The sequence below is a fragment of the Paenibacillus sonchi genome (assembly GCF_016772475.1).
Lineage (GTDB): Bacteria > Bacillota > Bacilli > Paenibacillales > Paenibacillaceae > Paenibacillus_AQ > Paenibacillus_AQ sonchi.
Genome location: NZ_CP068595.1, coordinates 518,054 through 575,724, shown reverse-complemented (window position 1 = coordinate 575,724; position 57,671 = coordinate 518,054). Strand labels below are relative to the sequence as shown.

The window sequence follows — 57,671 nt, the reverse complement described above, 5'->3', positions numbered from 1 at the left end:
CTTTGGTAGAATAAAGCTTGCTAACAAGAAACGGCTGCCTGGAAGGAGAAAGAACTCTCCTGAACCGGCTGTTTGCCGTAAGCGTTGCAGGTATCTGTGCTGCGGGAACAAGACACTAAGCTGTCGCGTAAGCTCTTCCAAATCTTATAGATGAACTTTAATGGTGATGCCGTCCTGAGCAGTCGAGGACGGCATCCCTTTCTGCTTAGAATATAAGAGGGCGAAATGTTGCTGCAGGGGCTTTATTACCCGTAAACATACGTGCACAGGGCCAGGCGGAATTCACAACAAACTTAGAGCTAAAGATGTAGGAGGCAGAAAAGATGAGATCAAACGGGCGCCATGCAGATCAGCTTAGGCCGCTGACAATAACCACCCAAACCAATAAATATGCTGAAGGTTCTGTAATCATTGAAATGGGGGACACCAAGGTCATTTGTACCGCAACTGTGGACGAGAAGGTTCCCCCGTTCCTGAAAGGACAGGGCAAAGGCTGGGTCACGGCTGAGTACTCCATGCTTCCCCGTGCCACACAGACGCGCAACCAGCGGGAAGCGGCACGCGGCAAGCTGACCGGACGCACGATGGAAATACAGCGGCTGATCGGCCGGGCACTGCGTTCCGTGGTGAACCTGCATGCTCTCGGCGAGCGCAGCATTACGCTGGACTGCGATGTCATTCAGGCAGACGGCGGGACCCGGACGGCTTCGATTACGGGTGCTTTTGTAGCCATGGCTTTTGCGGTTAACAAAATTGCGCTGCAGCATAAGCTGAGCGTGTTTCCGATTACAGATTATCTGGCGGCGATCAGCGTGGGGGTTGTCGGCGATGAGACGCTGCTCGATCTGAACTATGAAGAGGATTCCAAGGCGAAGGTCGATATGAATGTGGTGATGACCGGCGGCGGGGCTTTTGTAGAGGTCCAGGGCACCGGCGAAGAGCGTCCGTTCACCCGCCAGGAGCTGGATCAGCTGCTGGGCCTGGGCGAGAAGGGGATTTATGAGCTGATCGCTGTGCAGAAGGAAGTGCTGGGAGCCATCGCGCTCAAAATTCCTGCAGGCCAAACCGGCCAAGAGGTGTAGTATGGAGTCCGGCAGCGGTGTTCTGATTGTAGCGACGAAGAATCAAGGCAAGGTGCGCGAGTTCCAGCATGCGTTTGCACCGCTTGGCCTGACCGTTAAAAGCATGTTCGATTATCCCGGTCTGCCCGATGTGGTGGAGGATGGAACGACTTTTGCCGAGAATGCGCTGAAAAAGTCAAAAGCGGTCGGGGACGCCCTCGGCTTCCCCGTTCTGGCGGATGACTCCGGTCTCTGTGTCGATGCCCTGGATGGAAAACCGGGGGTCTACTCGGCCCGTTATGCGGGTGAAGGCGCGGACGATATGGAGAATAATCTGAAGCTGCTGAACGAGCTGGAGAAGCTGAAGCAGGGGGAAGACACCGGCCAGCCGCTGCTAAGTACAGCCCGCTTTGTCTGTGCTTTGTCTTTGTACGATCCAGTGACGGGCACAGAATTGACTGCTGAGGGAACCGTGGAAGGCTGGATCACCTCTGAGCAGGCGGGGGCAGGCGGCTTCGGCTATGATCCCCTCTTTTACCTGGCAGAGTATGAAAAAACCATGGCCGAGCTGACGCTGGAAGAGAAGCAGGCGATCAGCCACCGGGGCAAGGCGCTTATGCTCTTAACCGGGAAGCTTGCGGCGCAGCAGGGACAGCAGGGACAGCAGAATCAGTAAAAGCAACCCTAACTTAAAATGAATGAAGGCTATGCTGCCCAAGTGAGGGACAGTATAGCCTTTTTTTGGTACATAATTTGGAAATTAGATGATATTATCCCCCGACTATGGAAATTTCTCCCTAGATTAATCAGGTGCTTTATATGACAATAAGATTGCCTTCATCCTTCTTGCGTTATAAATTCTCCCACATGCTCACCATCCCCCAACCGTTATGCAGGTATAAGCAGGTGCCCGGACAACATTACCGAGATTGCAACCCGTGAACAGCAACACCAGTAAGGGCACAGATTATTTTTCGTGCGCTTTTTTGTGTGCTTAATCTACCATCCTGATCTCGTGAATCTGATAGAGACACTGGATGAAGGTGAATCCGAACCAGGAGGTGACTTTGGGGAGCTTTGCCTGTAAAGCAGTACTGTAAGCTATGCATTGAACCGAGGAGGTAAATGAAAATGAAGTCGAAAAACAGCAGATTTCGAAAAACCTTTGCGCTTGGCATGGCCGTTGCTCTTGTAATCGCACTCTTTTCAACGATAGGCACCAGTGTCAAAACTGCAAATGCGGCTGCGGGTTACAAGCTCGTCGGTTATTATGCTTCCTGGGCGGCCTACGGGCGGTCCTACAACGTAACGGATATCGATCCCGGTAAAATGAATGTGATCAACTACGCGTTTGCCGATATATGCTGGAACGGGGTTCACGGCAATCCTGACCCGACCGGACCGAATCCGGTCACCTGGACCTGCCAAAATGAGCAAGGCCAAACGATCAGCGTTCCGAATGGAACGGTTGTGCTGGGTGATCCCTGGATTGATGCCCAGAAAAGCTTCGGGGATGACAAGTGGGATGATCCGATTAAAGGCAACCTGAAGCAGCTCTGGAAACTGAAAGAAAAGAACCCGAATCTCAAAACGGTGATATCCATTGGCGGCTGGACCTGGTCAAACCGTTTCTCGGATGTTGCCGCTACAGCAGCGACCCGCGAAGTATTCGCGAATTCCGCAGTCGATTTCATCCGCAAATATCATATGGATGGTGTCGATCTGGACTGGGAATACCCGGTCAGCGGAGGGCTGGCAGGCAACAGCTACCGTCCGGAGGATAAGCAGAATTATGTGCTGCTGCTGCAGAAAATCCGTGAAAAGCTGAATGCCGCCGGAACCGCTGACGGCAAAACCTATCTGCTGACCATTGCCTCCGGTGCAAGCCCTGCCTACGTTCAGAATAACAATCTCAGCGGGATTGCGGCCATTGTCGACTGGATCAACATTATGACCTATGACTTCAACGGCAGCTGGAACACGACTACCGGACACAATTCTCCGCTCTACTATGACCCGGCGGCAGCCTCGTCAGGTCTGAGCGATCCGGCGAATTTCAATATCGACAAGGCTGTCACAAGCTATCTGGCAAACGGAGTCCCTGCGAACAAATTGGTCTTGGGCCTGCCGTTCTATGGACGCGGCTGGGGCGGTGCGCCGGGTACAGGAAACGGGCAATATCAGGTGTCAGCCGGTATTTCGTCTACAGGCACTTGGGAAAAGGGGAATTATGATTTCTGGGATCTCGAAGCCAACTATATTAACAAAAACGGTTATACGCGCTACTGGAACAACACCGCTAAAGTTCCATATCTCTATAATCCGTCTACACAAACATTCATCAGCTATGATGACGCGGAGTCCATCGGCTATAAAACCAGCTACATCAAAACCAAAGGTCTAGCAGGAGCGATGTTCTGGGAGACCAGCGGCGACCGCAACAAAACGCTGCAAACCAAGCTGAACACCGATCTGGGCGGCGGAGTAGTGCCGACCCCTACGCCGACAGCTACAGTGAAACCAACAGCAACGCCAACGGCCACAGTGAAACCGACGGCTACACCGACGCCAACAGCTACACCGACGCCGACGCCAACGGCTACAGTGAAACCAACCCCAACGCCTACATCTACTGTGACGCCGACGGCAACACCGGGGCAATGTTCGGCGGAGGCTTGGAGCGCAACAGCCGTATATACCAAGGGGCAGCAGGCCTCCTATGGAGGTGTGCTGTATGAAGCCCAGTGGTGGACACAGGGGGAACGCCCTGATCTGAGCGGGGCCTTCGGGGTCTGGAAGGCGATCGGCAGCTGCGGCAACACCACGCCAACGCCAACGCCGACGGCTACGGTGAAACCAACATCAACACCTGTACAGACGGCAACACCCGTGCCAACCGCTACAGTCAATCCGTCGGCCACGCCCGGCGCATCCGCCTGGGCCGCAGGAGTGGCCTATACAACAGGCGATAAAGTAAGCTACAGCGGCAAAACGTACACCTGCCTGCAATCTCATACCTCGCTGGAGGGCTGGGAACCGGCGGTAACACCGGCCCTATGGCAGCTGAACTAGAATAATAGGGCAGGCATCATACAACGGCGTTCCGGCAGCAACCTCCCTTCCGGGTTTATTTTAACGGTACAGGATTTGTGCAAGCGAACGCCGTTTCTGCATTTTATGGCAATAACATGATCTGAAAGTGGAGGAATGCAAGATGAAACGATTGAAGTCAAGGCGTGTAACATTACCTTCTCTGCTGGCGGTATTGATGGGGCTGACCCTTCTCTTGCCCTTCTATCCAGGGTCAGGAAGCAGCGCTAAGCTGGTGGCAGTCGCGGCCGGAGCTGCTGCTGAGGCACCACCGCCTGCTGCGGACCATCCCCGCAAGATTGTTGCCTATTTCCCTGAATGGGGGGATCAGGAGAACAAAGGCTTTTATACGGTGAGCAAAATTCCTTGGAGCAAAATCACACACATTAACTATGCTTTTGCCAAAGTGAATGCCCAGAACAAAATTGACTTCATGGACCGTGCAGCGGCGATTGAAAAAGACTATTCCGGTCAGCTTACCGATGTGCCGTTCAAAGGGCATTTTAATCAGCTGATCAAATACAAACGGCTCTACCCGGATGTGCGCACCCTGATTTCCGTCGGCGGCTGGTCCGCCTCAGGCGGTTTTTACAATATGGCGAATTCGGCGGCAGGCCGGGAGACCTTTGCCAACAGCGTGGTGGATTTTCTGCGCACATATCAGTTCAACGGGGTAGATATTGACTGGGAATATCCGTCCGGCACCGCACTTTCCGGCAACCCGATTGACTCCTCCGTGGCCGAGCCTTTGCGTGCGGTCAATTATGACAACTATGTGCTTCTGATGAAAAAGCTGCGTGAAAAGCTGGATCTCGCGGGTGCGCAGGATAACCAGAAATATGACCTGACTATCGCTGCGACGGCTTCTTCGTGGGTTCTCGGCGGGATGAAGCTTGGTGAAGCGAATTCCTATTTGGATTGGGCAAATCTCATGACCTATGATTTCCACGGCGCGTGGAACGGCTATGTGGGGCCGCAATCCGCCCTCTACCCGGATTCCCGCGACACGGAAACGGCTGCACTGGGTACGCCGGTGCTGAACACGGACTGGGCAGTCCGGTACTATCTCGGTACACTTCCGCCTGAAAAAATCGTCATTGGGGTTCCTTACTACTCGCGGGGCTGGAAAAATGTCAGCGGCGGGATAAATAACACGGGCCTCTATGGTACTGCTCCGACTACGGGCGGGGGAGCAGACGGAATTTACGGCATCTGGAATGATCCTGCTCCGGAGAAGCCTTCCGGGGCTAACCCCGTCTGGCATATCCTGAATCTGCTGAAAGATCCGGCCAATCAGCGGTTTTTTGACCCTGTAACCAAAACACCGTATCTGTACAACGCAGACAAGAAGGTGTTCCTGACTTATGAGGATAAGGAATCGCTGGGCTACAAGCTGAACTATATTAAGGAAAAAGGCCTCGGCGGGATGATGCTCTGGGAGCTGACGGGAGACTATTCCCAGCAGGCGGACGGCACATGCACATACGGCAGCTCGCTGACTGACTATGCCTACGAACAGTTGAAAACGGCTGGTGCGCCGGGCGGCCCCGTCAAGCCGGTATTGCCTTCACCCAAAAATTTCAGCATTTCCTTCGGCGGCACCTACGATCATCCGAACTATACCTATTCGCTGAAAATAACCAACAACACTGGAGCGGAGATTCCCGGGGGCTGGAAGCTTGAATTTGATCTGCCGACCACAACTGCGCTGACCTCAGCCTGGGGAGCGGGAGCTGTGGAGCGAATCTCGACAGCCTGGGATTTCAACCGCTACCGGCTGACCGGAACGGCATCACAAGCCATAGCAAATGGTGCGACCCTTGAGCTGCAGGGCATGATGAAGCTGAATTTCTCCGGCGGTCCGCAGCGTTTTATCCTGAACGGCAGCTCGTCGCAGAAGGAATACGACAAGCTGTATGGAGGTGTGACCCCAACCCCGACACCGTCAGCCACGGCAACGGCTACCGCGAAGCCAACACCAACGCCAACAGCCACAGTAAAACCGACGGCTACACCGACACCAACGCCAACAGCCACAGTGAAACCGACGGCAACACCGACGCCGACGCCAACAGCTACAGTGAAACCAACCCCAACGCCTACATCTACTGTGACGCCGACGGCAACACCGGGACAATGTACGGCAGAGGCTTGGAGCGCAACAGCCGTATATACCAAGGGGCAGCAGGCCTCCTATGAAGGTGTGCTGTATGAAGCCCAGTGGTGGACACAGGGGGAACGCCCTGACCTGAGCGGCACCTTCGGGGTCTGGAAAGCGATTGGCAGCTGCGGCAACACCACGCCGGCGCCGACGGCTACGCCAACGGCTACGGTGAAACCAACATCAACGCCTGTACAGACGGCAACACCCGTGCCAACCGCTACTGTCAACCCGTCCGCAACGCCCGGCGCATCCGCCTGGGCCGCAGGAGTGGCCTATACAACAGGCGATAAAGTAAGCTACGACGGCAAAACGTACATCTGCCTGCAATCGCATACCTCGCTGCAGGGCTGGGAACCGGCCACGACGGCCGCCCTTTGGCAGCTGGACTAAAAGCGGGTAGGGAATGGGCACAACTTTTCAAACCGCATTTATTGTAATCATGGGTTGTCATACAGATTCACATTGTTCGGCAAAAGCTTGCAGGGAAGGCATCGCTTTCCTCTGCAAGCTTTTTTGTGGACTGAAAAGGAGGAGAATTTCTTTTTTTATTTTATTTTAGAAAAAAATATTCATTTTTATGGCAAAGCCTGCTATACTCCTAAGAAAGAGAGGGTTAAGTTAGGGAATCTGACATTGGCGTAACTCTCGTCTTACACCACTATTAAGGGGGATTTTGTGTGAGGACAAACAGACCGTTCTTTATTCTGTCGCTGTTCGTTGTATTGGCGTTGTCGATGCTGCTTGCCGGGTGTGGAGGAAATGGAAATCCGGCTGCTCCGGCCAACACTGCAAATGCCACCGGTGCACCTGCTGAACAGACGGATAGTCCCCAAGCGGAACCTGTTACGCTGGAATTTTGGACGATTGCCCTTCAGCCTACCTTTAATGACTATTTCAATGATCTGATCGCGAAATACGAGGAAAGCCACCCTGGTGTAACGGTTGAATGGAAGGATTATCCCTACGATGCCATCTCACAAAGGCTGCTGACAAGTACAGCCAGCGGCAAAAGCCCCGATGTAGTAAATCTCAATACAGAATTCGCCAGCCAATTGGGGAGCAAAGGTGCTTTACTGAATCTGGCGGAATATCTAACGGGTGAAGAGAGGAATTCTTACTTTGAAGGGATTTATAACTCTACTGTTATTGACGGCAAAGCTTATTCTCTTCCATGGTATACAGGTACGGAAGTCTTATTCATGAATAAAAAGCTCGTGGAGAAGGCAGGCCTGGATCCTGCCAATCCGCCGAAAACCCGGGAAGAGCTGATCGAGTGGGCCCGTCAGATTCATAAGCAGACCGGTGCGGCCGGTTATGCGCAGCAGCTTGTATCCAAGCTGTTCCCGATAGACGGAATCTCCATTCTGAATGAGGACAAAACAGCAGCGGCCTTCAATACGCCTGAAGCTGAGGCAATGATCTCCCAAATGCGCGATTTGATGAAAGAGGGCGTGGTTCTGAAGGAGGATGCGGATTTCAAAAAGCAGATCCAGTATTTTTCCGGTGAACAGGTAGCTTTCCAGCTGTCAGGACCAACGTTTATCAATTTTATCAAAACCTCGGCGCCGGATGTGTATGCAAATACGATTGCGGTTCAGCTTCCGACAGGCAAAGCCAACCTGCGCCTCTCCAATTCCATGGATCTGGTTGTGCCGCAGAAGTCGAAGAATCCGGAGCAGGCGGTGGAATTCGCCGCATTCGTGACCAATGCGGATAATCAGACTTCCTTCTCCAAGGTTGCCAACACACTGCCGTCCTCTAAAGCATCGATCCAAGATCCTTTCTTCACGGAATCCGACGGTACTCTTGAAGCTGAGGCGAAGGTTGTTTCTTCGCAAAGCCTGGATAAAGCTACTGATTATATGGTCGGAGTTCCAAGCGCATCCGATATCAACTCCGCCATTGCCCGCGGATTCCAGGAAATATTGCTAAACGGGGCGGACATCAAGCAGACACTGGATGCCGTGGAGAAGGAAGTGAACAGAATCATAAGCCAGGGTTCATAATCCGGTTGCGGATTCGGGGAGGCGCTGCTCCTCCCCTCTTTTAGAAAAGAGCGGAAGGGAGGAAGATTGAATGAAGAGCTGGTTTCGTTCCGAGTCTTTCAGCGCTTGGGCGTTTATGACGCCGGGTCTTTTGTTTCTCGCTGCTTTTACATTCTGGCCGATCATTTACGGAATTCCGCTTTCATTAACCGATTATTCGGTCATTACCGAAACGCACTATGTGGGTTTTGAGAATTTTACCAGAGCCTTTCAGGATCACAATTTTATCATTTCGTTATGGAATTCGCTGGTGTATGTCTTGATTGTTCCGGTTATTCAGGTGATTTCCATCCTTATGGCTATCCTTGTAAACAGCCGCATTCCGGGCGTGAAGATGTTCCGGACAGCTTATTACATTCCGGTCGTGACTTCGATGGTGGCGGTGGCCCTGATTTGGAGCTGGCTGCTGGGCAATAACGGGGTGGTTAATTATCTGCTTATACAGGCGGGTATCATCAGCGGACAGGTATCATGGCTGTCAACCAGCAGCACTGCCCTGTACGTTCTGATGTTCATCACCATGTGGAAAGGCCTCGGTTATTATATGATGCTCTATCTGGCAGGTCTTCAGGGTGTTCCCTCAGATCTGTATGAAGCGGCCAGAGTGGACGGGGCGAACTTCCTGAAGCTTATTATTCATGTCACTATTCCCCTGCTGAGGCCCCATATCCTGTTCTGTACACTGATCTCGGTTATGGGGGCAATCCGGGTATTTGATGAGGTGTACATTCTGACAAAGGGCGGACCGGGAACCTCCACTCTTACCTCAAGCGTGTATATTTTTCAAAAGGGGCTGGAACAGTTCAACTTCGGATATGCGTCGGCGCTTGGCCTGATAGTCAGTGTTCTTGTAGGGGCGCTTAGCGTTCTGGTATTCCGGCTCAATCGGAAAGGCGGGGTGAACTCATATTGAACCCAACCAGCAGATCAACCAAACAGCTGATCACAGGAATCCGCTATACCATCATCTACACTCTGTTAATTCTGTTAGCCCTGTTCATGATGGGACCTTTCCTCTGGCTGCTGAGCGTATCGCTGATGCCCGGCAGGAATGTGTTCTCAAACCCGCCGGCCATCCTGCCGGCGTTCATCGACTTTGACAACTACGTGCAGGTCTGGAAGTTCATGTCCTTCCCGCGGTATATCTCGAACACAGTCATTATTACAGCGCTTGGGGTAGTATTTAATATTTTGCTGTCCAGTCTGACGGCATATCCGCTGGCTGTTTTTCATTTCAAAGGCCGGAATATCGTCTTCTCACTGCTGATAGCCACTATGATTATTCCGTCCTCGACAGCGATGATCGTGCATTATTTGACCATCCAGGCCTTTCATCTGGGAAATTCATTTCTGGGCGTGGTGCTTCCGGCCGCCGTCTCGGTGTTCAATATCTTTCTGATGCGCCAGACCTTTCTGGGGGTTCCGTCCGATATCCGCGATTCGGGGAAAATGGATGGCGCTTCAGAGCTGCGCATCTTCTGGCAGCTGGTCCTGCCGCTCGTCAAACCGGGGATTGCCGTGATTGGGCTGCTTGAGGTTATGGCGTTCTGGAATAACTTTCTGTGGCCGATTGTTGTACTTGAAGACCCCGGAAAATATCCGCTGGCAGCAGCGCTTACGTACCTGAACGGCCAGTTTTCCTATAACTTTGGCTGGATTGCCGCGGGAACTATGATATCGGTTACGCCAATTATTGTCGTCTTTCTGTTCACACAGAGATATTATATGGAAGGAATCGCAGGCGCCATCAAAGGTTAGATGGCGAATACTGACAGAGAGGATGGCGGGTATTCATGTCGAAGTCATACACAATCGCTTTTGTGCCGCTGGATGAGCGGCCCTGCAATTACGGGTTCCCCCCTCTTTTGGCCAGGGGAACAGAATTTGAGGTGCTGCGTCCCCCGATGCAGCTGATGGGGCTGAAAAAACGTCCCGGAGATGTAGACGGGTTGTGGACATGGTTCGAGGAAGCCTGCTGTCAGGCGGATGGAGCCGTCGTTGCTTTGGATACGCTGCTATATGGAGGGATTATTCCTTCCAGATTGCATAGCTTGAAGCTGGAGGAGCTGGCTGCAAGGCTGGATAAGCTGCGCGCCTTCAAACGCAGGCACCCGAAGCTGGTCATTTATGCCTTTCAGCTCATTATGCGCTGCCCGCAGTACTCGATTTCGGACGAAGAACCGGATTACTATGCCGACTGGGGACGGGAAATTTTTCGCAAAGGCTTCATCAGCCACCGCAAGGAGCTGGGAGCAGCCTCGGACGAGGAACTTCAGGAGCTTGCAGAAATTGAAGACCGCCTGCCCCGGCAAATACTGGATGATTATCTGGGCCGGCGGAGCATCAATATCGAAGCGAACAAGCTGGTGCTGGAGCTGGTGAAGGAAGGCATTATCGGGTTCATGATCTTTCCGCAGGATGACTCGGCTCCCTTTGGACATACGGCCAAAGACCAGCAGAAGGTACGTTCACGGATTACTGAGCTTGACCTGGAGCTTAGAGCTTATATGTATCCTGGTGCCGATGAGGTGGGGTGCACCCTGCTGGCACGGATGATCAATAAGGCCACAGGAACAGTGCCGCTTATTTATCCGCGGCTGTCATCGGTACAGGGGGCGTTTGTCACCCCGCTGTTCGAGGACCGTTTTTTCTATGAGACGCTGAAGTACCAGATTACAGCCGCGGGCGGCCTGATTGCCTCCAGTGCCGGGGAGGCCGATCTCGTGCTTCTGGTCAATACGCCGGGTGAGACCATGATCGAAGCGGCATCGCAGCAGGGTTCCTTTTTCAGCTATGATGTGTACCGGAACCTGATGGAAATTGTGGAATACGGGGATTATATCTTGAAGCATAAGGGAAAGCCAATCGCCGTAGCCGATGTCGGATACGCCAATGGCGGGGACCGGAAGCTGGTGAAGATGCTGCGGGAGAAAAATATTTTGTTTAAGCTGGCCGGATATGCGGGCTGGAATACAAGCTCGAACACGCTCGGTACAGTCATTTCTCAGGCAATGATATACCTGCATTACGGACGTACACAGGAGCATTTGGATTTTCTCGGCCTCCGTTATGCCGAAGATGTCTGCTACTGCTCGGTTGTCCGGGGCGAACTCAGCGATGGTCCGGTCCAGGACATGGGTTTCGGCAAATATCTGCTCGACGGGCAGCGCGGGAGTGTAGCGTCCATGGTTGAACAACGGCTGCGTCAGGAGTTGGCTGTTAGAATTGACGGCCCGGAGGGAAGGGTAGAGATTACAGACTGCTACATGCCGTGGAACCGGATGTTTGAGGTGGGATTGTCCGTCCGTTTTGAGCCTTCTGGAGAATAGAAGGAAAAGTTGACTACAAGAGAGAGGGTGGGGACCCTGAATACAATAATACAGAAGCTGCATCACGGACTGATCGTATCCTGTCAGGCACTTCCGGGTGAACCGCTGTATGGTGCCGAAATGATGGCACGTATGGCAGCGGCTGCTGAGGAAGGGGGCGCGGTTGGCATCCGGGCTAATGGTGCCGCGGATGTCCGCGCCATCAAGAGCGCGGTTTCACTGCCTGTTATCGGCATTGTAAAGAGGGATTATCCGGATTCGGCGGTGTACATCACCCCGACGCTAAGAGAAATAGAAGAACTGCTTGAAGCAGGAGCCGATATGATCGCGTTGGATGCGACTGGGCAAAAGAGACCGGAGAACTGCACGCTGGAGCAGATGGTCGCCTTTTTGAACCGGAACGGAACGGCTTCAATGGCCGATATTTCGATTCTGGAGGAGGCTATCCATGCTGAAGCCCTAGGGGTCAGCTGCGTCTCAACAACACTCTCGGGTTATACACCGTACTCCCTTCAACAGGAGGGCCCTAACTTTGAACTGCTGCAAAAAGCGGTTGAGCGTTTATCGATCCCTGTTATCGCTGAAGGCAGGATGATTGAGCCGGATCAGGTCCGGAAGGCCATGGATTTGGGTGCGTATGCAGCAGTGGTGGGTTCAGCCATAACAAGACCCCAGTTGATTACAGGGCGGTTTGCGGCAGCAATAAGAAGGGTGGAAATGAACAATGGAAATGACAGACCGGATTAATACGTATTATCCCTCCATGACCAAATCAGAGCAGAAGGTGGCCAAATGTGTTCTTGAGCACCCGGATAACCTGATCTACCTTTCTGTAACAGAGCTCGCGGATTTTGCCGGTACAGGAGAGACGACGGTTATGCGTTTCTGCCGCAAAATCGGATTCAAGGGCTACCAGGATTTTAAGCTGATGCTTGCCCAAGGGCTGCCGAAGCAGCAGGCCCCTTCTGGAAGGGATGGCGGGGACGCGGATGATGCGACGCTTCTGTACGAGTCGATGGTCAACATTCTCCAGTCAAGTCTCGGTATGCTGGACCGTGAACAGCTGGAGGAGTCGATTAATCAAATCGATGCGGCGCGCCACGTGCAGTTTTTTGGAGTGGGCTCATCGGCCATTACCGCACTGGATGCCAAAAACCGCTTCCTGCGGATTGGAAGACGGGTTGAGGCGATTGCGGACAGCCACATCCAATCGATGATGGCTGTAACGATGGGCGAAGGGGATGTCGCCTTCGGCATCAGCGTCTCCGGAAGCACACTGGATACCAATGATATGCTGATGAAAGCGAAGCAGAACGGGGCAAAGGTTATTGCCATGACCAATTATGCCAAGTCTCCCATAGCGTCCATTGCAGATATCGTTCTCCTGACAGCCGGGAAGGAATCGCCTCTTGAAGGAGGGTCCATGGGCGCGAAAATCTCCCAGCTGTTCATTATTGACCTGATCTGTAAAGGGCTGGAGCGGAGGCATGCGGATGAGACGAAAAACATGAAGGAACTGACGGCAAGGGCTGTCATCGACCGAATCTATTAAGGGAAGCGATAGCGGTAAAGGAGGGAGAGGGATGAGGCAAGTCATCGGAGTGGATATCGGGGGTACGGCCGTCAAAGGGCTGGTGATTGACGAAGCTGGAGCAGTGTGGGCAGAAGCCAGGCGGGATACGGATGCCCGACAGGGCAGGGAAGCAATATTGGGCAAGCTGGAAGCGCTGGTCCGCGAGCTGCTGGAGGTCTGCCCCTTGGTCCAGGCAATCGGCATAGCTTCGGCGGGGAGAGTGAATACGGATACCGGACAGGTGGTGTATGCCACCGATAATCTGCAGGGCTGGCAGGGGCTTCACCTTGCCGAGTGGGCAGCCGGTGCCTTCAGGCTTCAGGCTGCCGCCGACAATGATGCCAATGCCGCGCTGCTGGGCGAAGCGTGGCTGGGAGCAGGGCGCGGACATCAGGACCTGGTTATGCTCACGCTGGGCACTGGTGTAGGCGGGGCTTATATGGTACACGGTACTCTTGGCCGCGGCATCCATTGGAACGGCGGGGAATTCGGACACAGCGTTCTGGTTCCCGGCGGCCTCCCCTGCAATTGCGGCAAGCAGGGCTGTGTGGAGCAGTATGTCTCGGGTTCCGCCCTGCTGCGGCTCGGACTGGAGCTGACAGGCCGGACCTATGGACATGGATCAGAGCTTATGGCCGATGCGCGGGCGGGGGATTCGGGCGCATTGCGGGTGCTGGAACGCTTCGCAGCAGATTTGGCGGTTGTGCTCAGCAATATCAGCGTCACATTTGATCCGGCACGCATCATCATTGGCGGAGGGGTTATCCATGAACGGGAAATATGGTGGCCGCTGCTGAAGAACAAGCTGAAGGATGAAGGTCTATCAGAGCTCCTTGCGGCGGCTGAACTCGGGAACCGGGCCGGTTGCTTTGGGGCGGCCAAGCTCGTGCTGGAACGCTTCGGGCAGCTGCCGGCCGGCTCCAGGAAGGAGGACACAGCATGACCTTTGAACGCATAAGACCAAGCGATGTGATCATCATCGGCGGCGGGCTTGGCGGAACGGCGGCGGCTCTCGCCGCAGCCAAAGCGGGGATGCGCGTAATTATGACCGAGGAAACCGATTGGCTCGGCGGCCAGCTTACCTCCCAGGCGGTTCCGCCGGATGAGCACCGCTGGATCGAGAGCTCCGGCTGCACGGCATCTTACCGGGAGTTCCGCAACAGGGTGAGAGATTATTACCGGCGGAATTATCCGCTTACGGCGTCTGCCAGGAACAATCCGCTGCTCAATCCGGGAAACGGCTGGGTCAGCCGGCTTGCCCATGAGCCGAAGGTTGCGTTAAGCGTTCTGTACGAAATGCTGGCTCCCTATATAAATACGGGGCGGATTAAAGTGCTGTATCATACGGTGCCTGTCCATGCGGAGACAGCGGGAGATGAAGTGACGGAGGTGACGGTCCTGCATAAGGAGAGCGGGGCTGAAATCAAGCTGCATGGCGCATATTACCTGGATGCAACGGAATGCGGGGATTTGCTGCCGCTCGCCGGTGCAGAGCATGTGTGTGGTGCCGAATCACGGAATGAGACCGGGGAGCCGCATGCGCTGGAACAAGCGGACCCGCTCGATATGCAGTCGATTACGCATGTGGCTGCCGTCGATTATGTGCCGGACGGCGATTTCACGATAGACTGCCCTGAGGACTATGACTATTGGCGCCAGTATGTTCCCTCCTTTTCCCGGTACCCGATCCTCAGCTGGTACGCCTCCGATGCAAGTGACACAACCAAGCTGAAGCAGTTCACCATGTTTCCCAATGAAGAGGGAATTATGCCGCTCTGGGATTACCGGCGGATTGTCGATCCTTCCATCTGGAGCCAGCCGCTGAATGACGGCGAAGTAACCCTGCTGAACTGGGCGCTGAACGATTATTACGCCGGTCCGTTGATCGGAGTATCTCCTGGAGAACGGGAGTCGCATCTGAAAGGGGCCAGACAGCTGACGCTGTCCCTCGTCTACTGGCTTCAGACGGAGGCTCCGCGCCTGGACGGCGGGAAGGGATACCCGGGTGTGAGGTTGCGCGGGGACGTGCTCGGGACAGAGGACGGGCTTGCGAAGTCCCCCTACATCCGCGAAGCAAGACGAATCCGGGGGCTCTACACCGTTACCGAGCAGGATGTAAGCAAAGAGCTGCGCGGCGCGTTAGGCCCCATGCGCTATGAAGACAGTGTGGGTGTCGGCAGCTATCATCTGGATCTTCATCCCACCACAGTGTCCCAGCGCACATTCTACATTCCGAATCACCCGTATGAAATTCCGCTGGGCTCGCTGATTCCTGTACGTGTCACGAATCTGCTCCCGGCCTGCAAAAATATTTCGATGACCCAGATTGCGAACGGGTGCTACCGCTTGCATCCGACCGAATGGAACATCGGTGAGGCTGCCGGACTTCTTGCCTCCTACGCCTGCACGCGGCGTGTCCTGCCCCGCGAGGTGTACGAGTCTGAAGCCCATCTAAAGGCGTATCAGCAGCTCTTAACAGAGCATGGCGTTCAGCTTCACTGGAGTGAAGCCGAACTTGAGATGCAATAGCCGATAGGATAGCGGACAAGCTTGCAGCATGAGGCGATGCCTTCTCTGCGAGCTTTTTTTGTTGATTTTTATGAAGCAGGTTGATTGTGTCGTTCATAACCTTCCATCCGCTGAAATATAATGGCTATGCCGCACTGTATCCGGATTGCCAAAAAACTTATGCAACGTCATGCCGTTTTTTTCGTTATAGTAGTATATAGCGGAAGGTGGTGGGTTCACCGATGGTGGTCTGGGTGTTTTGGTTAATTGCAGCCGGTGTCCTGTTTGTCGTTGAAATGATGACGCTTACGTTTTATCTGCTCTGGTTAAGCATTGGTGCTCTGGCGGCTTGTCTGGTTTCGCTTTTGCTGCCGGATGCGATACTGCTCCAGGTTTTGGCAGGCTCGCTGGTTGCCCTGGTGTTGACGATTTTCTCAAAGCCGCTTGTGGCGAGATTCCGCAGTTCGAGGGGGTTCCAGGATACAGGGACGGATATTGTCGGCAGGCAGGGGTTGGTCGTAGAACCGATAGAGCCGGGACGGTATGGCCAGGTTAAGGTAGGCGGCGATACTTGGAGTGCAACCTCGATAGAGTCGCTGGGCAAGGATGAAGTGGTCAAAGTGGTCGGAAGAAGCTCTACAATTATTGAAGTAGTACGATGGGGGGATATGTATTGATGCAATGGGCTATTATTGGGATTATCGTTTTTGTTGTTGTCGTATTTGTAGCACTGACGGTCAAAATCGTACCGCAGCAGCGGGTAGGGGTTGTAGAGCGTCTCGGTAAATTCCACCGGCTGCTCACACCCGGTCTGAATGTTCTCATTCCGATCATCGACCAGGTGCGCACGTATCATGATTTGCGGATACAGCAGGCTAATGTGCCGCCGCAAACCGTGATTACCAAGGATAATGTGCAGGTGCAGATTGATACGATTATTTTCTATCAGGTAGTGGGACCGGAAGAAGCAACCTACGGCATTTCCGATTATGTATACGGGGTGCGCAACATCTCCACAGCCACCATGCGGCAGATTATCGGTAAGCTGGAGCTGGATGAAACCTTGTCCGGCCGGGAAAAGATTTCCTCGGATATCCGCCTGGCGCTGGATGAGGCGACGGAGAAGTGGGGCGTGCGGATCGAGCGCGTTGAGGTGATCGATATCAAGCCGCCGCTTGATATCCAGGAAGCGATGGATAAGCAGATGAAGGCCGAGCGCAGCAAGCGTGCGATTGTGCTGGAGGCGGAAGCCGCCAAGCAGGATATGATCCTGCGTGCTGAAGGTGACAAGCAGAGCAAGATCCTGAAGGCGGAAGGTGACAAGGAAGCGCGCATCCGGCAGGCGGAAGGCTTGCGGCAGGCACAGGAGCTGGAAGCGCTGGGGCAGGCCAAAGCGATCCAGGCGGTAGCGGAAGCCGAGAAATCGCGGATTGAACTGATCGGCAGTGCGGGGCTGGATGAACGGGTGCTGGCCTATCAATCCTTTGACGCGCTGACCGAAATCTCCAAAGGCGCGGCCAACAAGGTGTTCTTGCCTACCAGCGCTGTTGAAACACTGGGCACGCTGGGCGCCATGGCCGAGGTGTTCAAGGCCAGCAAGGAAAGCAAGTAAGCCGGAGATTTTACAATTGCGGCACATTCCGTTAAAGTAAAAGCAAAACGAAGCGTAATGCTTACGAAGCAGTTTTGCCGCGCATAACTTAAGCTTATGCTTACGATGCCAGTTTTGCTGCGCAAAACTTTAAGGAGAGAATATGGTGACGCAAAAAGAAATTTCGCCGCTGGTAGAAGCGCTGGGGCTGCAGCCCCACGTGGAAGGCGGCTGGTACAAACGGCTGTGGAACGCTCCCTTTGAAATCCCGCAGGAAACGCTGGGGAGAGCTATTCCGGGCCAAGAGCCTCGGCCTCTTCCATTTATTTTTTGCTGCATGCGGATGAAGCCTCGGAGTGGCACACGGTGCTCTCCTCCGAAATCTGGCTGTGGCATTCCGGCAGCCCGATTGTCCTGAGCCTTGGGGGCACCGGCGACAAGCCGGAGAACGTGACCGAGGTGATTCTCGGCCTGGATGTTGCTGCCGGCCAGCAGCCGCAGGTTGTGATTCCGCCAGGGGTATGGCAGGCTGCCCGGCCGCTTGGGGAAGAACCGGTGCTGGTCTCCTGCATTGTATCCCCGGAGTTTCATTTCGATGATTTCAGGCTGATCGGGAAATAAGTAAGTTAAAGGGTAATGGGGGTGTTCCAAAAGCCATAAACGGCTGCTTGGGACACCCCCATTTTCATAGGATATTGGGGCCCTGCAGAGACCCCGCTTTGTGGGGTATGATCTTAATGGTTCAAAACCGGACTGGAGACAAATGGCACTAGAAGCTATGCAGTACGGATGCTAAGTGGAAAAAGTAGAGCTAATCAGCGGAATTTTGCTGCTCAATAGGAGTTAGTGGGATTTTGTACACTTAATTTAGGCGGAATCTGCTCAAAAGCCCCTAATCGGGCGGATTAGTTTTACTTTTTCCCACTATGGATGAGTTTAGGCGCTTGACGGGGCGGATTAAGTTTACTTTTTCCACTTAGGTCTGTAAATCTGCTGTGATTAGGCCGCCACGGCTGACCAGGACCGGCAATTAGCACATTAAAGTTCGGTTGATGCTGTACTTGGTGTACTAGGTGTACTTGGTGTACCTGGGACAGACTGGCGTTATCTTATGTATTTTGGTATCCTGTTCACGAACTGTTATACTATTTTTGGAAATGGCTGATTATTAGGGCGTTTTTAAGGTTAAAGGAAGTTTGTTCACGTATCAGATCCGTGTCCGCTTAACACCACTACGTTTGGAGGGGTAACAATGACTGAAGCAAACGGACCATTTACCGGAGGACCTACGTTAAACGATGGGGCAACCATGCCTTGGCTGGGGCTTGGCGTGTGGCAGGCGAAGGAAGGCGACGAAGTGATTCATGCTGTGAAGACGGCATTGGAGACAGGCTACCGCAGTATTGATACGGCTGCCGGATACAAGAATGAAGAGGGTGTCGGACAGGCTATCCGTGAATCCGGTGTGCCCCGGGAAGAATTGTTCATTACGACCAAGCTGTGGAACGGGGATCAGGGTTATGAGTCGGCACTGAAGGCTTTTGAGGTCAGCCGCAAGAAGCTTGGACTGGAGGTTCTTGATCTGTATCTGATCCATTGGCCGGTGGCCGGCAAGTACCGTGAATCCTGGAAGGCACTGGTGCATCTGCAAAAGGAGGGGCTCGTCAAATCCATTGGCGTGAGCAACTTCCAGCCGCATCATCTGCAGGATATCATCGATGATACCGGAGTGGTGCCAGCCGTGGATCAGGTTGAGTTCCACCCGCTGCTGACCCAGCGCGAGCTGCTGAAGTATGCGAAGGCACATGACATCCAGGTAGAAGCCTGGAGCCCGCTGATGCAGGGCAATCTGGATCTGCCGGTGCTGAAAGAGCTGGCTGGTAAATACGGCAAAACCCCGGCGCAAATCGTGCTCCGTTGGGATCTGCAGCAGGGCGTCATCACGATTCCGAAATCCGTGCACGCCGAACGCATTGTGGAAAATGCCGGATTCTTCGATTTCACGCTCAGCGATGAGGACGTCAAGGTGCTTGAGGATCTGAATCAGAATCACCGCTTCGGCCCGGACCCGGATAATTTCAACTTTTAAGCTGTTAAGCGGTATAGACAGCATACAGAAAGCCAAAGAACAGGTCTCCCTCGCGGGGCCTGTTCTTTGGCTTGAGTTTTTTTATGAGTAAAGGGCAGGTAAAGGCAGGAATCTGCCCAGCGCTATTTTACCCGATCGAAACGTTATATTTGCGCAGCCATAGGTTAACCTGGGCCAGGTAAGCAAACAGCTGCGGGCCGGACATCAGCTGGCCGAACCAGGGCAGATTGCTGGACGATTCCGGGGATGCGGCGATCTCACGGATTTTGGCGGCGTCTATTAATGGAAGAATCGGCGACGATGAATCATCCAGGATGTTAAGCATCTGCGCCCGTACTGCGTTTAAGTAGGCCGGATTATGCGTTTTGGGATACGGGCTTTTTTTGCGGTAGAGCACATCGTCCGGCAGAATGCCTTCCAGCGCTTTGCGGAGGATGCCTTTTTCCCGGTTGCCTACGGTTTTAATTTCCCAGGGAATGTTGAAGACGTATTGCACCAGCCGGTGGTCGCAGTAAGGCACGCGGACCTCCAGGCCAACCCCCATGCTCATCCGGTCTTTGCGGTCCAGCAGGGTAGGCATAAACCGGGTAATGTTCAGGTAGGACATCACGCGCATTTGCGCCTGTTTGCCGGCCTCGCCGTCAAGCTTTGGCACCTCTGCCACCGCGTCGCTGTACCGGTCACCCAAATACTCCAGCGGGCGAATCCATTCCCGGATTTCCGGGACAGCAGCTCTGTGCGCATTTTGGGAGCGACTGACCAAGGGAAGGTGCCGGAAGACAGCATTTCCTCACGGTGGAACCAGGGATATCCGCCAAAAATCTCATCAGCCGCTTCACCGGAAATAGCGACCGTGGCGTTCTTTTTGATCTCCCGGCAAAACAAATACAGCGAAGAATCCACATCGGTCATCCCCGGCAGGTCACGGGAGTAGAGGGCGTTATCCAGTGCCGTTACGAGCTCAGGGGTATCGAACGCCACATAATGGTGATTCGTCTTCAGCTCATCGACCATCCGCTTAATCCAGGGGCCGTCTGCGCCGGGCTGGAAGGAGTGGCTTTTGAAATGTTTGTCGTTATCGACATAATCGACGGAATAGGTGTTGACCTGGCCCTGGCCGGTACGGTTGTAATAGTCCACGGCGAGTGCGGTCAGCGCACTGGAATCCAGGCCCCCGGAGAGCAGCGAGCAGACCGGAACATCCGACACCAGCTGGCGCTCCAGTGTATCCTGCAGCAGGTCCCGGACCTTGGCCGCCGTTTCATCCACATTGTCGGTGTGATTGTAGCTCTCCAGCTCCCAATAAGCATACTTGCGGATTCCATTCCGGCTATAAATCATGGCATGACCTGGACGAAGCTCGAATATATCTTTATATACCCCATGTCCCGGTGTACGGGCCGGACCGATGATGAAAACTTCAGCCAGGCCTTCCGGTCCGACATTCGGCTTTACCTTGGGATGCTGCAGCAGCGCTTTGGGCTCAGAGCCAAAGACAAATACGTCGTCCACCTGGCTGTAGAACAGCGGCTTCACGCCAAGACGGTCCCGTGCCAAAAACACCTGATCGCGCAAGCTGTCCCAGACGGCAAACGCAAAAATGCCGTTCAGCTTTTCCGTACAATCCGGTCCCCATTCGATATAGGCATGGAGCAGAACCTCCGTATCGCATTCCGTGAGAAAATGATGCCCGCGCTGCTGGAGTTCAACTTTGAGCTCAGGGGCATTATATAATTCACCGTTATACACAATTGCGTACACCTTGTCGTCATGGCGGGCGATCATCGGCTGTGCCCCGTTCTCAGGATCGATGACGCTAAGTCTCCGGTGTCCGAAGGCGCAGGGGCCAGAGATCCACGTTCCAGCCGCATCCGGCCCGCGGTTCTCTAAGGTTTCAGTCATTTTTACGAGCAGTTGCGAGTGCTGTGTGAGGTCGCCGCGCCACTGGATAAATCCGGTTATTCCGCACATGATGCTTCATCCTCTCTTTTGTGCGATTGTTGTCCTTTCTTTTTTGCCAAGTAATACAGATATATGCCGAAGGAAGGCATAAAATGTATGTCCTTATCCGAACACTAAGGGAGAGGGAAATTTGCCAGGAGGGATGATGACCAGTGTATTACATTAAAGACGCCAAAATCCGCAGAATGACCGAATATGACGGGGCACCCTGCGCAGAAGTTGGCGTATTGCCCGGGGCTGTAGGCGATTCCGCACTTTTGGTGTACATTGTTGAGGACCGGCGCGAGGAAGGTTATGAAATTGTGCGCATTCTGACGAATGATGCCGATACTGCCACGGACTGGTTTGACAACAATTTGCATGATGCGTTTCAGGATGTGACGGTCAGCGCGTTCACGGGAAGCGCCATTATGACTCCGGAGGACGAACGTTCCAAGTTCCAGCAGGAGCTGCTCATTTTTGGGGATTTGAAAAAACAGCTGGAGGCGCATTTTCATAAGCTGCCCTAACGGGCAGGCTAATGAACGGCAGGAGCGCCTGCTGGATCTGCCCCGGCGGCGGGAGCTGGAGGAAGGGGCGCCTGGACTTCCTCTGCTTCCGCTCCGGGGGCAGAAATGCCGGAGTGAGGCGGACAGGCAAATTTTTGAGCAGCCCCTTGAAAAATTTGCCGAATACGTTATAATAAATAACGTTGCATTAATACATATGCTTTATGAGTCTTCTATTTTTCACATGTGTCCCGGTAGCTCAGCTGGATAGAGCATGCGCCTTCTAAGCGCACGGTCAGGGGTTCGAATCCCTTCCGGGACGTCACAAAGCAGCCTTCCTCCGGGAAGGCTGTTTGTACGTCTGGAGGATGAGAACCCCTGATGGTTCGTTGGAGCATAGGCACCGGGAGGCCCCGCTTCGCAATGTAAGTTGATTGGAAGCGAAATGTACATATGGTACATCTATCCATGCGGCTTAAAGCCATGATATAATAACTGGACAATGGAAGGCTTGCAAGGGCGGCTGGCTAATCCCCCGGAGGGGAGGTGATGCCTGTGGAAGTATACCAAGCATTGACGCTAATGATTTCATTTGCGGCTCTGGTTGTGTTAATCTTGTCTTTCCACAAAAAGAAATAGGCCGCCCTCTGTCCAGGATTGCGGCCTATTTCTGTGGGTAGTACCTGTCTGAGCCTCCGCCCTTAAAAGCGGCTATTGCAGGGGAGTCGTGTTAGCCGCACGACTCTTTTTGCATTGTACGGCTTTTCTAACTCAAATATACCACATTTTATTTAGTAAAGTAAAAATAAAAGTATTTATGCAAGCATTAATATAAGTACTTATGCAAGCATTAATAGTTCTACACTCAAGAGACAGATGTGCATCTGCTTCCGTATCGCTTTACAAGTGATAAGAACAAGCTACATCCGCTCTGGCTTCGGCAGTCCGAGCACCTCCAAGACCTCGCCGAGAGTGCTCTGGAAGCGCAAGGTGAGCCAGAGGCGGAAGCGGATGGAACTCTCCTCTCCCTTGAGGATCGGACAGGAGGAATAAAAATTATTGAACAGCGATGCCAGGGTATGAGCGTAGCTGCAAATCGTATTTGGCGTCAGCTCGCGGCCCGCCGTGTATAGGGTATCCTCCCAGGTGCTCAGCTGTCTCAATAGAGCCAGCTCGGCGGTGTCCAGCTGTGCCGGGAACCGGGGGACTGCTGTTAGCTCCGCCGGGTCCTCCGCTTTGCTGAGCACCCGGCCGGCACGCGCGTAGGTATACATCAGATAGACCCCGGTATTGCCGGAAATCTCTGTAGCCTGCTTGAAGTCGAATACAATCTCTGTGCCCAGATTGAAACGCAGCAGGTAGTAACGGATTGCGGCGGTGGCGATGAGCCGGCTGGAGAGGCCGGTTGCGTCGGAGCGGGCGGCTTCGATGCTGCTTTCCATAAGCCGGACGAGATCCGCCACCTTGACGCCGATCCCCTGACGGCCGGACATGGCGTAGGAGCTTTTGCCATCCGAGGTATCAATGCCAAGCCCGGCGGCGGAAGCCGGACTGAGTGAAACTACACCATAGCTGACATGATGCAGCTTCTCTGCCTGCGCAGTGAAACCAAGGACCTCCAATGCCTGCTTTACCATGGCCTGCGGATACTCCTGCCGGTAATCGATGACATTGACCACTCTGTCAGCCTCGCCGAAGGATTGCGGTGCTCCGGTCAACCCGGTGGTCCATAGGCCTGCGTTAAATTCGCTGTAGTTGAAATCTTTGTCCAGCAGTCCGAATTTCCAGAGATGATAGGCGATATCCTTGGCAGTGTAGGTCAAAATCCCGTTCGAACGCACCAGCACCTTGTCCTTCTGATGATCCTCCGAGCCGCTCTCCATCCCTTCACCTGCCGGTTGTTTTAGTATCCAGCATCCTGCCAGCTTGCCTTCCGTCTCCTGGACAAACATGTCGGTCTCTTTAAGCAGACCGGAAGCAGAGGACCAGAATCCCTCTTGTACAATACTGCTCTCCCAGACCAGCAGATCGTACTCTATGCCGAAGCTCCTCATTTCCGCGACATGCTCTCTAACGATCCGTTCAGCGGCCAGTTGGCCGAGCCAGGCCGTATTGCCGTGCCCCTCCTCCAGTTCATGGAGAATTTCTGTCCGTTGACGGATCATCTCAGGCTGCTCGGCATATTTCTTGTTAACCGCAGCATAAATATCCCAACAGTAGTCGCCGAAACGAACATGCTCCCCAGCCAGCGGTACACGAAGCAGGCCGACCACCGTATCCGCCAGCTGGTTGCCGAGATCATCCACATAATTGTGGACTTCAACGTTGTACCCTGTTTTCCGCAAAATCCGCACAAGCGCATCCCCAATGCAGGAGTTTCTCAGATGCCCGATATGAAGCGATTTGTTTGGGTTCACACTTGTATGCTCGATGATGACTTTTTCCCCGCTGCCCTGGGGCAGCTTAAAGGTCTGTCCGGCCCATTCCTGCCAATTGATGTACAGATTGATGAACCCCGGATTGGCAATTTCGATCCGCTGCACAATCCCGCCTGCAGCTCCTATCCGCTGAAATTCTGCGGTGATCAGCCCGGCGATGACCATGGGGGCTTTGCGCAGTTTTTTGGCCAATTGCATCGCGATATTACTGGAGTAATCACCGAAATCGGCATTCGGGGGCTGATCCAATAAGACTGTAGCGGGTTCTGCAGAGGCCGCGCCGAGGCTGTTGATTACGTTATCTGCACATTGTTCCAGCTGTTTTTGGATCCATTGGCTTAACATTGGTATACTCCTCCTTAAAAATTCAGCACAGCCGCCCATACAAGCGTCCCGGTAAACACAAAAAACCCCGTCTCTAAAAGAGACGAGGACATACGCGCTCGCGGTACCACTCTCGTTGCCGGACACAGGGTTCGGCCACCTCACAGGTTAACGGCCTTCAGCCGGGGCTTCCTACTGTTAGTTCAGAAGTCCATCTCCCGGGTGCGCTTCATGACTGGATCTGTACCGGCTTACACTCTCCCGGCTCGCTGGGGACTAGGGTCCAAGGTCACTACTTTCCCGTTCATCGAATGTAGATTGATTTTTATCAGTATAGCGAATTTTTGGCAGAAAGCAATAGGGTTGTTGCAAATTATCCGATCAATCCGCAGATGGCGCACCCGTCAGATTCTTAATGTCTGTCGAACCGTAAATCAGCAGGGCAATCACGATTATGAGCAGAATTCCCCCGGCAAAATCCTCTCCATCAAAGCTGTCCATCTGTAAGCGTCCTCCCTTTTCCTATGTTCACTCGGGCTTTTAGGAACTGTCGGCTTTTTTCTTCAGGGCGGTCATGATTTCGTTCAAGGTCAGGTTGCTGTTCTCGTCGAGAAAGCTGACCAGTTTATCCACGTTGCTGTTTGAATTTAAATCGCTCAAAGATTTATATTTACCAACCAAACTGACGAATAGGGAAGCGTCTCTGTACATTTGGACAGAATCGACCCTTAGCTTGCCGGTTAACAGCAGAGCAGCTACTGTATACTCCAGACCTTTAGGGATCTGCGTTTTGGAATTGGCTGTTTTTTTTCTTGCACCAGTGTTCTTTCCTTTACCAGGAGGGGGCATGGAACTCCCTTCTTCCGTAAAACGATCTATGAATACACTTTATGCGCCTCTGCTGATATTGGTGATTGAAGTCTGTCTTCTGTCCACACCGTTAACAGTGCGCTCGAATATTAGTATAGTGTGCGGCCAAGGATCCACGAGCTAGAGTCTGAGCTTCATAGATTGGAAATGCAGGTGAAAAGGAGGGATGGGACAAGATGGCTATATTATCAACGGGACCGATAGAAAACAATGCGGTGCTTGGGGTCAGACCCACACAGCAGTTGACGGTAAAAGTGTTATGCCGGAATACAGTGGATGCTGTCTCCGTGACGATTCAGGGTTATGTGCTTGGCGCGACAAGAACGCTGTATGTTAATGAAGTGCTTCATATCGCCCCTAATGAAGTAGTGACCAGGAATTATTTTGCTGATTTGGACGGCTTTGAATTTATATTTACAACCGGTCCTGCAGCGGCGGAAGCCGTAGGCATCTCAGTGTGGGGCAAACAATCATCCGGTCAGCTGGTGGATGCGCATCGGGTAGCCGAGCACGAGAACACTAGTCAGGATGCATAACTATAGGAAAAGCAGCTTTTTGCTTTTACAAATCAAATAGTAACAGGGATCTCTCTGGACTAAGGTTAAAGAGATCCCTGTTGTTTGTGCTATTATAACGGCTGAATTGTCCAGTGAGGCCAAGGGGGTGAGTATATACTTTTGCTGTCCTTTGTGTATCTTAACAGGGTCAAATCATCAGAATCTCACGGATATCCTGTTCGCTTAAGGCTGACAAGGCTTCCTGGCCCGGCTCTATAACTTCATCAATCAGGTTCTTTTTCTTCTGCTGCAGTTCGTACATCTTATCTTCTACGGTACCCTGGGCAATCAGCCGGATCACCTGGACCACCTTTTTTTGCCCAATCCGGTGTGCCCGGTCGGCAGCCTGCTGTTCAACGGCCGGATTCCACCACAGGTCATAGAGGATAACGGTGTCTGCTCCGGTCAGATTCAACCCCGTTCCCCCGGCTTTGAGCGAGATCAGGAACAGATCCCGCTCCCCTTCATTGAAACGTCCGCAGAGCTCCACCCGTTTAGAGGACGGAGTGTGCCCATCCAGATAGAAATGCGGAACCGCCAGCAGGCCCAGCTCGCGGCTGATCATGCCAAGCATCTCGGTGAATTGCGAGAAAATCAGCACCCGTTTGCCGGAGCTGCGGCATTCCCCGATGATCTCCAGCAATTGCTCGAATTTGCCTGAACCTCCGGCATAACCGTCAACAAAAAGCGCAGGATGGCAGCACAGCTGGCGCAGACGGGTAAGCCCGGCGAGCACCTTAATCCGTCCTTTGCCGAATCCGTCGCTGTCCAGATGCTTCAGCGCTTCCTTCCGCAGTCTGGCAAGATAGGCAACGTACAGCTTCTTCTGTTCCGGCAGCAGCTCAGAGGCCTGAAGAGTTTCAATCTTATCCGGCAGCTCTTTGAGCACATCGCTTTTCAGGCGGCGCAGCAGAAACGGCCGGATCCGCTTGGCCACGGTGTCTCTGGCCAGATCGTGGAAGGCTTTTTTGCCCGGGAACAGTCCGGGGAACACGACGCCGTAAATCGACCAAAGATCCTCCAGCGCATTTTCCACCGGTGTACCGGTAAGGGCGAAGCGGTAGCGTGCCTGGAGTGCTTTTACCGCCTGCGCGGTCTGGGTGGCATGGTTCTTGATCATCTGCGCTTCATCCAGAATGAGGGTATGGAAAGAACGCTTGACATACAGCTCCACATCCCGGCGCAGCAGCGGATAGGAGGTAATGAGGACATCACAGCCAGCGGTATTCCGCACGGTTTTGCTACGCACAGCCAAGCTTCCGTCGGCGATAGCCGCCCTGATCTGCGGAGCGAAACGCTTCAGCTCGTTCTGCCAATTGTAGAGCAGGGAGGCGGGGGCAACAATTAACGCAGGTTGTCCGGTCTGGCGGATATCCTCCAGCTCGGAGAGCAGAAAGGCGATGCTTTGCAGCGTTTTGCCCAGCCCCATGTCATCTGCCAGGATGCCGCCGAAGCGGTAATGGGCCAGAGTTTTCATCCACTGGAAGCCATACTGCTGGTAATCCCGCAGCACGGGGGCGAGTGTCTCCGGCACGCGAAAATCCAAGTTCTCCGGACTATGCATATTGGCCAGCAGCCGGCGGAAGGAACGGCCAATGCTGACAGCATCGGTTCCCCCTTTGCCGGCGTCAGCGTTCATATGCAGTCCCCGGACCAAAGGCAGGGAGAATTCCGGGCTTGTGATATCCACAGCATGGACCCCCAGCTCGTTCATCAGAGCGATGATTTCCTGAAGCTCGGCGGTTTCCAGCGGCAGCAGCGCTCCATCCGGCAGACGGTAGTATTTGCGCTTTTCCTGCAGGGACTTCAGCACCAGCACTATTTCCGACTCCGGAATGCCGTCCATGGCAAATTTGAAATCAAGCCAGTCGGTTTTTTCATTCCAGGTCAAGCTGGCTTTGGGGGTGTACATGCCGGTAACCAGCCTCTCCTTGACGGCAGTGGTGGCATAGACCTGCAGCAAAGGCTCCAGCAATGGAATCGTATGATACAGGAAGTCGTATTCCCCTTCTTCATCGCTCATGATATAGCCGCTTTCCGTTCTGGCAAAAGATTCATGCGCCATCAGCTCCAGAATCCGCCGCTCGGCTTCACCGTCCCGCATCAGAATGACTTCGTGCCCGCGTTCACGCGCCTGCTCGTCCAGCGGATTGATCATAATGGTCCCATACTGGAATTCCAGCCCGGCCAGCAGCCGGTCCCTTACCCGGTCCAGATAGAGCCGGGCTTGCAGCTGCGTCTGCACAATCCGGTCAGCGATCGAATCGGCGATATGAACCTGTCCCAGCTTTTTGAGGCCGGGAATCACCTTATCCATAAAAGGCTCCATCTGCCCCGGCGCGATATCGATCCCGCTGGTTCTGGATTCGGCCAGCATCTTCTTCAGCTCCGAGAGACGCCTGCATTCCTGTGCCGGCAGCTTCAGCAGCCTGCCTTCAGACAGCACAAGCCCGTAATCCTCCATGACCGTAATCTGCGCCAGCCCCTGAATGTCCAGGCGGTAGCCGTCACTATCAGCCTGATCGAACTGAAAACTCAGCGGCAGCAGCCCGTCGGCAATTGGAATGCCCGGGGTAAGCGTTTCGCCAATCTGCAAATAGACAGAAGGGGATGCGGCGAGCGCAGGGAGAAGAGACTCCCAGAAAAAAGGCGGAATGGCCAGCAGCCGCTCCCCGCCCAGGCTTCCCGAATACGACGAGTAGGGGCCGATGTTGTCACGGTACACCCGTTCGTTCAGAAGAATCTCAATCAGCTTCAGCAGCACCGCATTATCTTCCTTCGTGAAGCTGTGGAGGGCAGGATCATAGACGAAATGCTTGGAGAACTCAAAGGGCTCCCCGCGGTGGACACGTTCCAGGAACGCTCTTATTTTCTGGACGATGTAGAGGCGTTTCGGGCCAACCTTCAATTCAATGCCGAGCAGCCGGCTGCCAAAGTTATAGGAAAAGGGTCTGCAGATGACCTCCACCTGCAGCGGCGTTCTTATGTCTACGTAAGCTCCTGCACCGCTGGGGCGTTGGCGCGGGTTCTCGAACAACCCCAGCATGCTGCTTACCAGATGCCGGCCGCTTGGACCGGAAGTGGGCCCAGACGTGTTCCTGTCCGGTAAATCGCGGGGGAACAGTACACCCGTCTTTCCGGTAAAGACCTCAGGCTTGTTCCGGCCGGCAGTTGTCTCTTGCGCCGATAATCGCCCGTCTCCGTCCTCCTCGTACAGAATAGCCACCAGAACGGCGGCAATATGCTTGCAGAACGGTCCCCCGTTACGGTACACCGGACAGGAGCATTTCCCGTTAACATCCCCGTCGCTGTCTATCGCAAGCGTGATGTCGTAAGGTTCCCGCCCGTAGACCGTAGCCTGGTATTTGGAGTATTCCAATCCTTCATAATTTTCTACCGCAGCCAGCCGGACTTTTCCCGCTTCGTAATCCTCGGAGCCCCGTTCAAAAGCAGCCTTGCCGCACAGCAGCCGGATTACCCGTTCCGGCACATAAAAACTCACCGCTGATCACTTCCTTATACATTTCCTTAAGTCCTGAGTTCGTATAGTTTCCATATTAGCAGAACATGCGTACGCCTACAAAGCGGGAATAAAAAAAGCCACCACCAAACCGCATATCTGCGGATAGGGGATGGCTGAAGGCGGGGTGAGCAGGAGGAATCCTTATTAGATGAGTCCGGATTTCTGCAGCAGTCTTTGCAGCAAGACGGCCACTTCGGCTCTTGTCACATGCGACTGGGGAGCAAGCCCGGTTCCGCTGCGGCCGGTGATGAGTCCTGCCTGCAGGCTGGCCGCAATGCTGTCCAGCGCCCAGGCGGAGGCCTGATCCGCATCCGTAAATTTCTTCATAAGATCAGCGGGGCTGATGCTGACTTCCGAAGCAAGTCCGGTAAGCTGCATCGCCTGTGCAAGCATAGTCATCGCCTGCTCCCGGGTGATGGAATCATCGGGCCGGAAGCTGCCGTCTTCGAAGCCCGTGATCAGCTGGTGGCGGGAGGCGGTTTGGATTGCGCTGCTGTACCAGTCAGAGCTGCTCACATCCGTGGATGGAGAAGTGCCGCTGGCGGCTTGCAGGCCAAGCCCACGCACCAGGACCGCCGCAAATTCGGCGCGGGTGATCCCGCGGTCGGGCAAGAAAAATCCGTTCCCGCTTCCGTTTACAACCAATCTTGCTCCCAGGTCATCTACTGCAGCTTTTGCCCAATGTCCAGCCATATCCTTGAACTCCACAGGATGGGAGACAATAGCATAGGTGCTATTGGTAAGACTGCTGATGACCGCAGCATATTCCCCATTCTGCAGTACAAATCTGGTGGGAACATGGTGTACGGTTCCGTCCGGCTCTATCACAATACCGGTAGCACGGCTTGTATCGGTTCCGGCTGGGAGAGAAAGCTCCGTTGCACATAAGCGCTGAAGCCGGCCAGGCCGGAGGTTTGACTGCCGCTAACGATCTTTACCGAGAAATCGAGCGGTCCGGCAAGGAATGTGAACCCGCCTTCGGCCGCAGCGGTGCGGGCGGTGCCGGCCAGGCTTGCATCCGGAGCTGCAATTTCAATCTGAATGCGCACATCCGCTGCGGATGCGTTTGTTCCGGGCTGTCCGGCTGCCGTATCCCAACGGATTAACTGTAAGGGAATGGTATACGCGGCTTTGGCAGTATGGACGGATATAGCCGCCTGCTTTTGCTGTAAATGCTGGAGCAGCAGTCCGTTAAGCTCTACCGTCTGCACTTCCGAACGGTTATTGAATTCAACCGAGATCTTGGCGCCGGGTTGATATTCCGCCAATATCCGGTCGAGTTTGCCCTGGTCCAGTGTGACGATGGAGTGCCGTCTGTTATCGGCCAGTATCGTTGACAAGGCGCTCAAATCTTCGATTTTGCCGTTCACATATGTCAATACTTCCGGGGCAGGGGCCTCTTTTGCCGGGGCCACCGGGACCCTTGATGTCACCGGCGGTGCGGGTTCTGCGGGATATCCTTCACCACTGGCCGGTGCCATAGGAATTACCGCGTTGGAAGGATCAGATGCGGGACCCGTACCTGCTCCGTTTTTGGCTTTTACAGTAAAAGTATAGGCTGTTCCGTTCACCAACCCGGTTACTGTAACCGGGCTGGCAGAGGCCGTGGTAACACTGCCTCCGGGTGATGCTGTAATCTCATAGGAGGTAACAGAACTTCCGCCGTTGTCCGCAGGAGCCGCGAAGGCAACGGTCACTTGGCCGTCTCCCGCAGTGGTGCTGAGAATAGCCGGTGCGGCGGGAACCGTCCTTGGCGTGGCGCTGACTTCATTGGATAGAGCGCTGCCTCCGCCAGGATTAGCCGCCTTGACAGTAAAATAATACGTGGTTCCATTGATCAGGCCTGGTGCGTTATAGCTGTATACCGAGCCGGCAACTGTACCTGCTGGTTGATCGTAATTTCCCGGCACCGTACTTTGGTAGACGGTATATCCCGAGGCACCGGCTGCCGGTTCCCAGTTCAGGCTCACCGTTCCATTGCCGGGAACGGCGGTCTGCAGCAACGGTGCACCGGGTGCGGGGACCTGAGGGGTGGCGCTGACTTCGGCGGAGGCCGTGCTGTCGCCGCCTCCGTTCACGGCCTTGACGACGAAATAATAGGTCGTCCCGTTGGTCAGGCCTACAGCATCGTAGCTGTAGACCGCGGCGGCAACCGTTCCGGCAGCGGCTCCGTACTCGCCGGAGGTTGTGCTTGTATAGACGTTATATCCGGTGGCTCCGCTCACCGGAGCCCATACCAGGTGCACCTGACCGTCGCCTGCGGTCACGGCCTGGACAACCGGCGCACCCGGCGCAGGAGCCTGCGGCGTGGCGCTGACTTCGGCGGAGGCCGCGCTGTCGCCGCCTCCGTTTACGGCCTTGACGACGAAGTAATACGTCGTCCCGTTCGTGAGCCCGGCTGCCGAGTAGCTGTCGGCAGCCGGGCCCAGGGTCGCCAGTGCGGTTCCGTAGGTCCCCGGAACCGTACTGGCGAACACCTTGTACCCGGTTGCGCCGCTGACCGGGGTCCACTTCAGCGTGACCGCCGCATCTCCGGCGGTTGGCGCGGCCATCACCGGCGGTGTCGTGTCCTTCACCGCCACCGTGAACAGCGGATGGCTGCCCGCATCCATGACCAGTTCAAATACATGCTCTCCTGCCGCCAGAGTGGACAAGTATTCTTTGTGAAGAGTCAAGGTGCTGCCGGACAGAGTATAGGCGGCATTGTCCAGAACTGCCGTCCCGAGCTTCAGGCCGGTCAGCAGGTTGCCGTTCAGGCTAAGCACGGTTGCAACATCATGATAATGACCTGCTGCTGTATTCAAGGCATATTTGTCAAAAGTGCCGGAGACAGGAGAGAGTGTGCTATCCTGTACTCTTTTAACCGTAAGATGGTATACGTTGGTATAGCCGGTGTCCTCGGCGGACACTTTTACATGAAGGGTGTGGGTTCCGGCGGCCAGCGGCACAGTGGCGTCCTGCCCATTAGTTACAGGTGCATAACTCCCGTTATTAACGCTGATCTGCACCGATCCCTTAGTGTCCGCCAGCGTTGGTGTTACCGTCAGGCTGTCTGTGGTGATATCTGCCAGAGTATAAGTGAACACATGGCTGTCGAAGCTCTCTTTCAGAACGCCCGGCAAGACAGCAAGCTGGGACAGGAGCGCATTGTTGCTTTTCCGGTATATATTCAGACTGTAGAGCTTCTCGGTGATTCCGTCCTGGGCGGTTACCTTAATCACGATAGTATTGTCTCCCGGGCTTAACGCCAGGGGAGCGCTAAGAGAGCCGCTGGGTATAGGATCGTAGCCGCCTTGGCTGTTTTGAATGCTTAGCGCTGCTGTTGAGTCGGAAGCAGTAGGGGTTACGGCAATCGTGCCGGTGTCATAACCAACATCCTGTAAGGCATAACTCGTCACACCGGATTGAAAAGCAGGAGAGAGGCTATTCCCGGGGACCGACAAGGCGCTTAAACCGGCATTGGCTGAGGGCGAAGCACGGGTGACGGTAATACTATAGGTTTTGGTGACCGAAGCGTCATATGATTTGACCGCGATATAAACCATATTGCTTCCAACATTAAGCGGGACAGAAGAAGAGATACCGCCTTGGGCACTGCTCCCGGCAATACTAACAGCAGCTGCAAGATCATTCGCTAATGCATTTACATCCAGACTGCTTGTTGTATAAGGAACGTTTAGGGTGTATGCGGTAGTTGAAGGGTTAAAGGCAGGACTGATGCTGCCCGGGCTTACGCTCAAATCCCAAAGGTTTGCATCATTCGTGTTTGGATAATAGACCTGTACGGTATAGATTTTGCTTGTGGAATTATCGGATGAGGTAACTTTGAACTGGAAGGTATTGTTACCGCGCTGGGTCGGAAGATAGCCGGTTGAGACGTAGTTGCCAATGGGAGTCCAAGGACTTCCATTCATGGAATAGGCCAGAGAAGCGTCTTCATTGGCGGGAAGGGCTCCGGTGTAATATCCGATCTCCGAACTGCGCATATGTACCGTGTATTCCGTAATTTCTGGAGAAAATGCAGGGGAAAGCGTTCCCGCTCCCTCATAAAAGATCTTTAGCGTAGCATCCGAATTCGATACATCCGCCCTGGCAATCCAAGGCAGAATAACTACCAGCAGGGATGTGGCAAAAAAAGCCGCCGCCAGTCTCATAATTCTCATTAAAAACCCTCCGTATGTATATTATTGAAATCCGCTATGATTTTTATCATTATAACATACGGAATTTTGATAGGACCGGGTTTTTTACAGAATTTTCTGAGCAGGTACGATACTTATTCCTTCCATATATAAAAGCAGCGGCAGCCTCACATTCTCCCTTAGGTAAATGCAAAACTCCCGCTGCTCCCTTTATTCCTCCCGCCGCAGTGCCGGACCTGCAATTCCATGCAGCATAAAGTCTAGAGTCAGGTTGATTTCCGCTGCATCATCCCAGTCCTTATCCGGCAGCAGCAGCAGCCGCGCCAGCAGATACCCGATTATAGAGGAGATGGTGAAGCGTATAATCGAAGGCGTGGGCGCATCGATAACCTCGCCCTTTGCTTTGAAATGTTCAGTGATCGCAGTTACCCGCTCCAGCACCTTGCCAATAACATTTTCAATGAATTGTTCCCGGAGCGCTGGCTGGAAGGGGATTTCCTGCACGAAAATCCTCAGAATTTTGAAGTTCTTCCGGGCGAATTCCAGACGGTTAACCATAAAGGCCCGCATGAACGCTTCATAGCTGTCAAAAGGAACATCCAGCACCCCGTCAAAATTGCGCAGCACGAAAGGCGCAATCATCTTGGTCATCGCCGGGCTGACGATCGACAGCAGCAGATCCTTTTTGGTCTTGTAGTAGCGGAATATCGTACCTTCTGCCACTCCCGCCCTCTGGGCAATTTCACTGGTGGCGGCAGCAGCGTACCCCTTTTCGGAAAAAACCTCAATTCCCGCCTGGAGAATGGCCAGCTGTTTGGGCGTCATTTTTTCTTCTTCGCTGATGGCCAGCAGTTCCGAAATCCACTCCTCTTGCCCCTGCTGTTCATCCGCTTTCTTCTTCTCCATCTACTTGTCCTCCCAAATCTTTTCCTTCCTTGTAGTTTACCATAGGGAGCCTGATGTTTACATTTTACGGTGCTTGCGCAAGGCCAGCACATTCAGCAACATGAACAGCAGGGAGAAGCCAATCAGCGCATAGACATCCAGCGCGATGGCGCTCCAGCCTTTGCCGCGGATCATAATATTCATCAGCGCTTCGGAGCCATAGTAAATCGGTGTTGCCAGACCGACACGCTGCAGCCACAAAGGAAGGGTATCCAGCGGGAACAGCCCGCTCAAAAAGATCTGGGGCACGATAACCAGCGGAATGAACTGGATCATCTGCAGCTCATTGGCGGCATATGCCGAGAGCAGCGTGCCCAGCGTCAGCGCCGACATGGAGAGCAGCAGGGTCATCAGCAGCACATACCCGAAGCTTCCGGCCATCATAATGCCGAGCACCTGGATGGAGAACCAGGAAATCAGCAGCGCCTGGAACACGGTGAATATCCCGAAGCCGCAGACATAGCCGAGCACAATTTCCCAGCGCTTCAGCGGGGTGGAGAGCAGGCGCTCCAGGGTCCCGGTGGTCCGCTCCCGCAGGAAGGAAACACCGGCGATCAGGAAAACAAAGAAAAAGACAAACACCCCGATCATAATCGGCCCGAAGCGGTCAATAGTCTTCATATCCTCTGCGCCGTACAGATAGCTGATCTTCGGCTGGATCTGACCTTCTCCGCCAGCGGATTGCAAGCTCCGGGTTGCAGCGGTCAAGGCCAGCATCACTGCGCGGTTTGCGGTCGGGTTGCTGCCCTCAAGCATCACTACGGGAGCCGTTCCGTTCAGTGTAATCAGCGCATCCAGCTCACTCTCTTGAAGGGCTGCTTTGCCCTCGTCCGCTGACTCGTAAGCTATAACAGTGGCGTTCTGCGCTTCAAGCGCACGGGTGAAGGGGACGGCTCCGCCGGAGACGCCGATCTTCGGCTCATAGGCATCTCCATTGAACACCAGACTCATTAGGCTGAGTACGAGAAGCGGGGCAATGAACATCAGCGCCATCGTTCTTTTATCATGAATGAATTGCTGTAGGATTCGTAGGGTAATCGCGCGGACTCTCATCGCCGGACACCTCCATAATATAGAAAAGCCTCCTCCATCGAAGCTGCACCGGTGTTCTGAAGCAGATCTGCCGGGGTGTCGACGGCCAGCAGCTGTCCGTCCCGGATCATGGCCAGACGGTCGCATTTCTCCGCTTCATCCATCACATGGGTCGTCACGACGATGGTGGTTCCTTTGCCGTTTAGTGTCCGCAGCTCTTTCCAGATCGACTTGCGCAGCACCGGATCGATGCCAACGGTGGGTTCGTCAAGAATGAGCAGCGGAGGTTCATGCAAGAGCGCGATGGCCAGCGACAGCCGCCGCTTCATTCCTCCGGAATATTGGTCCACACGCTTGCGCAGATGCTCCTGCAGGTTAACCACCTCCATCACATCTGCAATCCGGCGGGTGCGGTTTCCGCCTCTAAGTCCATACAGGGACGCGAAGAACTCCAGATTTTCTTTGGCGCTAAGCTCGCTGTATAGCGCATCCGACTGTGCCATATAGCCGATTTGCTGCAGCAAGGAGAGCTTGGGCATTCGAACGCCCAGCACCTCCACCTGGCCTGAGGTCACTTCATCAATCCCGGTCAGCAGCTTTACAAGTGTAGTTTTTCCCGAGCCGGAAGGGCCAAGAATGCCGAAAGTCTCTGCCTGCTCCACCTGGAGCGAAATATCCTTCAGCACCTCCTTAGTGCCAAATGCGCGGCGGACATGGGTTACAGCAATCACAGGATGTCCCTGATTCATGTCAATCTCCTCGATTCCATAATTATGAGTGAGTACTCACTCATTATATTAAATCAATTCCTTGCAGATGTAAACCGCTTTTTCGGTAATGACGGCTAAGTAAATTTTTTTAAAATTTTAGCAAATTAGGTTTTAATCCGTGGAAGTACAGGGTAATTATGGGTATAAGCAAGTGTTATGATGTAAACAGACCATGGAGGAGGAGTTAGAAAGATGGCCGACAAGAAGGTTGCGCTTCCCCTGCTGGTGCTTGCGGCAGCCGTGGGGCTTAGTGCATGCGGCAATCCCGGAGGTGAAGCAGACGGTGGTCATTTCCGCACTTTGGCAGAAGAGAATGTGGACAAGCCGCAATATCTTCCCGGGGATTTGCCGATTCCAGCCGGTGCGGGGATTACGTTAACGGAAGGTAAGGCGGTGGACGGAAAGAAATCCTCCATGCTGATCTATGAAACGCAGGAGAGCATGGATGAACTCGGGAGCACCTATCAGAAGTATGTAAACGACAAGGCTCTGAAACGCGGGACGCAGATTGTCGACAGGAACAACATGATTATTAACGGCAAAGTTCCAAACGCCTACTCCTATTCTATTATTGGCACCCGTTCGGATTCGAATCCAGGCAGTGCCGAAAATATCGTTACATGGATTGAGAATTAACATTCCGCCCGGTATTTTCCGCATTTCTAGCCCTCTTTTCATCTACAATTACTTGGAGGCCGACTCTGATATTTCAGGGGCGGTCTTTTTTGAAATATAAGAATTTATATGCTTCGCGCTATAAATTATCCTTCTATTTCTCGCTGAAACGGGTACCGTCCTTATAAGGACGGCGTAGCCGTTTCCACTTGATGCAGGCTGTACGCCATTCATCATCAGTTAATATTTCCATAACATTCCTCTCGAACAGAATTGACACTCGTAGATGAAAATAGCATTAGCAGTTACCTATAGGAAAAGGGTGAGTCTAATTGAGAAATAGTAAATGGTTCAGCGCGGCTTTGGCTTCAGCAATTCTCGTTGCAGGAGGAGCGGGAAGTATTGCGGCAACAAGCAGCAGCGCTAATGCCGCCGCCGTAAATTCCGCAGCAGTCAAGGAAAGCAGCATGACCTGGTCTGTGAACGGAACGCCGGTTGCACTCAGTACCATTAACAGCGGCGGGTACAAGCTGTATTCGCTAAATCAAGTGGCCGGTGAGCTTGGAGCCAAGCTGATCATTAGCAGCAGCGGTTTTGAACTGAACGACAGCAAAGGATTACATAATGTACTCATTAAGACAGGTGCAAAAGGTTATCAAGTGGATGGTGCGGCTCAGCAGTTCACCGTTGCTCCTGTAATTTATAACGGCAAGGCCTACGTAGAGCTGACTAAGCTGGTTACCGCCCTTGGCGGAGAACTCCAGGCTGAAGACCACACGATCCTGAGTTTTGCCCGTCCGGAAGGCCAGTTCGATACCCTTCATTGGAATGCAGACGGAAGCATCATTGCGAACAAAAGCGATTCCGAAACCGCCCAGCTTTTCAAATTCAACGCTTACCCTGGCGATTATGAAATTTTCTCTTCCAATAACAGCGCATCGGATTTCGCGGTTTCTGCCGATCAGAAATGGGGCGCGTTCACCGATGAGACAGGCCAGCTCAAGCTGATCAATCTCGCCAGTGGAGCCATCTCTTCCCTCGGGACCGACACCAGTGTGAAAACAGATCTGGTCTGGTCGGCGGACGGCAAGACAATCTACTTCATCCAGGGGGACAAGCAGGAGAAGATTGCTCAAATCTCCGTGGAGACCGGAGTCGTCAAAGCTGTGCTTGAAGACAAGGTAGAGAACAAATCAGAGCTGCGTCTGTCTTCCGATGCCAAAAGTGTTGTGTACATTGTGAACGTAACAGGCGTGGCTAAAAATGATGCCGACAGCACCGAAGATTCACTTACCGTAGACTTCAGCAAAGCTGGGGAGCAAATCTATAAGCTGGACCTTGCCGCCAAAGATGCGAAGCCTGCAGCCCTGACCACAGCCCTGGACAACAAGCTGTATCCGGAAATTCTGGCGAATGGCAGCGTGGTATACCTGAGTGCTGATCCGGACGGCAATGCAGCCAATACGCTAAAATCCATTGGGACGGACGGCACCATCAGCAGCATCGCCCTTGACGTTGAACCAACTTGGGTTGCTGGTGTAGCTTCAGGCTTGATCGTTTCCGGTATCGCGGCTGACGGAAGCACATCTGTCTATTCCATCGACGGCAGCGGCGGCAAAACTGTGCTGTTCCACTCCACCGAAGATGTTTCGGAAGTAGCGGTATCGAAAGACGGCAGCAAGCTCGCTGTTATCAGCGACGGCAAGGTGCTTGCAATTCAGAGCGGCAAAGCTCTCCAGCTCTCCAGATCAACCGACTAAGGCATAACCTACACAATATAACGGCGCAATCGCCGAGAGGAGAAATTATTCATGAAGGTTTTCAAAAAATTAACAGTCACAGCATTGACCGCTGTCATCGCAGTAACTGCATCTTTTGCCGGAATCGCGGCCGCAGCTGACTCTCTAAAAGGTAAAATTACCGTCAACGGATCAACTGCACTGCTTCCGCTGACCCTGCAGGCCGCCAAGGAATTCCAGAAGCTGCACCCGAAAGTCAAAATCGCCGCTTCCGGTAAAGGCTCTGTAACCGGACCGCAGGCTGTGAAGAAGGGCATTGCCGACATCGGCGCATGCGACTGGGATGCCAGCATCGACGTTCCCGGCTTCAAAGCTTTTGACGGACAAGTGGCCAACAAGGTAGCCGTTATTCCTTTTGCCACCATCGTCAACAAAAATGTAGGTGTAGACAACCTGTCCACAGAACAGCTGCAAGGTATTTATTCCGGTAAAATCACCAACTGGAAAGAAGTCGGCGGATCGGATGCCAGCATTGTAGTGGTTACCCGCGCCTTCGGTTCCGGTACCCGTGTCAACTACCAGGCCAAGGCTCTGGCTGGCGGAGATATCGTGAAGAAAGAGAAGAATTACAAGGAAACCGGCTCAAGCGGTGACATGAAAACAGCCGTTGCTACAACCCCTAACGCCATCGGCTACATTGACCTTGTCTATGTAAGCGGCAGCGACATCAAGGCTGTGAAATTCAACGGTGTGGCAGCAACTACGGATAATGTCATTAATGGTTCGTACAAGATTTGGGCTTACGGCTACTACATGACTAAAGGCCAGCCTACCGGCGCAACCAAGGAATTCATTGATTATGTGCAGAGCAAAAAGTTCCAGAATGGTTCTTTGAAGAAGCTTAAATTCATTCCGATTGCTGCAATGAAGGGCTAAGTGTAAGTCTCTGGGAATCATAAACATATATTGAACGGTAACAGCGGCCAGCTCCGATATCATGCGGGGGTGGCCGCTTACAGGAGGGAAAGTATGGGGGCACCGGTCCAGAACCTGGCATCGAGGGCACAGAAGGGCAGCCTTGCAGAAGGCGGCATAAGCGCCAAACGCCACAACAGGCACTTGTTCAGCAACACTATGTTTCGTTATTATTTTCTGTTCAGCATCCTTGCACTTTGTCTGGTGCTTGGACTTGTCATTGTATTCATCGGCAAAACGGCGCTGCTTCTATTCGACAACATCTCGCCGCTGGATTTCTTCTTCTCGTTCAACTGGAGCCCGGAAGAGGAAGCCTTTGGCGCCGCTGCCTTTATTGTAAATACATTATCGCTGACAGCCCTGACGCTGCTCATCGCGGTGCCTGTCTCAGTGGGGATGGCTGTGCTCTGTGCGGAGATCGCTCCGAAATGGCTCACTAGCTTTATCCGGCCGGTGCTTGATTTGCTGGTCGGCATTCCTTCCATTGTATACGGCTATCTGGGGCTGACTGTGTTATTGCCTTTTCTGCGCAGAGTCAGCGGTGAGGGGCTCGGGGATGGCCTGCTTGCTGCTGCGCTTGTGCTTGCCTTGATGGTGCTCCCGACCATTTGCCGGATCAGCGATGATGCCATCGTTGCCGTTCCGCGCAAATACCGCGATGCAGCCTATGCCCTCGGCTCCACCCGCCTGCAGGTTATTATGCGTGTTGTTCTGCCTGCGGCCAGCAGAGGCATTATCTCTGCAGTTATTCTGGGCATGACCCGTGCGGTCGGCGAGACGATGGCCGTGGTCATGGTCATCGGTAACACGCCGCAGCTGGCCAAGTCACTGTTCACACCATCTTCGGTGCTGACCAGCAACATTGTGATGCAAATCTCCAATGTGGAATTTGACTCCACCTGGAACTATGCGCTGCACATGATGGCCTTTCTGCTGCTGTTAATCTCGTTTGTGCTGATCCTCATCATCCGCATATTAGGCCGGAAAAGGAGGGATGCGGCATGAATTTCACCCGTACCCGCCATACGGCCCGTTCCCAGCGGAACAATAAAATCGCAAACATCGCTTTCTACACTCTGGGCGCTCTGGTCATGCTGCTGATTTTCTGGCTGCTCTTCACCATTCTGAGCAAAGGCCTGCCTTCGCTGAGACCGGACTTCCTGATCAAGCAGCCGGAGGAAATCGATGCCGGAGGCGGTATTGGCCCGGTGCTGTTCAACTCCTTTTATATTCTGTTCATCTCGCTGCTGATTTCGATTCCGATCGGTATCGGAGCCGGGATTTATATGGCGGAATATGCGCCGGACAACCGCTTTACCGGCGCGCTGCGCATCTGCGTAGAGTCGTTGTCCTCGGTTCCTTCTATTGTATTCGGGCTGCTCGGCCTCGCCATCTTCGCCGAATACTTCAACGTGGGACTGACCATTCTCGGCGGGGGAGTCAGCCTGGCGCTGCTCAACCTGCCGATGCTGGCCCGGGTCACGGAAGAAGCGGTGCGCGCCGTTCCCGGAGAAATTCGTGAGGCCGGCTATGCCCTCGGGATGACCAAGTTCCATGTCATCCGCAAGGTGGTGCTGCCGGTAGCGATGCCGGCGATTGTGACCGGTGTCTGTCTCGTGGCCGGACGCGCCTTCGGCGAGTCGGCTGTTATTATTCTGACGGCGGGCCTCAGCACTTCGGGAGAGATGTGGGATTTCAATCTGTTCTCGCCGGGCGAGACGCTGGCAGTGCATCTGTGGTATGTGCAGTCTGAGGCCATCGTGGAGGATGCGCGGCAGATTGCCGACAAGTCTGCGGCTGTGCTGGTGTTTGTGGTGCTGCTGATCAATTTCATGTTCCGCTTCCCTCTGTGGCTCGGACGCCGCCGGGGACGCTGAACAGCTGAAGTTATCTGTTTTTCTATGAACCGGGTGCCGTCCTTGATAAAGGGGCGGCACCCGGTTTAGTTTACGGAAAATATACAATTGCTTAAAATTGTTGATAATACTAAAATGAAAGCAATTCCATACTTGCAACAAATTTCGACAGTTCTCTAGTGCATCTGTTGCGCATGTAAGGGCACATGCACTCGGCTTAGCCTCGTAGCTGCCCGGCTTGGCGAATCTATTGCATTTTCTGCAATTGTTTGAGCTAAAAATCCGGCTTGTTTCATTTCTATTGTATTATCTGCAATAGAAAAATACGTTTAGTCCATTTTGAAGCCGAATCGGCAATTTCTACTGTATGAAGTGCAATAGAACGCGCACCGAGCGTCAATTTGAACGATTCTAAAATACACCCGATTGTTGCTGCGTTGGCCGGAATAACGTCTCTCCAGTCCGCGATGCTCTATGAAACACATTTTTGAGGCAAATAGCGTATCTGTAATCCGGAACGGAGTCCGGCTGATTGCGAAGCGGGCCCTCCCGAAGCGAAAGATCCAACGAACCCGCCTGTGGGTTCTCATCCCCCGGACGCACAAACAGCCTCCCCGAAGGGAGGCTGTCAGGTGACGTCCCGGGAGGGATTCGAACCCCCGACCGTGCGCTTAGAAGGCGCATGCTCTATCCAGCTGAGCTACCGGGACATAAGAGCATTACTGAAAAGCAAGCAAAAATTATGTTACCATATGTAGATAACTTTTTCAACCTGTTTTTTTGAAACCGCAGTGGGATATGCTATAATCTACAATTGATCATGGTTCGGAGAAAAGGAGGTGCCCTCATTAATCATTCGAATTCCCCCGCCAAAGAGAATATCGTGCTGTTTCCGAAGACGCTGGATTACTACCAGATCCAGTTAACGGTAATGCTGGAGAGTGAACGTTACGGGGAAGCGATGGAACTGCTGCGGTTTTTGCTGCAATGCCAGGGCCAGGACGAGCGGCACTACCAGGAATGGCAGTCGCTGCTGGACTGGCTGGAGGCTGCCTTCCCCTATGCATCCCGTGACGCGGAGGGAGACAGGGAACCCTCCGGGAGTGAGCAGGATCTGAAGGAAGAGGACATGGCCCGGATTTTGGCCAAGTCGAAGCTTGAAGAGGATGCGGATTATCCTGACAAGCTGCTGAAGAAGGTCATGAACGAGCCTTTATCAGAGTCGACGATACTCGCGCTTGAGCAGCTGTCCTATCTGGAAGGCGGGCAAGTAGACGAGGCGCTTGTGGGCTGGCTGGAGCAGGCAGCGGTTCACCCGCTTTTGCAGTTCCGCACGCTGCAGACACTCCGCCGCCGGGGAGCGCAGGGCACCATCGGGCTGATGCGCGGAGGGGAAGTCGCATATGTCGAGATTGAAAAGGTGCCGCTGACGAATGAAGAGTTTCCGCCGCAGGTGGGCCAGGTGCTGGAACGGGTGGCCGAGCAGGCGGAAGTGCATGAGCCGACGCTGTATTATTTTGCACAGGAGCTGTGGGGACAGTTCATGATGTCGGTCTACGGCTCAGCGGAGTACCGCAAGCTTCTGGAAGGAGAGGACGAGCAGCTGGATATCTGGGCCGGTGCGCTGCACCAGATGGTGTCCGAGAGCCTGAACGGAACGCGGCAGGAAGAGGAAACGCGGGCCATGTACGGAATCACAGGCAGCATGCGCTTTCAATTCGAGGGGGCTTACCGCTCTCTCAAAGGATTTGTAAAGAGTTCTCTACTTGATAAATGAAGTAATGTTGTATATAATATAATGGTTATTCTGTGCGTGAATTACGTGAATTTTTTTAAAGAAAACATGTAACCTATTTTTGGAGGGAAAAGTATAATATGAAAGCAACCTGGGAAAAAATAGAGAAGAACCTTGGAGTTCTAGAAGTCGAAGTAGAAGCAGAACGCGTAGCTGCAGCGCTCGACAAAGCTTTTAATAAAGTAGTGAAGAAAGCCAACGTGCCTGGTTTCCGTAAAGGCAAAGTGCCACGGCCGATTTTTGAATCCCGTTTTGGTGTGGAAAGCCTGTACCAGGATGCCATCGACATTCTTCTTCCGGAAGCTTACGGTGAAGCGGTTGAAGAAACCGATATCTTCCCTGTAGACCGTCCTGAAGTGGATATTGAGCAATTTGCCAAAGGCCAGCCATTCATCTTCAAAGCCAAGGTTACTGTTAAGCCTGAAGTGGTACTGGGCCAGTACAAAGGCCTCGAAGTTCCGGCTCAGAAGGCTGAAATTACGGAAGATGAGCTGAACGCTGAATTGAAGCGTCTGCAGGAGCGTCATGCTGAGCTTGTTGTGGTTGATGACGAGCCCGCAGCTAACGGCGACATTGCTGTGATTGACTTTGACGGATCTGTGGATGGCGTGCAATTCGAAGGCGGCCAGGCAGAACGCCACTCCCTGGAGCTGGGAAGCAATTCCTTCATTCCAGGTTTTGAAGAGCAGGTTGTGGGCATGTCTACAGGAGACTTCAAGGATGTTGAAGTGACTTTCCCAGAGGCTTACCATGCTGAGAACCTTGCCGGCAAAGCGGCAGTATTCAAAGTGAAAGTACACGAAATCAAACGCAAACAGCTTCCTGAGCTGGACGACGAATTTGCGAAGGATGTAAGTGAATTCGATACGCTTGAAGAATACAAAGCAGATCTGAAAGCACAGCTCGAATCCCGCAAGCAGGATGAACTCAAAGGCGCACGTGAAACTGCGGTAGTTGACGCAGCGGCAGCTAATGCCGAAGTTGAAATTCCTGAGGCCATGATCGCAAGTGAAGTAGCCAACATGGTTCGCGATTTCGATAACCGTCTGCGCCAGCAGGGCATGAACATGGATATGTTCCTGAGCTTCTCCGGCCAGACCCGTGAAGATCTGGAGCTTCAGATGAAGGGCGATGCTGAAAAACGCGTCCGCAACAATCTGGTTCTGGAAGTTATCGCAAAGTCAGAGAACATTGAGGTTTCCGAAGAAGAAGTGAATGCAGAACTCGCTTCTATGGCTGAATCCTTCAAACGTACTCCTGAAGAAATCCGCAGCATTCTGGCAGCCAACGGTTCCCTGAGCAGCTTGAACGATGAAATTTCGCTGCGCAAGACCATTGATTTCCTCGTGGAGAACAGTGTAGAAGTTGAAGCTCCAGCTGCACCAGAAGAAGCAAGCGCTGAATAATCCTTTTCGGAGGCTGGACTCCATCTAGAACGGCCAGATAAGGCGGCCTCCATAAACATAGATAAGGCACGTAATTTCTTTACGTGCCTTATTTTTTATCGACGGAGAACTATTATGATACATAGTCACAGTCAGAGTGATTGGCATTATCATGGGATTTGCGCTATAATGGCAGGCACATGTACAATGCGATACGGTGCAGAAGTGAAAAAATGACATCGCGCCTTGAACGTGTTAAAATATTTCTGAAACGGAAAGACTAATCTGTACAGAGAAAAGAGGTTGGTGGCATGAGTCTGGTACCAATGGTTGTAGAATCAACAAGTCGGGGAGAACGGTCATACGATATCTATTCCAGATTGCTCAAGGATCGCATCATCTTCCTAAGCAGTGCGATTGACGATGATGTCGCCAATCTGGTCATTGCCCAGTTGCTGTTCCTGGCAGCAGATGACCCCGAAAAAGACATTCACCTGTACCTCAACTCGCCCGGTGGTTCTGTGACAGCCGGCATGGGTATATATGATACGATGCAATACATCAAGCCGGATGTCTCGACGATCTGCGTGGGCATGGCGGCAAGCATGGGATCGCTGCTGCTTACGGCAGGGGCTCCAGGCAAAAGATACGCACTCGCCAACAGTGAAGTGATGATTCACCAACCGCTCGGCGGCGTTCAGGGTCAGGCATCCGATATCTGGATTCATACCGACTGGATTCTGAAGACGAGACAGAAGCTGAATCAAATATATGTAGATCGCACAGGTCAGCCCCTTGAAAAAATCGAACGGGACACAGACCGCGATAACTTCATGAGCGCGGAAGAAGCAAAGGAATACGGGCTGATTGACCAGGTGCTCTCTTCACCGATCAAATCTTAAAGGGGTGGTAAGATGTTTAAATTTAATGATGAAAAAGGGCAGCTGAAATGTTCCTTTTGCGGCAAATCCCAAGAGCAGGTTCGCAAGCTTGTAGCAGGACCTGGCGTTTATATATGTGATGAATGCATCGAGCTGTGCACGGAAATCGTGGAAGAGGAGCTCGGCCATGAGGAAGAGCTGGATCTGAAGGATATTCCAAAGCCGAAGGAAATCCGCGACATCCTTGATCAATACGTCATCGGCCAGGAGCAAGCGAAGAAATCGCTTTCCGTAGCCGTATACAATCACTACAAACGTGTCAACAGCCAGAGCAAGATCGAAGATGTGGAGCTGACGAAGAGCAACATTCTGCTTCTCGGTCCAACCGGCTCCGGTAAAACACTCTTGGCGCAGACCATGGCGAAGATTATTAACGTTCCTTTTGCCATCGCAGATGCCACTTCCCTTACGGAAGCGGGATATGTGGGTGAGGATGTAGAGAACATCCTGCTGAAGCTGATTCAGGCTGCTGATTATGATGTGGAAAAAGCAGAACGCGGCATTATCTATATTGATGAAATTGACAAAGTGGCCCGCAAATCCGAGAATCCGTCCATTACACGTGACGTTTCCGGTGAAGGCGTGCAGCAGGCTTTGCTGAAGATTCTTGAAGGCACTGTAGCTTCTGTACCTCCACAAGGCGGACGCAAGCATCCGCATCAGGAATTCATTCAGATCGACACCACGAATATTCTGTTTATCGTCGGCGGGGCTTTTGACGGCCTGGAACAAATGATCAAACGCCGTATCGGCAAAAAGGTCATCGGTTTCAATGCAGCGGTAGAAGGACAGAAGGACCTGAAGACTGGCGAATATCTGTCCATGGTATTGCCGGAAGACCTGCTCAAGTTCGGTCTGATCCCCGAGTTTGTCGGCCGCTTGCCGGTCATCTCGACACTGGAGCCGCTTGATGAGAATACACTGGTCCGGATTCTGTCGGAACCGAAGAATGCACTCACCAAGCAGTATATCAAGCTGCTGGAAATGGACAATGTAGCGCTGAAGTTCGAGCCGCTCGCTCTTGAGGCCATTGCCAAGGAAGCCATCAAGCGCAACACGGGTGCCCGTGGCTTGCGTGCCATTATTGAGAGCATTATGCTCGATGTAATGTATGAGGTGCCTTCACGCGATGACATCAAAGACTGTGTCATTACGGAACAGGTGGTGCAGGAGAAGTCCCTGCCTGAACTTAGCCTGAAGAAAGACAAGAAAAAAGAGGAAAGCGCCTAAGAGCCCTTTCCTTCACCATACAGTCATTAACAATACAAGTCATTGTCTCCACCTTACAACCGCCTGTACGGCGCGGGGAGGGTGGAGCTTTGATCGTTATGGGGGAGAAAACCATGTTCTTGAGACACCAGACCCGTCCCGTCAATGTTGGCGGGGTTATTATTGGGGGAAACAACGAGGTTGCTATTCAAAGCATGTGTACAACCAAAACAGCTGATGTCGAAGCAACGGTAGCCGAGATTCTGCGGCTGGAAGAAGCGGGCTGTCAGCTTGTGCGCGTGACGGTCAACAATGAAGAAGCGGCAGCAGCCATTAAGGAGATTAAGGCGCGGATTCATATTCCGCTGGTGGCGGATATTCATTTTAATTATAAGCTGGCTTTGCTGGCGATAGAGAACGGCATCGACAAAGTGCGCATCAATCCGGGTAACATTGGACGCCGGGACAAGGTGGAAGCAGTCGTCAAAGCCTGTAAGGAAAAAGGCATTCCGATCCGTATCGGCGTCAATGCCGGTTCTCTGGAGAGCCATCTCCTGGAGAAATACGGCTATCCGACCCCGGAAGCCATGGTAGAGAGCGCTCTGTACCATATCGGAATTCTGGAAGAACTCGATTTCGATGATATCATCGTATCCCTCAAAGCCTCTGATGTCCCTATGGCCATCGAAGCCTACCGCAAGGCCGCGGAAGTGATTCCCTACCCGCTGCACCTGGGGATTACCGAATCCGGCACGCTGTTTGCCGGTACGGTGAAGAGCTCGGCCGGGATCGGTGCGCTACTCTCGATGGGCATCGGCAGCACCGTGCGGATCTCGCTCAGTGCGGATCCGGTGGAAGAGGTGAAGGTGGCCCGTGAGCTGCTGAAGACCTTCGGTCTGATCTCTAACGCGCCTACGCTGATTTCCTGCCCGACCTGCGGACGGCTGGATATTGACCTCTTCTCCATCGCCAATGAAGTGGAAGAGTATATCTCCAAGCTGAAGGTGCCGATCAAGGTATCCGTGCTGGGCTGCGCGGTTAACGGCCCGGGTGAGGCGCGTGAAGCCGACATAGGTATTGCCGGTGCGCGCGGGGAAGGTCTGCTGTTCCGTTACGGCCAGATGATCCGCAAGGTGCCTGAAGCCGAACTTGTCTCCGAGCTGAAGAAAGAAATTGATGCGATCGTTGTTCATTTTGAAGCCACCGGCGAAATTCCGGGCCGCAAGCATGCAGGGCTGGCACCGGCAGTGCAATCAGGCAACACAGAGCAATAATTCCCGAAAGTGAAGCAGAACCCGGAATTCTGTAAGCAATTATAAGATCATAAGCGAACGTCCCGTCCCGCACCGGATAACCGGCAGGGGAGCGGGGCGTTTTATTTTTCATTTGCCGGACAGCCCTGCTTGAGGTGTATCCGCCTGATTCAGCTCAGTCATAACGGTACCTCCTGTCTGCTAAGTATTTCCGTTTGCTATAATTCTGTATGCAGGCGTTTACGAATGACCGAAAAGGCTATACTACCTAGTAGTAGCCAAATACAGGACAGGTAGACTGAAGCGAACAGGAGGATGACCTATGGAATTAAGTATATTGCTGATGATCGTGCAGCTCTTTTTCGCGCTGGTCATCGGCGTTTATTTTTGGAATCTGCTGCGGGGACAGAAGACCAATAAAACGGCGGTGGACCGGGAGTCGCGCAAGGAGCTGGACAAGCTGCGCAAAATGCGGATGATCTCCCTGACCAAGCCGCTGTCTGAGAAGACGCGTCCGGCCTCCATTGGAGATATCGTGGGGCAAAAGGACGGGCTGCGCGCCCTGAAAGCGGCACTGTGCAGTGCCAACCCGCAGCATGTCATTATTTACGGGCCGCCTGGTGTCGGAAAGACAGCGGCTGCGCGCGTGGTAATGGAGGAAGCCAAAAAAATGGGCTCTCTCCCTTCAAAAGCGATGCGAAATTCACGGAGATTGATGCCACCACCGCCCGTTTTGACGAACGCGGCATTGCCGATCCGCTGATTGGCTCCGTGCATGACCCGATCTATCAGGGAGCAGGGGCGATGGGCGTGGCCGGTGTGCCGCAGCCGAAGCCGGGGGCGGTAACCAAGGCGCATGGCGGCATCCTTTTCCTGGACGAGATCGGAGAGCTGCATCCGATTCAGATGAATAAGCTGCTGAAGGTGCTGGAGGACCGTAAAGTGCTGCTGGAGAGCGCGTATTACAACTCCGAGGACAGCAATACACCTGCGTATATTCACGATATTTTTCAAAATGGCCTGCCGGCCGATTTTCGGCTGGTGGGCGCCACCACGCGTTCGCCGGAAGAAATTTCACCGGCATTGCGTTCCCGCTGCATGGAAATCTATTTCCGGCCGCTGCTGCCGGAGGAGATTGCCGTCATCGGACGCGATGCGGTCCAGAAGATCGGGCTGAAGCCCAGTCCCGAAGCCATTGAAGTGGTGCAGCAATACGCCACCAATGGCCGCGAGGCAGTCAACATGATCCAATTGGCGGCGGGGCTTGCATTAACTGAAGGACGGGATACCCTGAGTGCAGCCGAAGTCGAGTGGGTAGCCAGCAGCAGCCAGCTGCCCATGCGCACGGAGCGCAAGATTCCGTCTTCACCGCAGATTGGCCTGGTCAATGGACTGGCCGTATATGGTCCGGGTATGGGTACGCTGCTTGAGATTGAGGTTTCTGCCGCACCCGCCAAAAGCGGGCAGGGAAGGCTTAATGTGACCGGAGTGGTGGACGAAGAAGAGACCCGCGGCGGCTCGCGGACGATCCGGCGCAAGAGCATGGCCAAAGGCTCGCTCGAAAATGTGCTGACAGTCCTCCGGGCCATGAATCTGGAGCCGGACCGCTATGATCTGCATGTGAACTTCCCGGGGGAACGCCGATAGACGGCCCTTCCGCCGGAGTGGCAATGGCGGTGGCCATTGTCTCTGCCATCCGGCAGCTGCCGGTGGATAACACCGTAGCCATTACCGGAGAGATCGGCATTCACGGACGGGTGAAGCCGGTAGGCGGCGTAATTGCCAAGGTGGAGGCAGCCTTCCAGGCAGGGGCAACTACTGTACTGATTCCCAAAGAGAACTGGCAGTCGCTGTTTGCCGATCTGGCCCCGCTGCAGGTGATTCCGATGGAAACGGTAGAGGAAGTGTTCCGTCATCTGTTCGGCGCTGAAACTGCGGATGTGCGCCTTCCGGCTGTATCCGGCGAAACCTTCTCGGCGGCTCCTTCGCTGCTGAAAGCGGATGCCAGCGGCGACAGCGCGACGGGTTGATTCAAGCTTGAAGGCGCTTAGCCATCTGCTGGTCTACGTTTCCTTCTATGATCAGCAGCTGTAATATCCCGGCAGGCTTCCGGCACACCATTTGGTTGTGTCACGGAGGCCTGTTTTTTGCATTAGGACCGTGCAGACATATTCCGGGAATAAGCAGCGAATAATAAAACAGGTCTGGCAAAGCGGATTATATGGACTGGAAGCAGCAGGAGGGCTTGGCCTGTTGGTGTTTTGAAGCCGCTTTTGTTAGAATGAAGCATATGACACTACTTGAGAACCATGGGAGGTGCGAAAGCGATGATACAAAGCAAATCCAAAGGTCGTCGTTTTCCTTTATTGCCGCTTAGAGGTCTTCTTGTATATCCCAGCATGGTTCTTCACCTGGATGTGGGACGCGAGAAGTCAGTTCGGGCGCTGGAAAAAGCTATGGTTGAAGATAACCTGATTCTCCTCTGCTCCCAGTCGGAAGTGAATATCGAGGAGCCGGGACAAGAAGATATTTTTCGGGTCGGCACGGTCGCTAATGTGCGGCAGATGCTCAAGCTTCCCAACGGCACGATCCGTGTGCTTGTGGAAGGCGTGGAACGGGCCGAAATTATTAACTATACGGACAACGAGGAGTATTACGAGGTGATGGCGCGTGTGCTGCCTGAGGAAGAGGATGTGGACCAGCAGAGCGATGCCTTAATGCGCACCGTGCTGAACCAGTTCGAGCATTACATCACCCTCTCCAAAAAAGTCACTCCCGAGACGCTCGCTGCCGTATCTGATATCGAGGAGCCGGGCCGGCTGGCCGACGTCATTACGAGCCATTTGGCGCTGAAGATCAAGGATAAGCAGGAGATCCTGGAGACCATCGATGTCAGCAAACGTCTGGAGAAGCTGCTGGATATTCTCAACAATGAACGCGAGGTGCTGGAACTCGAACGCAAGATCAACCAGCGGGTGAAGAAGCAGATGGAGAAGACGCAGAAAGAGTATTATCTCCGTGAGCAAATGAAAGCGATCCAGAAGGAGCTTGGCGACAAGGAAGGCCGGGCCGGCGAAGCCGATGAACTGCGCACCCTGATGGAAGAGAAGGAACTGCCTGAACGCGTAAAGGAAAAGATTGAGAAAGAGATCGACCGGCTCGAAAAAATGCCGGCAAGCTCGGCTGAAGGCGGCGTGATCCGCAATTATGTCGATATGCTGCTGAGTCTGCCGTGGACCGAGTCTACCGAAGATGACCTGGATATCCTGAAGGCAGAGCAGGTGCTGGATGCGGACCATTATGGTCTGGAGAAGCCCAAGGAACGTGTGCTGGAGTATCTTGCAGTGCAGAAGCTGGTCAAGAAGCTGAAGGGGCCGATTCTCTGTCTGGTAGGTCCTCCGGGCGTCGGCAAAACCTCGCTCGCGCGCTCCATCGCCCGTTCGCTGAACCGCAAGTTCGTGCGTATCTCACTGGGGGGCGTGCGCGACGAAGCTGAGATCCGCGGCCACCGCCGCACCTATGTAGGTGCTATGCCGGGCCGGATCATCCAGGGGATGAAGACTGCAGGGAGCATCAATCCGGTGTTCCTGCTGGATGAGATTGACAAGATGGCGGCGGATTTCCGGGGCGACCCGTCGGCTGCGCTGCTGGAAGTGCTGGACCCCGAACAGAACAACACGTTCAGCGACCATTTCGTCGAGCTGCCGTTTGACCTCTCGAACGTCATGTTCGTGACGACGGCCAATACCGTGCATAATATTCCGCGTCCGCTGCTGGACCGGATGGAGATGCTGTTCATTCCCGGCTATACGGAGCTGGAGAAGCTGCAGATTGCCAGCCGCTATCTGCTGCCGAAGCAGCGCAAGAACCACGGGCTGGAGGAAGGGCAGCTGTCCATTGAAGACGATACCCTGCTCAAAATTGTCCGCGAGTATACCCGGGAGTCCGGGGTGCGCAATCTGGAGCAGCAGATCGCTGCGCTGTGCCGCAAGGCTGCGAAGATTATCGTATCGGGCGAGAAGGAGCAGGTAAGTATCCTTCCCGCTGAGGTCAAGGATTACCTAGGCGCTTCGAAATACCGCTATGGAATGGCGGAGCTGGAGGATCAGATCGGTACAGTTACCGGACTGGCCTGGACGGAAGTGGGCGGTGATACGCTGCTCATTGAAGTGACAGTGGTCCAGGGAACCGGCAAGCTGATCCTGACGGGTCAACTGGGCGATGTGATGAAGGAATCGGCACAGGCCGCCTTCAGCTATACCCGTTCGAAGGCCGAGGAACTGGGACTGGCACCCGATTTTTATGAAAAGAACGATATTCACATTCACATTCCCGAAGGCGCCATTCCAAAGGACGGACCGTCTGCAGGGATTACGATTGCAACCGCGCTGATCTCTGCACTTACGAAACGTTATGTCTCGAAGGATGTGGCGATGACCGGCGAGATTACGCTGCGCGGCCGGGTTCTGCCGATTGGCGGGCTGAAGGAGAAGTCGCTTGCCGCCCACCGGGCCGGATACAAAAAAATCCTGCTGCCAAAGGACAATGAGCGCGACTTGAAGGACATCCCGGAGAGCGTCCGCAGCGATGTGGAGTTCGTGCCGGTTTCCCATATGGATCAGGTGCTGAAGCATGCACTGGTCGAACATCATAATGAAATCAGCAGTGAAGCGCCGAGTAGTGTGCATTAGAAAGGAAGTCCTATGAAAGTTAACAATGCCGAATTTATCATCAGCGCCGTAGGCCCTGATCAATACCCTGTTGACGCCTTGCCGGAGATTGCTCTGGCAGGGCGCTCCAACGTCGGGAAGTCTTCTCTGATCAACCGGATGATCAACCGCAAGAATCTGGCCCGTACCAGCTCCACACCGGGCAAGACGCAGCATATGAACTATTACCGGGTTAATGAAAGCATGTATTTTGTCGACTTCCCAGGCTATGGTTATGCGAAGGTGTCCAAAACCCAGCGCGCCTCCTGGGGCAAAATGGTCGAGAAATATCTGGCCGAGCGCGACACTCTGAAGCTGGTCCTGCTCATTGTGGATCTTCGCCACCCGCCTACGGGCAATGACAAGATGATGTTCGACTGGCTGAAGCATTACGATCTGCCCCTGTGTGTTGTGGCTACCAAAGCGGACAAGATTCCCAAAACCCGCTGGCCGAAGCACATCAAGATTATGAAGCAGGAGCTGGGCGTGCTGCCGGGCGATAACTTCATTTCCTTTTCCTCCGAGATCGGTCTCGGCAGAGATGAATTATGGGAGCTAATTGAGCGCTATAATCAAGCTTCCGAAGAAGATCCGGCCCTAGAGCCGGGGATTGAAGATGCTGGAAATGAAGCGCAGCCGGAAGATCCTTCCGAGGCTTGAATGGTAACCCGGTGATGCGTATTCCATAGGATCAGCGCGTATTACTCACAGAATAGTGAGGAATACATATGTATTCCGTAGCTCTTATCCTTTTCTCCCGTTATAAGATGAATTATCGGCCTATATCCTGTTCCCCCTGATGAGAAAACCTGCTGCTCTTCATTGTATAATCATGCTAAAGGCTGCTACAAAGAATTGAGGGATGGTCATGGCTCAGAGATTGGCAACAGAATATGTGAAGGCGACTTTGCAAATGACGGAATTTCAAATGAAACAGTTTCTGCTTACAGCCGATACCTGCTTCATCAGCCACCGGGTGAAAATTCTGGGCGGCGGGGAACAGGAAATCGTCCTGGAGGAAGCGGGAGGCGAGGAGGTTCATTTGTCTTTCCAGCAAAGAGGCAGCATCTACGTATGCACCTTGTCCTGCCGAATTGTGAACCCGCATCTGAATAACGCAATCCGCAAGCTGTTCGTCACCTACAAGGGAACCGGAACGGTAAATCGAATATATCAAGGCCTCACCATGGTGTATGTATACGAGAACGGCTCGGTCCGCAGAATCTCTGAGGTTACGCCGCTGGGCAGCAAGCTGGTCTATCAGCACAGGCACTCGCTTGCCGAAATGCTGCGTCTCTACAAGTCCGATACGGTTGAGCAGGAGATTGAGAGCTTGCGTGTCAACATCGACCGTCTGCTTGATCAGCGTAACCGGGTATGCGGGAATGAGGAAATTCAAGAGATTGACAGAAACCTTGCCGAGGTCACCCGGAAGCTGTTCGAGCTGGAAGCCTAGCAGGGCATACTATTTAAAAATTTAGCAATCATTTCCTAGCGAAATGGTTGTATTTTTTTTAGAAAACTATAAATATACGCTAGAGAGGGACCGATAAAAAGCATATGATAGATATCCATAGTCACATTCTACCCTTCATGGACGACGGGGCTGCCGATTGGGACGCGGCTCTTGCTATGGCTCAGGCTGCCGGGAAGGATGGAATTTCCACTGTTGTCGCCACGCCTCATCATGCCAACGGAGTCTATTTGAACCCCGCTCCGAATATTGGACAAGCTGTGGAGCAGCTGAATCAGAGACTCCGGCAGGCCGATCTTCCGCTGCAGGTGCTTCCCGGCCAGGAAATCCGCATTTATAGTGATCTGCTGAATGATCTGGAGCAGGGCCAGCTCCTGACGCTTGCAGGTTCACGGTATATTTTGCTGGAAATGCCTTCTTCCCGGGTACCGCGTTCAATGGAAGAGACCTGCCATGAACTGCTGATTCAAGGCTTTGTGCCAGTAATTGCCCATCCGGAGCGCAATGCCGAGGTAGCTGCCGATCCTTCCAAGTTGACAAGATTAATAGAGCTGGGCGCACTGGGCCAGCTTACTGCCCAGAGCCTGGCCGGAACGTTCGGAAGCAAGCTGCAGAAGCTGTCATTGGACCTGTGCCGCAGGAATGCTGTACATGTGATTGCCTCGGACGCCCATGACAATCAGCATCGTCCGTTTGGTCTGAGTGAGGCCTACGGGGTTTTGACCAAAGAATTAGGAACGACAGCATCCGATCTTTTTCGTCAAAATGCGCTAAGAATCGTTAATAATGAAGAGATTATTCGAGCAGATTATCTACAATCTCACAAAAAACTTCATAGATTGTTCGGATTTTTTTCTCGTAAAGGGTGACCTCGCGTTCTATTGATGGTAGAATGGGTATTACTGGTTTATTGTTATTTTTTATCAGAGTAGTGTAGTCATAGGGTTTCGGCTCTATCTATGCTAGCAGTAGTACTAGAAATATAAATACATACAAAGAGGTGGATGAAAAGTGTCTTTGAAGAAAAAGTTAGCAGTATCAACATTAGCAGCAAGCATGACAGCAGCATCCTTTGCAGGTTTTCCGTTCAGCAGTACTGGTCTGGCTCAGCATCTTGGACTGGTTGGAACGGCTGCAGCGGCTGAAGTTGGCCATCAGACCGTTAAGGACAAGATTACGACTATTTACAAAAACTTGACCGTAACAGAAGTAACTTATTTGAAGAACTATTCAAATGAAGTAGCAGGACTTGACAAGGATAAGTTCGAGAAGATTTTTGCTCCGGTTCTTGGCAAGATTGACCTAACCGATAAGGAAAAAGCAACCTCTTTGAAATTATTCAAAAGCGTTTCCAGTGTAGTATACGATGTGTATGCAAATGATTTTGATGTGCTGAAAGACATTCGTTTAGATAAGGATAATGTTGCTTTGTTCAATACAATTGCAACCCAGGCTAACGTTCCAAACCTTAGCTTCGACGACATTCTGGATTTCTTCTTCGCTTCTAACGGCGTAGAAGCAGAACTTCGCACTTTGGTGGTGAACAAATTGGGCACGGATCCGCTCAACCTTGCTGATCCTGCTTCACAGAAGACTTTGGTGAAGGACGCTGTCTACAAAGTTCTCGACCAAAAGATTGGTACTGGCGCGTTAACTGTTAGTCAAGCGTTTGCCAATTTGAAAATTTCTGCTGATGATCTCGTACAGACCTTCGTTAATGTGAATACAGAAATTAAATCTTCCAGAAAAGCAGCTCAATCACTTGCTTCGGCCTATCTTCGTGCTTATCCGTTGACTACTACTAACCCTGGAAGTGGTAGTGGTAGTGGCGGCGGCGGTGGCGGCACTGCTGTAGTAGTCACTAATCCAACCGCTACTCCTGGATTCTACGATGTCTCCAAATTGGTTAGCATTGTCGGCGACAAAGCAACCCTGAAGCTGGTTGACGCTGATGTGATCAAGGCTTTTGACGCATTGCTGGCAGCTAATCCTGGCAAGACTGGCCTTACACTTACCCTGAATTTGGGCACTGTCAATGCTAAGGTAGTAGAAGTTCCACTGTCCAAAGCGATTATTGAAGCCGCTAAGGCAAGAGGTATTGCTAATATCGCAGTAACCTTCAACGGTCTGACAGTTACAATTCCGGTATCCCAGTTCAGTGATGCAGTAACACTGACCGTTACGAATGAAGCTGACACAACAGTAACTTCCCTGACCAGCCTCAAGCTGGCTTCGAAAGTGTACTCTTTCGATCTGACAGTAGGCGGCGTGAAGACAACAACCTTCAAACAACCATTGACTATTAAGCTTCCTTTGGCCAATACAACTGGCCTTGACAAGGAATTGCTCTCTGTGTCGAAAGTGGTCTACAAGGCTCTCGAATTCCATGGCGGCGTAGTTGACGGCGACTATATCGTTGAACCGCGTGATACCCTCTCGACATATGCAGTCGTTGAGAACAAAGTGAACTTCAATGACGTTGCAAGCGTACAAGCATGGGCTGGAAGACAAATTCAAGTTGTAGCCGCTAAAGGCGCAATTGAAGGTGTTGGCGCAAGCAAGTTCGCTCCGAAGAGCAATGTTACCCGCGCTGAGTTCTCTAAGATGCTGATCCGTGCGCTGAACCTGGAGAACAGCACAGCTACTGAAAGCTTCGGCGATGTTGCCTCCACAGCCTGGTACGCTCCTTATGTAGCCGTTGCTGCTGAGAAGGGCATCGTTACGGGCCGCAGTGCTTCCCAGTTTGATCCAAACGCAACCATCACCCGTGCTGAAATGGCAACGATGATTGCCCGTGCGGTTAAGACTGTTAACCCGCAAGCCACTGCAGGAGATGCTTCGTCGTTGACTAAATTCGCGGATGCTGCGAAGATCGCCGCTTCCCTGAAAGATGGAGTAGCCTTTGCAGCCAGCCATAACCTTGTTATCGGCAATGCCGGCAAGTTCAACCCGAACAACACAGCAACCCGTGCAGAAGCAGCTGTAATCATCTACCGTACCATCAACTTCAAGTAAAAGTTTTTATTATAAGCAAGTGGAGAGCCTCCTCTCGTCTCGGTGAGAGGAGGCACTTTTTTAGCTTATATACATTGAACTTGCGAACTCATATTCAAGATTCACCAGTTCACTGTGTATAGGATGAATATTACAGAAACAGCTTGGAGGGAAATTCACTTGTCAGCACAAGAATTGGATCTTCGCGATTATTTCCAGATCGTC

General features: G+C 53.1%; 42 protein-coding genes, 2 tRNA genes, 3 pseudogenes and 1 other annotated feature (1 of these 48 cut by a window edge). Of the genes and pseudogenes, 37 read left to right on the top strand and 10 right to left on the bottom strand.

The features are described 5' to 3' along the window. The first annotated feature begins 323 nt into the window (after positions 1–323). From rph to JI735_RS02505, 16 genes and pseudogenes are all read left to right on the top strand, one after another. The gene (gene rph, locus JI735_RS02580; protein WP_039838099.1) at positions 324–1,082 is read left to right on the top strand and encodes a ribonuclease PH; all 759 of its coding nucleotides are present in this window, start codon (positions 324–326) and stop codon (positions 1,080–1,082) included. A 1-nt stretch (position 1,083) separates the two neighbouring features. Beyond that, positions 1,084–1,737 carry an XTP/dITP diphosphatase gene (locus JI735_RS02575; protein WP_039838098.1) on the top strand — a complete coding sequence of 218 codons (654 nt, stop codon included), beginning with the start codon at positions 1,084–1,086 and terminating at the stop codon, positions 1,735–1,737. A gap of 455 nt (positions 1,738–2,192) precedes the next feature. Next, entirely contained in the window at positions 2,193–4,133 is a 1,941-nt protein-coding gene (locus tag JI735_RS02570; RefSeq protein ID WP_202677018.1) for a glycosyl hydrolase family 18 protein, read from the top strand. 142 nt (positions 4,134–4,275) lie between these two features. After that, positions 4,276–6,705 carry a glycosyl hydrolase family 18 protein gene (locus JI735_RS02565; protein ID WP_202677017.1) on the top strand — a complete coding sequence of 810 codons (2,430 nt, stop codon included), beginning with the start codon at positions 4,276–4,278 and terminating at the stop codon, positions 6,703–6,705. A gap of 287 nt (positions 6,706–6,992) precedes the next feature. Continuing rightward, positions 6,993–8,321: an ABC transporter substrate-binding protein gene (locus JI735_RS02560; RefSeq protein ID WP_039838092.1), complete on the top strand. Its 1,329-nt coding sequence runs from the start codon at positions 6,993–6,995 to the stop codon at positions 8,319–8,321. A gap of 70 nt (positions 8,322–8,391) precedes the next feature. After that, positions 8,392–9,273, top strand: a complete 882-nt coding sequence (locus tag JI735_RS02555) for a carbohydrate ABC transporter permease (protein WP_039838091.1) — start codon at positions 8,392–8,394, stop codon at positions 9,271–9,273. Further along, positions 9,270–10,118, top strand: coding sequence for a carbohydrate ABC transporter permease (locus JI735_RS02550; RefSeq protein ID WP_233476213.1), 849 nt, complete (start codon positions 9,270–9,272; stop codon positions 10,116–10,118). Before JI735_RS02555 ends, JI735_RS02550 begins: the two co-directional genes overlap by 4 nt. Positions 10,119–10,153: 35 nt before the next feature. Beyond that, positions 10,154–11,689 carry a DUF4127 family protein gene (locus tag JI735_RS02545; RefSeq protein ID WP_039838089.1) on the top strand — a complete coding sequence of 512 codons (1,536 nt, stop codon included), beginning with the start codon at positions 10,154–10,156 and terminating at the stop codon, positions 11,687–11,689. A gap of 9 nt (positions 11,690–11,698) precedes the next feature. Then, on the top strand, positions 11,699–12,436 hold the full coding sequence (locus tag JI735_RS02540; RefSeq protein ID WP_411830035.1) for an N-acetylmannosamine-6-phosphate 2-epimerase: 738 nt from the start codon (positions 11,699–11,701) through the stop codon (positions 12,434–12,436). After that, the gene (locus JI735_RS02535) at positions 12,414–13,241 is read left to right on the top strand and encodes a MurR/RpiR family transcriptional regulator (RefSeq protein ID WP_039838087.1); all 828 of its coding nucleotides are present in this window, start codon (positions 12,414–12,416) and stop codon (positions 13,239–13,241) included. Before JI735_RS02540 ends, JI735_RS02535 begins: the two co-directional genes overlap by 23 nt. A gap of 31 nt (positions 13,242–13,272) precedes the next feature. Next, the gene (locus tag JI735_RS02530; RefSeq protein ID WP_051052159.1) at positions 13,273–14,205 is read left to right on the top strand and encodes an ROK family protein; all 933 of its coding nucleotides are present in this window, start codon (positions 13,273–13,275) and stop codon (positions 14,203–14,205) included. Next, positions 14,202–15,791, top strand: a complete 1,590-nt coding sequence (locus JI735_RS02525) for an FAD-dependent oxidoreductase (RefSeq protein WP_202677016.1) — start codon at positions 14,202–14,204, stop codon at positions 15,789–15,791. Before JI735_RS02530 ends, JI735_RS02525 begins: the two co-directional genes overlap by 4 nt. A gap of 221 nt (positions 15,792–16,012) precedes the next feature. Beyond that, positions 16,013–16,447, top strand: a complete 435-nt coding sequence (locus tag JI735_RS02520; protein ID WP_039838084.1) for an NfeD family protein — start codon at positions 16,013–16,015, stop codon at positions 16,445–16,447. Further along, positions 16,447–17,382: an SPFH domain-containing protein gene (locus tag JI735_RS02515; protein WP_020426291.1), complete on the top strand. Its 936-nt coding sequence runs from the start codon at positions 16,447–16,449 to the stop codon at positions 17,380–17,382. The genes JI735_RS02520 and JI735_RS02515 overlap by 1 nt, the downstream gene beginning before the upstream one ends. Before the next feature lie 142 nt (positions 17,383–17,524). Further along, a pseudogene (locus JI735_RS02510) lies at positions 17,525–17,982 on the top strand (cupin domain-containing protein). A 631-nt stretch (positions 17,983–18,613) separates the two neighbouring features. Next, the gene (locus tag JI735_RS02505; RefSeq protein ID WP_039838082.1) at positions 18,614–19,450 is read left to right on the top strand and encodes an aldo/keto reductase; all 837 of its coding nucleotides are present in this window, start codon (positions 18,614–18,616) and stop codon (positions 19,448–19,450) included. 127 nt (positions 19,451–19,577) lie between these two features. Here JI735_RS02505 and asnB read toward each other — a convergent pair. Then, positions 19,578–21,421 (bottom strand): annotated as a pseudogene (gene asnB / locus JI735_RS02500) (asparagine synthase (glutamine-hydrolyzing)). A 143-nt stretch (positions 21,422–21,564) separates the two neighbouring features. Between asnB and JI735_RS02495 the strand changes: the two are divergent. The 3 genes from JI735_RS02495 (at position 21,565) to JI735_RS37680 (ending at position 22,539) form a co-directional block, all read left to right on the top strand. Continuing rightward, the gene (locus JI735_RS02495) at positions 21,565–21,921 is read left to right on the top strand and encodes a hypothetical protein (protein ID WP_039838080.1); all 357 of its coding nucleotides are present in this window, start codon (positions 21,565–21,567) and stop codon (positions 21,919–21,921) included. A 227-nt stretch (positions 21,922–22,148) separates the two neighbouring features. Further along, a tRNA-Arg gene (locus JI735_RS02490) sits at positions 22,149–22,222 on the top strand. Positions 22,223–22,449: 227 nt separating this feature from the next. Then, positions 22,450–22,539, top strand: coding sequence for a putative holin-like toxin (locus JI735_RS37680; protein ID WP_411830034.1), 90 nt, complete (start codon positions 22,450–22,452; stop codon positions 22,537–22,539). 281 nt (positions 22,540–22,820) lie between these two features. Here the strand turns inward: JI735_RS37680 and JI735_RS02485 are convergent, their stop codons facing one another. Beyond that, positions 22,821–24,683 (bottom strand): arginine--tRNA ligase, encoded by a 1,863-nt coding sequence (locus JI735_RS02485; protein WP_039838079.1) that lies wholly within the window; start codon positions 24,681–24,683, stop codon positions 22,821–22,823. A 75-nt stretch (positions 24,684–24,758) separates the two neighbouring features. Then, positions 24,759–24,979: a binding site (T-box leader), on the bottom strand. Positions 24,980–25,202: 223 nt separating this feature from the next. Beyond that, positions 25,203–25,511, bottom strand: a complete 309-nt coding sequence (locus JI735_RS02480; protein ID WP_020427181.1) for a hypothetical protein — start codon at positions 25,509–25,511, stop codon at positions 25,203–25,205. Positions 25,512–25,708: 197 nt separating this feature from the next. On the opposite strand from JI735_RS02480, the gene JI735_RS02475 reads away from it, so the two are divergent. Next, a complete protein-coding gene (locus tag JI735_RS02475) occupies positions 25,709–26,068 on the top strand; it encodes a hypothetical protein (protein WP_039838078.1) in 360 nt (119 codons plus the stop codon). Between the two features lie 169 nt (positions 26,069–26,237). On the opposite strand, the gene JI735_RS02470 is transcribed toward JI735_RS02475, so the two are convergent. From JI735_RS02470 to JI735_RS02445, 6 genes are all read right to left on the bottom strand, one after another. Continuing rightward, a complete protein-coding gene (locus tag JI735_RS02470) occupies positions 26,238–29,591 on the bottom strand; it encodes a DEAD/DEAH box helicase (protein ID WP_039838077.1) in 3,354 nt (1,117 codons plus the stop codon). Between the two features lie 165 nt (positions 29,592–29,756). Continuing rightward, on the bottom strand, positions 29,757–30,440 hold the full coding sequence (locus tag JI735_RS02465; RefSeq protein WP_202677015.1) for an S-layer homology domain-containing protein: 684 nt from the start codon (positions 30,438–30,440) through the stop codon (positions 29,757–29,759). Then, positions 30,437–33,775, bottom strand: coding sequence for a cadherin-like beta sandwich domain-containing protein (locus JI735_RS02460; RefSeq protein WP_202677014.1), 3,339 nt, complete (start codon positions 33,773–33,775; stop codon positions 30,437–30,439). Before JI735_RS02460 ends, JI735_RS02465 begins: the two co-directional genes overlap by 4 nt. 189 nt (positions 33,776–33,964) lie before the next feature. Further along, positions 33,965–34,660 (bottom strand): TetR/AcrR family transcriptional regulator, encoded by a 696-nt coding sequence (locus JI735_RS02455; protein WP_039838073.1) that lies wholly within the window; start codon positions 34,658–34,660, stop codon positions 33,965–33,967. 57 nt (positions 34,661–34,717) lie between these two features. Then, positions 34,718–35,752 carry an ABC transporter permease gene (locus tag JI735_RS02450; protein ID WP_039838072.1) on the bottom strand — a complete coding sequence of 345 codons (1,035 nt, stop codon included), beginning with the start codon at positions 35,750–35,752 and terminating at the stop codon, positions 34,718–34,720. Further along, on the bottom strand, positions 35,749–36,480 hold the full coding sequence (locus tag JI735_RS02445) for an ABC transporter ATP-binding protein (protein ID WP_039838071.1): 732 nt from the start codon (positions 36,478–36,480) through the stop codon (positions 35,749–35,751). Before JI735_RS02445 ends, JI735_RS02450 begins: the two co-directional genes overlap by 4 nt. 213 nt (positions 36,481–36,693) lie before the next feature. On the opposite strand from JI735_RS02445, the gene JI735_RS02440 reads away from it, so the two are divergent. The 5 genes from JI735_RS02440 to pstA all read left to right on the top strand — a co-directional run bounded on the left by JI735_RS02440 (position 36,694) and on the right by pstA (position 41,707). Further along, complete coding sequence (locus tag JI735_RS02440; RefSeq protein WP_039838070.1) at positions 36,694–37,137, top strand: hypothetical protein; 444 nt, start codon at positions 36,694–36,696, stop codon at positions 37,135–37,137. 311 nt (positions 37,138–37,448) lie between these two features. After that, positions 37,449–38,876, top strand: coding sequence for a TolB family protein (locus JI735_RS02435; RefSeq protein WP_039838069.1), 1,428 nt, complete (start codon positions 37,449–37,451; stop codon positions 38,874–38,876). A gap of 51 nt (positions 38,877–38,927) precedes the next feature. After that, positions 38,928–39,791 carry a phosphate ABC transporter substrate-binding protein gene (locus tag JI735_RS02430; protein ID WP_039838068.1) on the top strand — a complete coding sequence of 288 codons (864 nt, stop codon included), beginning with the start codon at positions 38,928–38,930 and terminating at the stop codon, positions 39,789–39,791. Positions 39,792–39,884: 93 nt separating this feature from the next. Further along, on the top strand, positions 39,885–40,835 hold the full coding sequence (gene pstC, locus JI735_RS02425; RefSeq protein WP_020427191.1) for a phosphate ABC transporter permease subunit PstC: 951 nt from the start codon (positions 39,885–39,887) through the stop codon (positions 40,833–40,835). Continuing rightward, positions 40,832–41,707, top strand: a complete 876-nt coding sequence (gene pstA, locus JI735_RS02420; protein ID WP_020427192.1) for a phosphate ABC transporter permease PstA — start codon at positions 40,832–40,834, stop codon at positions 41,705–41,707. The genes pstC and pstA overlap by 4 nt, the downstream gene beginning before the upstream one ends. A 615-nt stretch (positions 41,708–42,322) precedes the next feature. Here pstA and JI735_RS02415 read toward each other — a convergent pair. Beyond that, positions 42,323–42,396, bottom strand: a tRNA-Arg gene (locus tag JI735_RS02415). 110 nt (positions 42,397–42,506) lie between these two features. Here JI735_RS02415 and JI735_RS02410 point away from each other — a divergent pair. The 12 genes and pseudogenes from JI735_RS02410 to JI735_RS02355 all read left to right on the top strand — a co-directional run. After that, positions 42,507–43,463: a hypothetical protein gene (locus tag JI735_RS02410; protein WP_051052157.1), complete on the top strand. Its 957-nt coding sequence runs from the start codon at positions 42,507–42,509 to the stop codon at positions 43,461–43,463. A 98-nt stretch (positions 43,464–43,561) separates the two neighbouring features. Next, complete coding sequence (gene tig, locus JI735_RS02405) at positions 43,562–44,887, top strand: trigger factor (RefSeq protein WP_039838063.1); 1,326 nt, start codon at positions 43,562–43,564, stop codon at positions 44,885–44,887. Between the two features lie 290 nt (positions 44,888–45,177). Next, on the top strand, positions 45,178–45,768 hold the full coding sequence (gene clpP, locus JI735_RS02400) for an ATP-dependent Clp endopeptidase proteolytic subunit ClpP (protein WP_039838062.1): 591 nt from the start codon (positions 45,178–45,180) through the stop codon (positions 45,766–45,768). A gap of 12 nt (positions 45,769–45,780) precedes the next feature. After that, positions 45,781–47,037 carry an ATP-dependent protease ATP-binding subunit ClpX gene (gene clpX, locus JI735_RS02395; protein WP_020430248.1) on the top strand — a complete coding sequence of 419 codons (1,257 nt, stop codon included), beginning with the start codon at positions 45,781–45,783 and terminating at the stop codon, positions 47,035–47,037. Between the two features lie 113 nt (positions 47,038–47,150). Beyond that, positions 47,151–48,290, top strand: coding sequence for a flavodoxin-dependent (E)-4-hydroxy-3-methylbut-2-enyl-diphosphate synthase (ispG, locus tag JI735_RS02390; protein WP_039838064.1), 1,140 nt, complete (start codon positions 47,151–47,153; stop codon positions 48,288–48,290). Between the two features lie 301 nt (positions 48,291–48,591). Further along, positions 48,592–50,299 (top strand): annotated as a pseudogene (gene lonB, locus JI735_RS02385) (ATP-dependent protease LonB). A 297-nt stretch (positions 50,300–50,596) separates the two neighbouring features. After that, positions 50,597–52,960 (top strand): endopeptidase La, encoded by a 2,364-nt coding sequence (lon, locus tag JI735_RS02380; RefSeq protein ID WP_051052156.1) that lies wholly within the window; start codon positions 50,597–50,599, stop codon positions 52,958–52,960. A gap of 12 nt (positions 52,961–52,972) precedes the next feature. Further along, positions 52,973–53,638 (top strand): ribosome biogenesis GTP-binding protein YihA/YsxC, encoded by a 666-nt coding sequence (gene yihA, locus JI735_RS02375; RefSeq protein WP_039838058.1) that lies wholly within the window; start codon positions 52,973–52,975, stop codon positions 53,636–53,638. 208 nt (positions 53,639–53,846) lie between these two features. Further along, a complete protein-coding gene (locus tag JI735_RS02370; RefSeq protein WP_039838057.1) occupies positions 53,847–54,434 on the top strand; it encodes a hypothetical protein in 588 nt (195 codons plus the stop codon). Between the two features lie 104 nt (positions 54,435–54,538). Next, on the top strand, positions 54,539–55,321 hold the full coding sequence (locus tag JI735_RS02365; protein ID WP_039838056.1) for a tyrosine-protein phosphatase: 783 nt from the start codon (positions 54,539–54,541) through the stop codon (positions 55,319–55,321). A gap of 142 nt (positions 55,322–55,463) precedes the next feature. Further along, entirely contained in the window at positions 55,464–57,467 is a 2,004-nt protein-coding gene (locus tag JI735_RS02360; RefSeq protein ID WP_039838055.1) for an S-layer homology domain-containing protein, read from the top strand. A gap of 159 nt (positions 57,468–57,626) precedes the next feature. Then, positions 57,627–57,671 carry the 5' end (the start) of a YveK family protein gene (locus JI735_RS02355; RefSeq protein WP_020430234.1) on the top strand. The gene runs 732 nt beyond the window's last position, so only the first 45 of its 777 coding nucleotides appear in the window; it begins with the start codon at positions 57,627–57,629; its stop codon lies off the right edge, out of view.

Bases quoted from the DNA above. Each gene is read 5' to 3' on its own strand.
- pstA (WP_020427192.1), top strand. From the start codon at position 40,832: ATGAATTTCACCCGTACCCGCCATACGGCCCGTTCCCAGCGGAACAAT.
- JI735_RS02365 (WP_039838056.1), top strand. From the start codon at position 54,539: ATGATAGATATCCATAGTCACATTCTACCCTTCATGGACGACGGGGCT.
- JI735_RS02480 (WP_020427181.1), bottom strand. From the start codon at position 25,511: ATGCCCCCTCCTGGTAAAGGAAAGAACACTGGTGCAAGAAAAAAAACA.
- JI735_RS02445 (WP_039838071.1), bottom strand. From the start codon at position 36,480: ATGAATCAGGGACATCCTGTGATTGCTGTAACCCATGTCCGCCGCGCA.
- tig (WP_039838063.1), top strand. From the start codon at position 43,562: ATGAAAGCAACCTGGGAAAAAATAGAGAAGAACCTTGGAGTTCTAGAA.
- JI735_RS02520 (WP_039838084.1), top strand. From the start codon at position 16,013: ATGGTGGTCTGGGTGTTTTGGTTAATTGCAGCCGGTGTCCTGTTTGTC.
- JI735_RS02565 (WP_202677017.1), top strand. From the start codon at position 4,276: ATGAAACGATTGAAGTCAAGGCGTGTAACATTACCTTCTCTGCTGGCG.
- JI735_RS02575 (WP_039838098.1), top strand. From the start codon at position 1,084: ATGGAGTCCGGCAGCGGTGTTCTGATTGTAGCGACGAAGAATCAAGGC.
- JI735_RS02515 (WP_020426291.1), top strand. From the start codon at position 16,447: ATGCAATGGGCTATTATTGGGATTATCGTTTTTGTTGTTGTCGTATTT.
- JI735_RS02455 (WP_039838073.1), bottom strand. From the start codon at position 34,660: ATGGAGAAGAAGAAAGCGGATGAACAGCAGGGGCAAGAGGAGTGGATT.
- JI735_RS02370 (WP_039838057.1), top strand. From the start codon at position 53,847: ATGGCTCAGAGATTGGCAACAGAATATGTGAAGGCGACTTTGCAAATG.
- JI735_RS02430 (WP_039838068.1), top strand. From the start codon at position 38,928: ATGAAGGTTTTCAAAAAATTAACAGTCACAGCATTGACCGCTGTCATC.
- JI735_RS02530 (WP_051052159.1), top strand. From the start codon at position 13,273: ATGAGGCAAGTCATCGGAGTGGATATCGGGGGTACGGCCGTCAAAGGG.
- clpX (WP_020430248.1), top strand. From the start codon at position 45,781: ATGTTTAAATTTAATGATGAAAAAGGGCAGCTGAAATGTTCCTTTTGC.
- ispG (WP_039838064.1), top strand. From the start codon at position 47,151: ATGTTCTTGAGACACCAGACCCGTCCCGTCAATGTTGGCGGGGTTATT.
- yihA (WP_039838058.1), top strand. From the start codon at position 52,973: ATGAAAGTTAACAATGCCGAATTTATCATCAGCGCCGTAGGCCCTGAT.
- pstC (WP_020427191.1), top strand. From the start codon at position 39,885: ATGGGGGCACCGGTCCAGAACCTGGCATCGAGGGCACAGAAGGGCAGC.
- JI735_RS37680 (WP_411830034.1), top strand. From the start codon at position 22,450: ATGCCTGTGGAAGTATACCAAGCATTGACGCTAATGATTTCATTTGCG.
- JI735_RS02460 (WP_202677014.1), bottom strand. From the start codon at position 33,775: ATGAGAATTATGAGACTGGCGGCGGCTTTTTTTGCCACATCCCTGCTG.
- JI735_RS02545 (WP_039838089.1), top strand. From the start codon at position 10,154: ATGTCGAAGTCATACACAATCGCTTTTGTGCCGCTGGATGAGCGGCCC.
- JI735_RS02410 (WP_051052157.1), top strand. From the start codon at position 42,507: ATGGTTCGGAGAAAAGGAGGTGCCCTCATTAATCATTCGAATTCCCCC.
- JI735_RS02440 (WP_039838070.1), top strand. From the start codon at position 36,694: ATGGCCGACAAGAAGGTTGCGCTTCCCCTGCTGGTGCTTGCGGCAGCC.
- JI735_RS02525 (WP_202677016.1), top strand. From the start codon at position 14,202: ATGACCTTTGAACGCATAAGACCAAGCGATGTGATCATCATCGGCGGC.
- JI735_RS02570 (WP_202677018.1), top strand. From the start codon at position 2,193: ATGAAGTCGAAAAACAGCAGATTTCGAAAAACCTTTGCGCTTGGCATG.
- JI735_RS02505 (WP_039838082.1), top strand. From the start codon at position 18,614: ATGACTGAAGCAAACGGACCATTTACCGGAGGACCTACGTTAAACGAT.
- JI735_RS02450 (WP_039838072.1), bottom strand. From the start codon at position 35,752: ATGAGAGTCCGCGCGATTACCCTACGAATCCTACAGCAATTCATTCAT.
- JI735_RS02475 (WP_039838078.1), top strand. From the start codon at position 25,709: ATGGCTATATTATCAACGGGACCGATAGAAAACAATGCGGTGCTTGGG.
- JI735_RS02535 (WP_039838087.1), top strand. From the start codon at position 12,414: ATGGAAATGACAGACCGGATTAATACGTATTATCCCTCCATGACCAAA.
- JI735_RS02485 (WP_039838079.1), bottom strand. From the start codon at position 24,683: ATGTTAAGCCAATGGATCCAAAAACAGCTGGAACAATGTGCAGATAAC.
- rph (WP_039838099.1), top strand. From the start codon at position 324: ATGAGATCAAACGGGCGCCATGCAGATCAGCTTAGGCCGCTGACAATA.
- JI735_RS02555 (WP_039838091.1), top strand. From the start codon at position 8,392: ATGAAGAGCTGGTTTCGTTCCGAGTCTTTCAGCGCTTGGGCGTTTATG.
- lon (WP_051052156.1), top strand. From the start codon at position 50,597: ATGATACAAAGCAAATCCAAAGGTCGTCGTTTTCCTTTATTGCCGCTT.
- clpP (WP_039838062.1), top strand. From the start codon at position 45,178: ATGAGTCTGGTACCAATGGTTGTAGAATCAACAAGTCGGGGAGAACGG.